At 69.7% G+C, this 57,671-nt stretch carries 24 protein-coding genes (2 of these 24 only partly in view); 6 read left to right on the top strand and 18 right to left on the bottom strand.

Going from position 1 to position 57,671, the window contains the following annotated elements; all coding sequences use genetic code 11:
* Positions 1-301 carry the end of a hypothetical protein gene (locus tag WMF19_RS31055; RefSeq protein WP_437893694.1) on the top strand. Its footprint begins 323 nt before the window's first position, so 301 of the gene's 624 nt are visible here — the last part of the coding sequence; its start codon lies beyond the left edge, outside the window; its stop codon occupies positions 299-301.
* Positions 302-552: 251 nt separating this feature from the next.
* Here WMF19_RS31055 and WMF19_RS31050 read toward each other — a convergent pair whose 3' ends face one another.
* The 8 genes from WMF19_RS31050 to WMF19_RS31015 form a co-directional block, all read right to left on the bottom strand.
* Positions 553-1,047, bottom strand: a complete 495-nt coding sequence (locus WMF19_RS31050; protein ID WP_437893693.1) for an RICIN domain-containing protein — start codon at positions 1,045-1,047, stop codon at positions 553-555.
* Positions 1,048-1,787: 740 nt separating this feature from the next.
* A complete protein-coding gene (locus WMF19_RS31045; RefSeq protein ID WP_437893692.1) occupies positions 1,788-7,841 on the bottom strand; it encodes an AAA family ATPase in 6,054 nt (2,017 codons plus the stop codon).
* Between the two features lie 129 nt (positions 7,842-7,970).
* Positions 7,971-14,021: an AAA family ATPase gene (locus tag WMF19_RS31040; protein WP_437893691.1), complete on the bottom strand. Its 6,051-nt coding sequence runs from the start codon at positions 14,019-14,021 to the stop codon at positions 7,971-7,973.
* A 207-nt stretch (positions 14,022-14,228) separates the two neighbouring features.
* On the bottom strand, positions 14,229-20,261 hold the full coding sequence (locus WMF19_RS31035) for an AAA family ATPase (protein WP_437893690.1): 6,033 nt from the start codon (positions 20,259-20,261) through the stop codon (positions 14,229-14,231).
* A 212-nt stretch (positions 20,262-20,473) separates the two neighbouring features.
* Complete coding sequence (locus WMF19_RS31030) at positions 20,474-26,527, bottom strand: AAA family ATPase (protein ID WP_437893689.1); 6,054 nt, start codon at positions 26,525-26,527, stop codon at positions 20,474-20,476.
* A gap of 160 nt (positions 26,528-26,687) precedes the next feature.
* Positions 26,688-32,756 carry an AAA family ATPase gene (locus tag WMF19_RS31025; protein WP_437893688.1) on the bottom strand — a complete coding sequence of 2,023 codons (6,069 nt, stop codon included), beginning with the start codon at positions 32,754-32,756 and terminating at the stop codon, positions 26,688-26,690.
* A 128-nt stretch (positions 32,757-32,884) separates the two neighbouring features.
* Positions 32,885-38,902, bottom strand: a complete 6,018-nt coding sequence (locus tag WMF19_RS31020) for an AAA family ATPase (RefSeq protein WP_437893687.1) — start codon at positions 38,900-38,902, stop codon at positions 32,885-32,887.
* A gap of 134 nt (positions 38,903-39,036) precedes the next feature.
* Complete coding sequence (locus WMF19_RS31015) at positions 39,037-40,122, bottom strand: P1 family peptidase (protein WP_437901697.1); 1,086 nt, start codon at positions 40,120-40,122, stop codon at positions 39,037-39,039.
* Between the two features lie 489 nt (positions 40,123-40,611).
* On the opposite strand from WMF19_RS31015, the gene WMF19_RS31010 reads away from it, so the two are divergent.
* Entirely contained in the window at positions 40,612-41,889 is a 1,278-nt protein-coding gene (locus tag WMF19_RS31010; protein WP_437893686.1) for a PAS domain-containing protein, read from the top strand.
* A 98-nt stretch (positions 41,890-41,987) separates the two neighbouring features.
* Here WMF19_RS31010 and WMF19_RS31005 read toward each other — a convergent pair whose 3' ends face one another.
* A complete protein-coding gene (locus WMF19_RS31005; RefSeq protein WP_437893685.1) occupies positions 41,988-42,848 on the bottom strand; it encodes a helix-turn-helix domain-containing protein in 861 nt (286 codons plus the stop codon).
* 81 nt (positions 42,849-42,929) lie between these two features.
* Between WMF19_RS31005 and WMF19_RS31000 the strand changes: the two genes are divergently transcribed.
* Positions 42,930-43,925, top strand: a complete 996-nt coding sequence (locus tag WMF19_RS31000) for a quinone oxidoreductase family protein (protein WP_437893684.1) — start codon at positions 42,930-42,932, stop codon at positions 43,923-43,925.
* Between the two features lie 76 nt (positions 43,926-44,001).
* Here WMF19_RS31000 and WMF19_RS30995 read toward each other — a convergent pair whose 3' ends face one another.
* The 3 genes from WMF19_RS30995 to WMF19_RS30985 form a co-directional block, all read right to left on the bottom strand.
* Positions 44,002-44,988, bottom strand: a complete 987-nt coding sequence (locus tag WMF19_RS30995) for an HTTM domain-containing protein (RefSeq protein ID WP_437893683.1) — start codon at positions 44,986-44,988, stop codon at positions 44,002-44,004.
* 4 nt (positions 44,989-44,992) lie between these two features.
* Positions 44,993-45,781 (bottom strand): DUF5819 family protein, encoded by a 789-nt coding sequence (locus WMF19_RS30990; RefSeq protein WP_437893682.1) that lies wholly within the window; start codon positions 45,779-45,781, stop codon positions 44,993-44,995.
* 115 nt (positions 45,782-45,896) lie between these two features.
* Complete coding sequence (locus WMF19_RS30985) at positions 45,897-46,292, bottom strand: hypothetical protein (RefSeq protein WP_437893681.1); 396 nt, start codon at positions 46,290-46,292, stop codon at positions 45,897-45,899.
* 575 nt (positions 46,293-46,867) lie between these two features.
* Between WMF19_RS30985 and WMF19_RS30980 the strand changes: the two genes are divergently transcribed.
* On the top strand, positions 46,868-47,161 hold the full coding sequence (locus tag WMF19_RS30980; protein WP_437893680.1) for a hypothetical protein: 294 nt from the start codon (positions 46,868-46,870) through the stop codon (positions 47,159-47,161).
* A gap of 28 nt (positions 47,162-47,189) precedes the next feature.
* On the opposite strand, the gene WMF19_RS30975 is transcribed toward WMF19_RS30980, so the two are convergent.
* The 3 genes from WMF19_RS30975 to WMF19_RS30965 form a co-directional block, all read right to left on the bottom strand.
* Positions 47,190-47,669, bottom strand: coding sequence for a YbhB/YbcL family Raf kinase inhibitor-like protein (locus WMF19_RS30975; protein ID WP_437893679.1), 480 nt, complete (start codon positions 47,667-47,669; stop codon positions 47,190-47,192).
* Positions 47,670-47,752: 83 nt separating this feature from the next.
* A complete protein-coding gene (locus tag WMF19_RS30970; RefSeq protein ID WP_437893678.1) occupies positions 47,753-48,433 on the bottom strand; it encodes an HAD family hydrolase in 681 nt (226 codons plus the stop codon).
* 75 nt (positions 48,434-48,508) lie between these two features.
* Positions 48,509-49,852, bottom strand: coding sequence for an erythromycin esterase family protein (locus tag WMF19_RS30965; protein ID WP_437893677.1), 1,344 nt, complete (start codon positions 49,850-49,852; stop codon positions 48,509-48,511).
* A gap of 782 nt (positions 49,853-50,634) precedes the next feature.
* Between WMF19_RS30965 and WMF19_RS30960 the strand changes: the two genes are divergently transcribed.
* Together WMF19_RS30960 and WMF19_RS30955 are read left to right on the top strand one after the other, a co-directional pair.
* On the top strand, positions 50,635-51,750 hold the full coding sequence (locus WMF19_RS30960) for a glucuronyl esterase domain-containing protein (protein WP_272094353.1): 1,116 nt from the start codon (positions 50,635-50,637) through the stop codon (positions 51,748-51,750).
* Positions 51,751-52,108: 358 nt separating this feature from the next.
* Positions 52,109-53,596: a glucuronyl esterase domain-containing protein gene (locus WMF19_RS30955; protein ID WP_437893676.1), complete on the top strand. Its 1,488-nt coding sequence runs from the start codon at positions 52,109-52,111 to the stop codon at positions 53,594-53,596.
* Between the two features lie 103 nt (positions 53,597-53,699).
* Here the strand turns inward: WMF19_RS30955 and WMF19_RS30950 are convergent, their stop codons facing one another.
* The 3 genes from WMF19_RS30950 to WMF19_RS30940 form a co-directional block, all read right to left on the bottom strand.
* Positions 53,700-54,605, bottom strand: a complete 906-nt coding sequence (locus WMF19_RS30950) for a hypothetical protein (RefSeq protein WP_437893675.1) — start codon at positions 54,603-54,605, stop codon at positions 53,700-53,702.
* Between the two features lie 418 nt (positions 54,606-55,023).
* Complete coding sequence (locus WMF19_RS30945) at positions 55,024-56,106, bottom strand: FG-GAP repeat domain-containing protein (protein ID WP_437893674.1); 1,083 nt, start codon at positions 56,104-56,106, stop codon at positions 55,024-55,026.
* 390 nt (positions 56,107-56,496) lie between these two features.
* Positions 56,497-57,671: the 3' portion of a hypothetical protein gene (locus WMF19_RS30940; RefSeq protein ID WP_437893673.1), read on the bottom strand. It continues 247 nt past the right edge of the window; the window shows 1,175 of its 1,422 coding nt (coding positions 248-1,422); the start codon falls outside the window, past its right edge — the gene reads right to left on this strand; it ends in the stop codon at positions 56,497-56,499.

Below are 57,671 nucleotides of genomic sequence, written 5' to 3'. Positions count from 1 at the left end.
CGGCAGCGGCGCGCCGCCGACGCAGAGCGGAACGCAGCAGTTTCAGCTTCCGGTGAGCTCCTCCTGGACGTGGTCCTCGAGCGACCAGGTGAGCGGTGGATACCGCTATGACAGCGGCAACGTGCACCTGCGGATCGGCACGGGCGGCGGAGAGATCACGCGGCTGACCTGGTACCAGACGATCACGCAAGGGCAGAACCCGGCCAACATCACGCCGAACGGGGCGTTCACTGTCGGCTCCGGCGCCGTGACGGTCCCGGTTGGAAGCGCCGGATACTACGTCGACGACACGATCCCGTGATCACGGCGAGTCGAGGCGCCCTGTGCGGCGGGGGTGCACCGACCCGCGATCGGCCCCGGAGAGGGAGCACCAGCGCATGACGTTCGTCCAGCGACCGTTCAAGGCCGTGCTGCCTGGGCGCGCGGGCGCTCGCCGGGCTGGCCGGTGCCGCCCCGCAGGCCTGCGAGCTGATTCAATGAATGCGGTTGTACTTGGGAATCAGGCTCGGGACACCAGAGGCTGGCGGACGTGAGAGGTAACGTCATTGCCGGTCACTGCTGATACCAGCGCTGATTGGCGCCGCCCCAGCAGTCCCACATACCCGCCGGCGCCCCATTGTCGCCCCGGAATCCAGTGATTTCCAGGCATTTATTGTTCATCTTGCTCCGGATCTGACGCCCGTCCCAATACCACTGCTGATTGGCGCCGCCCCAACAGTCCCATAGTCCCACCTTTGCTCCGTTTTCGTTGTTGAAGCCAATGATTTCCAGGCACTTGTTGTTAAGCTTGTTGCGGAGCTGGCTCCCATCCCAGTACCAGCGCTGATTGGCGCCGCCCCAACCGTCCCACATGCCCGCCGGGGCTCCGTTTTCACTCCGGAAGCCCGTGAGCTCTAGGTATTTGTTGTTCATCTCATTGCGAAGCATGAAGCTCGAATCCGCTGCTGCTGGCATCGTAACGATTGTCGATGCGCCAAGCGTCACAAGGCAGGCCAACGTGTAGATAATGGTCTTGAGGGGCATTGATGTGCCTTCGCGGTCCTTCATTGTCGATTCTCCCGCTTTCGGAACTTGCTCGCTGCTCGAGGATAGCGTTGTGCTCGACTCGCTGGCCGTCAAGCTCGCCGGCTGTGTGGGGCGAGATGACAACTTGGCTACTCGCGGTCTGTCTGGCGGGCTTGCTGTCGCGTCGCCGCAGGTCTGCGAACTGTCCGGTAGCGGCCCCCGCACGCTACGGGGCACACCCGACGGAGACTCCGTTAGAACCTATCCCAGTAGGAAGCGCCTGGGATCTCGGGAGACTATAATCGGAAGCAAGCGGATGTCCTCGCGAGATGGCTTGACTTTAGCGCGAGACGCGGCAGTCGCCGGCACACGAAGCAGCTCAAGGATGATGGTTGGGGCTCCCCGACGCTAGCTGGACAGAGACGGAACCATCGCTGCCGCCGCGCAAGGCGCACCCACTCGGCTGCCAGAACTCGCACCTATCCGATCGCATGTCCATGGCCCCCATCTTCGTCGTCCTATGGACAGGTTGTCAGTGGAGGCACCCGATGCGACAGGAATCTGCAGCCATTCCTCAGCGCGTTGGCGATCCCTTGAAGGGATCGAAGCGGGTGTGTTTCGAGAGGTCTGGCGCCGCGGGCCGCTGGCGTACGACGAGTTCATCGGCATCGAGCGGCACTGGCTGGCGATGGACGGGGCGATGGCGATGACCAAGGCCCCGCTTGGGGAGAAACGAACGGGCCTAACCCCACCGACGAGGGAGGAACCTGGGCGACCCGGAGCTAGGCGTGTGGGAACACGTCCCCTCGGCCGTCCGCCGCCGTCTCTGTCTCCGCCGCATGCAAAGGCAGCTCGACGACGAACGTGGCGCCCGCGCCCGGCTGGCTCTCGACGCGGATGGTGCCGCCGTGGGAGGCGACGATCCACCGAACGATGTAGAGGCCGAGGCCGAGACCCCCGAAGTTGCGGACGGAGACGGCGCGCTCGAAGCGCTCGAAGATCCTGGCATGGTCGGCCTCCGCGACGCCGATGCCGTGATCGCGGACGACGAGCAGCGCGCGATCGCCCTCGCCGTGCACGACGACGTGAACGGGGGCCCCCGCGCCGTACTTGATCGCGTTGGACAGCAGGTTGATGAGGACCTGCTCCATACGAGAAGCATCCCAGTCGCCCACCACGGGCCCTTCCAGATCGAGCTGGGTGCGACAGCGGGCGTCGGCGAGCTGCTGGTGCATCCGCTCGACGACCTCGCGCGTCAGGGCCGCCAGATCGAACGGCGCGCGCGCGAGGGTGAGGCGGCCGGCGTTCATGCGGGTGACGTCGAGCAGCTCGTTGACCAGGCGGGCGAGGCGCGCGATCTGTCGGTTGAGGACCTGGATGGCGGCGTCGATGCGCTCCGGAGCGACCTCGGCGCGCTGGAGGCGGGGCAGGAGCCGGGCGAGGAGGTGCGCCTGCATCTTGAGCGAGGTGAGCGGTGTCTTGAGCTCGTGGGATGCGACGAGGAGGAACTCGTCGCGGCGCTCGATCGCCACCTGGGCCTCGGCGAACAGGCGGCTGTTGTCGAGGGCGAGCGCGGCGCGGCTCGCCAGCTCCTGGGCCAGCCACAGGTCCGCCGGCCGGTAATGGCGTCGCGGCGCGGCCGCCAGCAGGGTCATGACCCCGAAGCGCCGGTCGCGGGCGAGGAGCGGGACCCGGAGGAAGGAGTGAACGCCGAGCGGCTCCAGGAGGGGCGCCGCGCGGATGTCGCCCACCTCGGCGTGATCCGGAGAGCTCGCTGCCAGGGGCCGCAGCGCGTCCATCAACGCGCCTGCGAGCTCGGCCGGCACGCCCGCGGTGACCGGGGTGACCGTCCGCCCCGGGGCGTCCCGGGCGAGATCCACGTGGAGGACGCACCGGTCGGCCAGCTCGGGCACGACGAGCTGCGCGACGCTCTCGAGGGTGGCGCCGTAGCCGAGGGCCATGAGCTTGCGGCTCGCCTCGGCGAGGAAGCGCTCGGCCAGCTCGGCGCGCTTGCGCTCGGTGATGTCGGTGGAGATGCCGCAGAGCACGCCGGGCATGACGCTCTCCCCGAGCGGGAACTTGAGCGACAGGTAGGTGTGCGGCCCGTCCTCCATCATCACCTCCTCCTCGCACTGCAGCGGCTCGCCCGTGTCGAGCACCCGCCGGTCGTTGTCAGCGATGATCTCGAGATCCGTGGAAGGGAAGAGCTCGGTGGTCGATTTGCCGATGAGCTGCTCGGGCGGCATGCCCAGGAGGCGGCCCACCTCGCGGTTGACGAGCAGGTGCCGGCCGTCGCGATCCTTGAGGTAGATGGTCGCAGCCGAGTTGTCGACGATGGCCTGCAGAGTGGCCTGGCTCCCGCGGAGCTCGCGCTCCGCCCGGCGCCGCTCGGCGTTCTCCTGCTCGATATCGGCGTAGAGCATGGCGTTCTCGAGCGAGATGGCCGACTGCGAGGCGAGCAGCTCGAGCACGGTGAGCCGCCCCGGGGTGAACGCCCCGGCCACCAGCTTGTTCTCCAGGTAGAGCAGGCCGAGCAGCCGCGCTTGCCGCACGATCGGCAGGCACAGCACGGACCTCGGATTCTTCCGCGTGAAATACTCGTCCTCCGAGAACGGGTGCCGCCCGGCAGCGTCGTCGAGCAGCACGCGCTCATGGCTCCGGCGAACATAGTTGAGAATGGATTGCGGCAGCGCGTCCGCCGCCGCCTCGCCCGCGTCGAGCAGCCGCGTGGCGCCCCCGGAAGCGGCGATCGCCGCCGCGGTCGACAGGCGATCTTCCCGGAGCAGGAGCACATACCCCTCTCCGGCGCCCGCGTGCTCGACCACGATGCGCAGGAGCATCTCGAGCAGGCGCGGGAGCTTGAGCTCGCCGGAGATGCTCTGAGAGGCCTTGACGACGGAAAGGACGTCGAACTGCTCGGCTCGCACGGCGAAGGTGACGGTGGGGGCGATCGGCTTTCGCTCGACGAGGAAGGGATAACGCTGGTCGAGCTGCTCGACCTTGGCGTGCGCGCCCCAGCGGAAATAGGCGGCGCGGGCCTTCTGGAGGTAAGCGTCTGCGGGCGTGGACAGGCCGCGGTCGCGGTAGAGCCGGGCGGCGAGCTCGCAGGCGATGGCCTCGTGCTGGACGAAGCCGCCCTCGCGCGCCGAGGAGATGGCCTGCTCGTAGAGGCCGATGGCCTCCAGGTCCTGCCCGCGGAGCCGGGCGATCTCGGCGCGGACCAGGGCGTGTTTGTGGAGGAAGTTGTCGGGGCCGCTCGCGGCCCACGCGCCGAGCTGCCGCTCGCAGTCGAGCAGCCCCTCCGGCAGCTCCGGCCGGGGCGACGGCGCCGCCGCGCGATCCTCATCGTCGACGAGCGCGGCCAGCGCGAGCGCGCGATAATAGAAGCACTCGGCGTACAGCGCGCACGCGTCGAACTTCCAGTCGTAGTCGACGACCACACGGGTCGTCGCCGCGAGCGTCTCCCGGGGAGAGCCGAGGATGAACGTCGCCTGAGCCTTCATGCTGAAGTGGAAGCAGCCAGAGACGATCGCCCCCTCCCGGCCGAGCCGCGCCTCGAAGGCCGCCTGATCCAGCTCGGCGCCATCCAGCATCGCGTAATGGACCGGCCGCCCGCGCAGCGCCTGGATGAGGTGCCGGGCGCCGAGGAGGATGTCATAGACGAACGCGTAGCCGGCCTTGCGCACGAAGGCGAGGCGGTCCTCGGTCAGGTGGAGGGCGTCCTCCAGCGGCTCGCCGGAGAGCAGCGGGAACATCGCCGCCCAGATGCAATTGTAACATGCGTTGTTCCAGTCGCCGCCCTCCACCGCGGCGTTGAAGCCGCGGCGAGCAGTGAAGCCGGTCTCTCTGTAATGGCGCGTCCAGAAGACGATCTGCTGCCCGAACAGGGTGAACACCGCGCCCTTCGTGGCGAGGACGTGGCCCCTGTCCGCGAGGTCGTAGCCGAGCTTTCCGAACAGGTAGGCGTCACGGTATTGCCCGAACCGCGGGCCGAACATCCGCGCGAATGCGGTGTACGCCTGGGCGGAGCTCTCCGCGTTGCCGTGGCGCAAGCTGAGCTTGACCATCCGCACGAGGAGCAGATAGTGCAGCTTCACATCCACGAAATAGGCAGGGATGTTCACGCCCATGAGGACGCGCATCGCTACCTTGATGTCGGGGTGCTCCATGGGGGGCAGGTTGACCAGATCCTCGATCGCCCGGCCGCCCAGGGCCTGCAGGACGCTCTCGGTCTCTTCTTCGACCTGCGCGTCGGTGACGGGGAGCGACAGCTCGATGTCCCAGGCGCGAAGGCATGAGAGCCCGAGCTCCACGGCGCGGGCGCACTGCCCGCGGGTCACGTGCAAGGCGACGGCGAGCTCGACGACGGCGGCTCGCTCGATCTTGGTCCTCGCGCGCTCCATGAGCTCGTCGAGCAGCCGCTCGGCCTCCTCGAAGCTGCCGGTGGCGTAGGCGGCGTGCGCGCGCTCGAGGCTCAGGTCGTAGGTCAGATCGTACCGAGTCTCCCAGCGCTCGCGGGGATCTTGCGCGAGGAGGGCCAGGCCCGCCGCGAAGAGGGCGGCGGCGGACTGGTAGGCGGCGGCGGCCTTGGCCTTCCTGCCGGCGCGGAGGTTGAGGGCGGCGAGCTCGTCGCGTTCGGCCTGGGAACGGAGGAGCGCGGCGCCGCGGTTGAGGTGGCCGACGACATCGAAGAGCGCCTCATCGGGCTCCTCCGCGCGCCGTGCCTTCAAGAGCAGCTGGCCGATCCCGAGGTGCACCTCGGCGAGCTGTCCTGGCGGGATGAGCGAATAAGCGGCTTGCTGCACCCGGTCGTGGAGGAAGCGATAGGCGCTGTCCCCGCGGAGCAGCAGACCCTCCCGCACGGCCTCCTGGAGCGCCGTGCGCAGCGCGTCCGCCGGCCTTCGCGCGATGATCGCGAGGGTGTCGAGGTCCACGCCGTCGCCGAGGCACGCGGCGAGCTTGAGCGCGTCGCGCGTGGCGACGGGGAGCCGCTCCAGCTTGCCCACCATCAGCTCGACGACGTTGTCGGTGAAGCCCTTGTCGCGGATGGCGGCGCTGTCCCAGCGCCATGCGCCCTCGTCGGCATCGAAGGTGATGAGCCCCTCGTCGTGCAGGGTGATGAGGAACTGGATCACGAAGAAGGGGTTGCCACCGGTCTTCTCGTACACCAGCCCTGAGAGCGGCTCGACCTGCGCTTCCGGTGTGTGGACCGCCTCGGCGACGAGCGCGCCGACGTGGGCTGCGGAGAGCGGCTCGAGGACGATGTTGCCGACGGCGGCGCCGCGCTTCTGGGCCTCGGCGAGCGTGAGCCGGAGCGGGTGCGCGGGGCCGACCTCGTTGTCGCGATAAGCGCCTATCACGAGGAGGTGCGCGTCGCCCGCGAGGGTGGCGAGCTGCTCGAGCAAAAGGAGGCTGCCGGGGTCGGCCCATTGCAGGTCGTCGAGGAAGAGGGCGACGGGGTGCTCCTTCCGGGCGCAGGCGGCGACGAAGCGCTGGAGCGTGGCGAGCAGCCGGCTCTGGGCCTCGGCGGGCGGGAGCTCGGGCACGGGCGGCTGCGGGCCGAGGAGCAGGGCGAGCTCGGGGAGCATGTCGGTGAGCAATCCGCCGCTCGCGCCGAGGGCCTCGCGGAGGCGCTCTCTCCAGCGCTCGACCTGCTGCTCGCTGGCGCTGAGGATCTCCTGCACGAGCCCCCGGAAGGCGTGAAGGAGGGGGCGGTAAGGGACGTCGCGCTTGAGCTGATCGAATTTGCCGGAGAGGAAGAAGCCGCGCTCGCGCACGATGGGCCTGTGCAGCTCGGCGACGAGCGAGGACTTGCCGATGCCCGAGTAGCCCGACACGAGCAGGAGCTCTGGCCGGCCTCTGGCGACCACGCGCTCGAACGCGGCGAGCAGCTCCTCCACCTCGCGCTCGCGGCCGTAGAGCCGCTGCGGGATCTGGAACCTGTCGGAGGCGTCGCGCTGTCCGAGCGGGAAGGGCTCGACGGCGCCGCTCTGGCGCAGCTGGGAAGAGCACCGTTCGAGGTCGTGGCGCAGGCCGAGGGCGCTCTGGTAGCGCTCCTCGGCGGCCTTGGAGAGCAGCTTGAGGACGATGGCGGAGAGCTGCGGTGGAATCGAGGGGACGAGCGCGTGCGGCGGCTGCGGCGCCTGGGCGATGTGGCAATAGACCCATTCGACAGGATCGCTGGCCTGGAAGGGCAGGGTGCCAGTCAGCATCTCGTAGAAGGTGACGCCGAGGGAGTACAGGTCGGTCCGCTCGTCGACCCGGCGGTTCATGCGGCCCGTCTGCTCAGGCGCCATGTAGGCGAGCGTGCCCTCGATGAGGCCGTCGTGGGCGAGCTCCTGGGCTTCGCGGTGAGAGAGGGAGGCGATGCCGAGATCGGTGATCTTCACCTCGCCGGTGTCGGGGTTGTAGAGCAGGTTCTGGGGCTTGATGTCCTTGTGGATGACGTGCCGCCGGTGCATCTCGACGAGGGCGGCTGTCAGCCGGACGGAAAGGGGGAGGAAGCGCTCGATCGGCATCCCGCGCATCCCGCGCAGCGGCCCATCGCCATCGAGCAGCCGGTCGAGCGAGCGGCCGCCGAAGTCCTCCAGGACCAGGGTCATCTGGTCGCGGAACGGCTCGATCCCGTAGGCTCGGACGACGACGGGCGACTCCAGGGCCCTGGCGACCTCGAGCTCGTGCTGGAGCCTGCCGAGGGCGCGGGGGCTGGCGTGGTCGCGCCGCAGGACCTTGAGCACCACCGGCCGGCCGTCCTCCTCGCTCCGCGCGCGGTAGAGGATCGTGTCCGCACCTTGGTGCAGCACCTCCAGCACGCGGTAACGTGGACTATCGAGCATAGGAGGATCTTTGAAATCCGGGTCACCGGCGGTGTGCTGCCGTTCAACCCGGTACATTGCCAAAAGCGCCGCGCCTCGTCACGAGCAAACGGCGGCGCGTCAGCGCCGCCTGAGGCTCCCGGAGAACGCTTACGCCGGCGGGAGGAAGGTGCCCTGGCCGTCCGTCTCTGTCTCCGCCGCATGCAAAGGCAGCTCGACGATGAACGCAGCGCCCGCGCCTGGCGTGCTCTCGACGCGGATGGTGCCGCCGTGGGAGGTGACGATCCACCGAACGATGTAGAGGCCGAGGCCGAGACCGCCGAAGTTGCGGACGGAGACGGCGCGCTCGAAGCGCTCGAAGATCCTGGCCTGGTCGGCCTCCGCGATGCCCATGCCGTGATCGCGGACGACGAGCAGCGCGCGGCCTTCCAGGCCGCGGACGACGACGTGAATGGGGGCCCCCGCGCCGTACTTGATCGCGTTGGACAGCAGGTTGATGAGGACCTGCTCCATACGAGAAGCATCCCAGTCCCCGACCACCGGCTCGTCCAGATCGAGCTGGGTGCGGCAGCGGGCGTCCGCGAGCTGCTGCCTCATTCGCTCGACGGCCTCGCGCGTCAGGGCCGCCAGATCGACGGGCGCGCGCGCCAGGGAGAGCCGGCCGGCGTTCAGGCGGGTGACGTCGAGCAGCTCGTTGACCAGGTGGGCGAGGCGCGCGATCTGGCGGTTGAGGAGCTGGATCGCGGCGTCGATGCGCTCCGGAGCGACCTCCGCGCGCTGGAGGCGGGGCAGGAGCCGGGCGAGGAGGTGCGCTTGCATCGTGAGCGAGGTGAGCGGCGTCTTGAGCTCGTGCGAGGCGACCAGGAGAAACTCGTTCCGGCGCTCGATCGCCTCCTGCGCCTCGGCGAACAGGCGGGTGTTGTCGAGCGCGAGCGCGGCGCGGAGCCCGAGCTCCTCGGCGAGCCACAGGTCGGCGGGGCCGAACCGGCGCCGGGGCGCGGCCGCCAGCAGGGTCATGACCCCGAAGCGCCGGTCGCGGGCGAGGAGCGGGACGCGAAGGAAGGAGTGAACGCCGAGCTGCTCCAGGCGGGGCGCGGCGCGGACGTCGCCCACCTCTGGGCGGTCCGGCGAGGTCGCTGCCAGGGGCCGCAGCGCGTCCGTCACCGCGCCTGTGAGCTCGGCCGGCACGCCCGCCGTGACTGCGGTCACCGTGTGTCCCGCGGTGCAGCTGGGGAGCTCCACGTGGATGACGCACCGGTCGGCCAGCTCGGGCACGGCGAGCTGCGCGACGCTCTCGAGTGTGGCGCCGTAGCCGAGGGCCATGAGCTTGCGGCTCGCGTCGGCCAGGAAACGCTCTGCGAGCTCGGCCCGCTTGCGCTCGGTGATGTCGGTGGAGATGCCGCAGAGCACGCCGGGCATGACCTCCTCCCCGAGAGGGAACTTGAGCGACAGGAAGGTGTGCGGCCCGTCCTCCATCGTCACCTCTTCCTCGAACTCGAGCGGCTCGCCTGCCTCGAGCACCCGCCGGTCGTGATCGCCGATGATCTCGGCGAGCGCAGCAGGCAAGAGCTCGGCGTCGGTCCTTCCGAGGAGCCGATGGCCCGGCAGGCCGGCGACGTTGCTCGCCTGGCGGTTGACGAGCAGATACCGGCCCTCGCGATCCTTGAGGAAGATGGCGGCGGCGGAGTTGTCGACGATGGCCTGCAGCGTGGCCTGGCTCTCGCGGAGCTCCCGCTCCGCCCGGCGGCGCTCGGCGTTCTCCTGCTCGATATCGGTATAGAGCATGGCGTTCTCGAGCGAGATGGCCGACTGCGAGGCGAGCAGCTCGAGCACGGTGAGCCGCCCCGGGGTGAACGCGCCGGTGACGAGGTTGTTCTCCAGGTAGAGCAGGCCGAGCAGCCGCGCCTGCCGCACGATCGGGAGGCACAGCACCGATCTCGGCCGCTTGCGCGTGAAATACTCGTCCTCCGAGAACGGGTGTCTGGCGGAGGCGTCGTCGAGCAGGACGCGCTCGTGGCTGCGGCGGACGTAGTTGAGAATGGATTGCGGCAGCGCGGCCGGAGGGGCCTCGCCCGCGTCGCGCATCCGCACCGCGCCCCCCGGCGCCTCGATCGCCGCGCTCCACAGGCGTTCGCCCCGGACCAGGAGGACGCACCCCTGCTCGGCGCCCGCGTGCTCGACCATGGTGCGCAGGAGCATCTCGAGCAGGCGCGGGAGCTTGAGCTCTCCCGAGATGCTCTGAGAGGCCTTGACGACGGAAAGGACGTCGAACTGCTCGGCGCGGACGGCGAAGGTGACGGTGGGCGCGATCGGCTTTCGCTCGACGAGGAAGGGATAACGCTGGTCGAGCTGCTCCACCTTGGCGTGGGCGCCCCAGCGGAAGTAGGCGGCGCGTGCCTTCTGGAGGTAAGCGTCTGCGGGCGTGGACAGGCCGCGGTCGCGGTAGAGCCGGGCGGCGAGCTCGCAGGCGATGGCCTCGTGCTGGACGAAGCCGCCCTCGCGCGCCGAGGAGATGGCCTGCTCGTAGAGGCCGATGGCCTCCAGGTCCTGCCCGCGGAGCCGGGCGATCTCGGCGCGGACCAGGGCGTGTTTGTGGAGGAAGTTGTCGGGGCCGCTCGCGGCCCACGCGCCGAGCTGCCGCTCGCAGTCGAGCAGCTGGTCCGGGAGCTCCCGCGGCGGGGAGCCGCGCTCCGCGTGCGGCGCGCTGGAGAGGGCCGCGAGCGAGAGCGCGAGATAATAGAAGCTCTCGGCCATGAGCGCGTGCGGCTGGTTCCAGAAGGGTTGCTCGGTGACGACGCGGGTCGCCGCCTCGAGCGCCTCCCCGGGAGCGCCGAGCACGAAGAGCGCCTGCGCCTTCAAGCTGTAATAGAATTCGCGCGCGGTCTCCAGCTCTCCCTCCTTCAGCCGCGCCTCGAAGGCCGGAGTATCCAGCTCGGAGCCGTCGAACATCGAGAAGCGGACCGGCCTCCCGCGCAGCGCCTGGATCATGGCGTGGGCGCTGAGGAGGGCGCCGTGCGCGAACGCGAAGCCCGCGCTGAGCACGAAGCCGAGGCGCTCGTCGACCTCGTGGAGCACGTCGTCGAGCGCCTCGCCAGAGAGCAGGTGGAACAGCGCGTCCCACATGCAGTTGAAGCACGCCATGCTCAGCGCGCCGGACTCGACCGCGGCGCTGAAGCCGGCGCGCCCGTACGGATACGTCTCTCTGTAGTGGCGTGTCCAGAAGACGACATGGTGTCCGAAGGTGGCGAACACCATCGATTTCGTGGTGAGGAGGCCGCTCCTCTGCGCCAGGTCGTGGCCGAGCTTGCCGAACCGATAGGCCTCCTTGTATCGCCCGAACCTCGGGCCGAACATCCTCGCGAACGACGTGTACGCGACAGCGGAGCCCTCGGCGTTGCCGTGGCGCAGGCTGAGCTGGACCATGCGCAGGAAGATGAGAAAGTAGAGGTTCGGGGTCATGAAGGACGCCGCGATGCCCGCGCCCTCCAGCACGCCCATCGTCAGCTTGACCTCCCGGTCGGTCATGGAGGGCAGGTGGATCAGGTCCTCGATTGCCCCTTCACCCAGGGCCTGCCAGACGCCCTTCGTCTCCTCTTCGAGCTGTGTGTCCGTGGGGAGGCGTGGAAGAGCGATGTCGCAGGTGCGGAGCCACGAGAGGCCGATCTCCACGGCGCGGGCCGATTGCCCGCGGATCAACTGGAGCGTGACGATGAGCTCGACGGCGGCGGCCGTCTCGGTCCTGGTCCTCGCGCGCTCCATGAGCTCTTCGAGGAGCCGCTCGGCCTCGTCGAAGCTGCCTGTGATGTACGCGGCGTGCGCGCGCTCGAGCGTCAGGTCGTAGGTCAGCTCGTGCTGCGCGTCCCAGGAGGCCTGCGCGAGCAGGGAGAGGCCCGCGGCGAAGAGCGCGGCGGCGGACTGGAAGGCCGCGGCGGCCTTGGCCTTCCTGCCGGCGCGGAGGTTGAGGGCGGCGAGCTCGTCGCGCTCGGCCTGGGAACGGAGGAGCGCGGCGCCGCGGTTGAGGTGGCCGACGACATCGAAGAGCGCCTCGTCGGGCTCGTCGGCGCGCCGTGCCTTCAAGAGCAGCTGGCCGATCCGGAGGTGCACCTCGGCCAGCTGCTCTGCCGGGATGAGCGAATAAGCGGCCTGCTGCACCCGGTCATGGAGGAAGCGATAGCCAGAGCCCCGGCGGAGCAGGAGCCCCTCCCGCACGGCCTCCTCGAGCGCGTCGCGGAGCTCCGCCGCTGGACGGCCCGCGACCACCGCCAGGGGTTCGAGGTCGAGGCTGCTGCCGAGGCACGCGGCCAGCTTGAGCGCGTCGTGCGCGGGGGCCGAGAGGCGCTTGAGCTTGCCCGCCATCAGCTCGACGACGTTGTCGGTGAAGCCCTTGTCGCGGATGGCGGCGATGTCCCACCGCCATGCGCCCTCGTCGGCGTCGAGGGTGATGAGCCGCTCTTCGTGCAAGGCGATGAAGAACTGGAGAGCGAAGAAGGGGTTGCCGCCGGTCTTCTCGTGGACGAGCTGCGAGAGCGGCTCCACCTGCGCTTCGGGCGCGTGGACGGCCTCGGCGACGAGCGCGCCGACGTGGGCGGCCGACAGCGGCGCGAGGACGAGCTCGGAGACGGCGGCGCCGCGCTTCTGCGCCTCGGCGAGCGTGAGCCGGAGCGGGTGCGCGGGGCCGACCTCGTTGTCGCGGTAGGCGCCGATCAGCAGGAGGTGCTCGGAGCCGGTATAGGTGGCGAGCTGCTCGAGCAGGAGGAGGCTGGCCGCGTCGGCCCACTGGAGATCATCGAGAAAGAGCGCGACGGGGTGCTCCTTCCGGGCGCAGGCGGCGACGAAGCGCTGGAGCGCGGCGAGCAGCCGGCTCTGCGCCTCGGCGGGGGGAAGCTCGGGCACGGGCGGATGCGGGCCGAGGAGGAGCGTGAGCTCGGGGAGCACGTCGGCGAGCAGACTGGCGTCCTGGCCGAGGGCCTCGCGGAGGCGCTCTCTCCAGCGCTCGAGCTGCTCCTCGCTCGCGCACAGGAGCTCCCGCGAGAGCGCCCGGAATGACCGGAGAAAGGCGTGGTAAGGGACGTCGCGCTTGAATTGCTCGAACTTGCCGGAGAGAAAGAAGCCGCGCTCGCGCACGACGGGCCTGTGCAGCTCGGCGACGAGCGAGGACTTGCCGATGCCCGAATAGCCCGAGACGAGCACGAGCTCTGGCCGGCCGTTCGCGACCACGCGCTCGAACGCGGCGAGCAGCGCCTCGAGCTCGCGCTCGCGGCCGTAGAGCCGCTGCGGGACCTGGAACCGGTCGGAGAGATCGCGCCCGCCGAGCGCGAAGGGCTCGATGGCGCCGGTCGACTGCCACCTTGCGAAGCACGTGTCGAGGTCGTGGCGCAGGCCGAGGGCGCTCTGGTAACGCTCCTCGGCGGCCTTGGAGAGCAGCTTGAGGACGACGGCGGAGAGCTGCGGTGGAATCGATGGGACGAGCGCGTGCGGCGGCCGCGGCGCCTGGGCGATGTGGCAATAGACCCACTCGACAGGATCGCTGGCCTGGAAGGGCAGGGTGCCCGTCAGCATCTCGTAAAAAGTGACACCGAGGGAGTACAGGTCGGTCCGCTCGTCGATCCGGCGGTTCATGCGGCCCGTCTGCTCAGGCGCCATGTAGGCGAGCGTGCCCTCGATGAGCCCGTCGTGGGCGAGCTCCTGGGCTTCGCGGGGGGAGAGGGAGGCGATGCCGAGATCGGTGATCTTCACCTCGCCGGTGTCGGGGTTGTAGAGCAGGTTCTGGGGCTTGATGTCCTTGTGGATGATGCGGTGCCGATGCAGCTCGGCGAGCGCGCCGGTGAGGCGGACGGCGAGGGGGAAGAAGCGCTCGATCGGCATCCCGCCCATCCCGCGCATCCCGCCCATCGCGCGCATCGGCCCGTCGTCATCGAGCAGCCGGTCGAGCGAGCGGCCGCCGAAGTCCTCGAGGACCAGGGTTACCTGGTCGCGGAATGGCTCGATCCCATGGGCCTTGATGACGACGGGCGAATCGAGCGCTCTGGCGACCTCGAGCTCGTGCTGGAGCCTGCCGAGGGCGCGGGGGCTCGCGTGATCGCGCCGCAGGGCCTTGAGCACCACCGGCCGGCCGTCCTCCTCGCGCCGCGCGCGGTAGAGGATCGTGTCCGCACCTTGGTGCAGCACCTCCAGCACACGGTAGCGTGGACTATCGAGCATAGGAGGATCTTTGAAAACCGAGGCGCCAGCGACGACTTGCGGCTCAACTCGCTACACTGCCAAAAGCGGTGCGCCTCGTCACGGGCAAACGGCGGCGCGTTCTCGCGCCAGCTCGCCTGTGGCGACTCCCTCGCCCAGGCATGGCGATGGCGTGGACGGAAAGCGAGCTGCTGACGCGCAGTCGGGTGGCGAGCGCGCAGCGCGCACCTACGCCTGCGGGAGCAGGGCATCCTGGCCGTCCGTCTCTGTCTCCGCCGCATGCAAAGGCAGCTCGACGACGAACGTGGCGCCCGCGCCCGGCTGGCTCTCGACGCGGATGGCGCCGCCGTGAGAGGCGACGATCCATCGAACGATGTAGAGGCCGAGTCCGAGACCTCCGAAGTTGCGGACGGAGACGGCGCGCTCGAAGCGCTCGAAGATCCTGGCCTGATCGGCCTCGGCGATGCCGATGCCGTGATCGCGGACGACGAGCCGCGCGCGATCGCACTCGCCGCGCACGACGACGTGAATGGGAGCCCCCGCGCCGTACTTGAGCGCGTTGGACAGGAGGTTGATGAGGACTTGCTCCATGCGAGAGGCATCCCAGTGCCCGACCACGGGCCCTTCCAGATCGAGCTCGGCGCGGCAGTGTGCGCTCGCGAGCTGCTGTCTCATCCGCTCGACGACCTCTCGCGTCAGGGCCGCCAGATCGAACGGCGCGCGCGTGAGGGTGAGCCGGCCGGCGTTCAGTCGGGTGACGTCGAGCAGCTCGCTGACCAGGTGGGCGAGGCGCGCGATCTGTCGGTTGAGGACCTGGAGCGCGGCGTCGATGCGCTCCGGGGAGATCTCCGCGCGCCGGTAGCGGGGCAGCAGCCGCTCGAGCAGGTGCGCCTGCATCTTCAGCGAGGTGAGCGGTGTCTTGAGCTCGTGCGATGCGACGAGGAGGAACTCGTTCCGGCGCTCGATCGCCGCCTGGGCCTCGGCGAACAGACGGCTGTTGTCCAGCGCGAGCGCGGCGCGGCTCCCGAGCTCCTCGGCGAGCCGCAGGTCGGCAGGGCCATAACGGCGTCGAGGCGCGGTCGCCAGCAACGCCATGACCCCGAAAGACTGGTCGCGCGCGAGGAGCGGAACGCGGAGAAAGGAGTGAACGCCGAGCTGCTCCAGGCGGGGCGCGGCGCGGAAGTCGCCCACCTCCGGGCGATCCGGCGAGGTCGCCGCCGGGGACCGCAGCGCGTCCATCACCGCACCTTCGAGGCCGTCCGGCACACCTGCGGTGATCGTGGTTCCCGGGGCGCGGTCGGCGAGGTCCACGTGGATGACGCACCAGTCGGCCAGCGCGGGCACGGCGAGCTGCGCGACGCTCTCGAGGGTGGCGCCGTAGCCGAGGGCCATGAGCTTGCGGCTCGCCTCGGCGAGGAAGCGCTCGGCCAGCTCGGCGCGCTTGCGCTCGGTGATGTCGGTGGAGATGCCGCAGAGCCCGCCGGGCATGACCTCCTCCCCGAGAGGGAACTTGACCGACAGGAAGGTGTGAAGCCCGTCCTCCAGCGGCAGCTCCTCCTCCCACTCCATCGGCGCGCCCGTCTCGCGCACCTTCCTGTCGTGGTCCTGCAAGGTCTCGACGACCGGAGAACACACGATCTCGGCGACCGTCTTTCCGACGATCGCCTCGATCGGCATGCGCATGACGGCGCGCACGTGCCGGTTGGCGAGCAGGAGCCGGCCTTCGCGATCCTTGACGTAGATGGACGCAGCGGAGTTGTCGACGATGGCCTGGAGGGTCGCCTGGTTGGTCTTCAGCGCCTGCTCGGCCCGCCGCCGCTCGGCGTTCTCCCGCTCGACCTCGGCATACAGCATGGCGTTCTCGAGCGAGATGGCCGATTGCGACGCAAGCAGCTCGAGCACGCTGAGCCGCCCGGGGGTGAACGCCCCGGTGATGAGCCTGTTCTCCAGGTAAAGCAGGCCCAGCAGCCGGGTATGCCGCACGATCGGGAGGCACAGCACCGATTTCGACCCCCTCTGCCTGAAATACTCGTCCTCCAGGAACGGGTGCCTCGCGGTCGCGTCGTCGAGCAGCACGCGCTCGTGGCTGCGGCGAACGTAGTTGAGCACGGATTGCGGTAGCGCGGTCGCCGCCGCCTCGCCCGCGTCGAGCAGCCGCGGCGTTCCACCGGATGTCGAGAGCGCGGCCGCGATCGACAGCCGATCCTTCCGGACCAGGAGGACGTGCCCCTCTCCGGCGCCCGCGTGCTCGATCGCGACGCGCAGGAGCATCTCGAGCAGGCGCGGGAGCTGGAGCTCGCCGGAGATGCTCTGAGAGGCCTTGACCACGGACAGGACGTCGAACTGCTCGGCTCGCACGGCGAACGTGACGGTGGGCGCGATCGCCTGGCGCGGGGCGAGGTGGGGATAGCGCTGATCGAGCTGCTCCACCTTGGCGTGCGCGCCCCAGCGGAAATAGGCGGAGCGGGCCTTTTGCAGGCAGGCGTCCGCGGGGGTGGCGAGGCCGCGCGCGCGGTAAAACGCCGCGGCGAGCTCGCTGGCGATGGCCTCGTGCTGGACGAAGCCGCCCTCTTGCGCAGACGACGCGGCTTGCTCGTAAAGCCGGATCGCCTCCGATTCCTGCCCACGGAGCCGGGCGATCTCGGCGCGGACCAGGGCGTGCTTGTGGAGGAAATTGTCAGGGCCGTTCCTGGCCCACTCGCCGAGCTGCCGCTCGCACTCGAGGAGCTGCTCGGGGAGCTCCACCGGCGGGGAGGGCCGCGCATCATGCGCCTCGCGCGCCCCGCGCTCCCGCCCGGCGTCGACGAGCGCCGCGAGCGAGAGCGCGAGATAGTAGCAATTCTCGGCGATGAGCGCGTGCGGCTCGGTCCTCAAGGGGTTCTCGTGGATCGCGCGGGTCGCCGCCGCGAACGCCTCGCTGTGAGCGCCGAGCACGAAGAGCGCCTGGGCCTTCAAGCTATAATAGCGGCTGCGGATCCGGTGCAGATCCCCCTTGTCGAGCCGCGCCTCGAAGGCCGACGCATCCAGCTCGGACCCGTCCAGCATCGAGACGCGGACCGGCCTCCCGCGCAGCGCCTGGATCATCGCGTGGGCGCCGAGGAGGGAGCTGTGCGCGTACGCGTACCCGGCCCTCCGCACGAAGCCGAGCCGCTCGTCGACCTCGCGGAGTACGTCCTCCAGCGGCTCACCGGAGAGCAGCCTGAACAGCGCGACCCAGATGCAGTTGAGGCACGCCATGTTCAGGTCACCGGACTCGACCGCGGCGCTGAAGCCGGCGCGCGAGTACGGATACGTCTCTCGGTAGTGGCGTGTCCAGAACAGGACATGCTGTCCAAAGACGGTGAACACCACCGATTTCGTGGTGAGGAGGCCGCTCCGCTCCGCCAGGTCGTGGCCGAGCTTGCCGAACAGATACCCCTCCTGGTATCGCCCGAACCTGGGGCCGAGCACCCTCGCGAAATCGGCGTACGCGTAAGCGGAGCTTTCGGCGTTGCCGTGGCGCAGGCTGAGCTCGACCCTGCGCAGGACCATGAGACAGTGCAGGTCCACGTCCGCGAAGAACGCAGGCGTGGCCATCGCATGCAGCACGCCCATCGTGATCTTGATCTCCGGGTGCGTCACGGGGGGCAGATGGATCAGGTCCTCGATCGCCCGTTCGCCCAGGACCCGCCAGACGCACTCCGCCTCCTTTTCGAGCTGTGCGTCGGTGGGGTGGAGCGGGAGCTCGATGCCGCAGCCGCGGAGCCACGAGAGCCCGATCTCCACCCCGCGGGCGCATTGCCCGCGGGTCAGGTAGAAGGCGAGCGCGAGCTCGACGACGGCGGCTGTCTCGCCATGGGTCCTCGCGCGCTGGCGGAGCGCTTCGAGGAGCCGCTCGGCCTCGTCGAAGCCGCCGGTGATGTACGCGACGTGCGCGCGCTCGAAGGTCAGCTCGAAGGTCAGCTCGTGCCGCGTCTCCCAGGAGTCCGGCGCGAGCAGGGAGAGGCCCGCGGCGAAGAGCGCGGCGGCGGACTGGAAGGCCGCGGCGGCCTTGGCCTTCCTGCCGGCGCGGAGGTTCAGCGCGGCGACCTGGTCCCGCTCGGCTCGGGAACGGAGGAGCGCGGCGCCGCGGTTGAGGTGGCCGACGACGTCGAAGAGCGACGCGTCGCGCTCGTCGGCGCGCTGCGCCTTCACGAGCAGCTGGCCGATGCAGAGGTGCACCTCGGCGAGCTGCTCGGGCGGGATCAGCGAATACGCGGCCTGCTGCACCCGGTCATGGAGGAAGCGATAGCCAGAGCCCCGGCGGAGGAGCAGCCCCTCCCGCACGGCCTCCCCGAGCGCGTCGCGGAGCTCCTCCGCCGGACGGCGTGCGATGATCGCGAGGGGGTCGAGGTCCAGCGTGTTGCCGATGCACGCGGCGAGCTTGAGCGCGTCCCGCGCCGGGATGGAGAGCCGCTTGAGCTTGCCCACCATCAGCTCGACGACGTTGTCGGTGAAGCCCTTGTCGCGGATGGCGGCGATGTCCCAGCGCCACACGCGCTGCTCGGCGTCGAGGGTGATGAGACCTTCCTGGTGCAGCTCGAAGAGGAACTGGAGCACGAAGAAGGGGTTGCCGGCGGTCTTCTCGTAGACGAGCTGCGAGAGCGGCTCGACCTGCGCTTCGGGCGCGTGGACGGCCTCGGCGACGAGCGCGCCGACGTGGGCTGCGGAGAGCGGCTCGAGGAAGAGCTCGGAGACGGCGGCGCCGCGCTTTCGGGCCTCGGCGAGCGTGAGCCGGAGCGGGTGCGCCGGGCCTACCTCATTGTCCCGGTAGGCGCCGATCAGCAGGAGGTATTCGGGCTCGGCGTAGGTGGCGAGCTGTTCGAGCAAGAGGAGGCTGGCCGCGTCGGCCCACTGGAGATCATCGAGAAAGAGCGCGACGGGGTGCTCCTTCCGGGCGCAGGCGGCGACGAAGCGCTGGAGCGCGGCGAGGAGCCGGCTCTGGGCCTCGGTGGCCGGGAGCTCGGGCACCGGCGGCTGCGGGCCGAGGAGGAGCGTGAGCTCGGGGAGCACGTCGGCGAGCAGACTGCCGTCCTGGCCGAGCGCCTCCCGCAGGTGGCGTCTCCAGCGCTCGACCTGTTCTTCGGTCGCGCCGAGGATCTCCTGAAACAGCGCCCGGAACGCCTGAAGGAAAGGAAGGTAGGGGACATCCCTCGTGGTCTGATCGAACTTTCCGGAGAGGAAGAAGCCGCGCTCGCGCACGACAGGCCTGTGCAGCTCGGCGACGAGCGAGGACTTGCCGATGCCCGAGTAGCCCGAGACGAGCGCGAGCTCTGGCCGGCCGTTTGCGACCACGCGCTCGAACGCGGCGAGCAGCGCCTCCACGTCGCGCTCGCGGCCGTAGAGCCGCTGCGGGACGCGGAACCGGTCGGAGAGATCGCGCTCCCCGAGCGCGAAGGGCTGTATGGCGCCGCTCGCCCGCCACCTCGCGAAGCACTCGTCCAGGTCGTGCCGCAGGCCCGCCGCGCTCTGGTAGCGCTCCTCGGCGGCCTTGGAGAGCAGCTTGAGGACGACCTCGGACAGGACCGGTGGAATCGAGGGGACGAGCGCGTGGGGTGGGACCGGGCTCTGCGCGATATGGCAATAGACCCACTCGACGGGATCGCTGGCCTGGAAGGGCAGGGCGCCCGTCAGCATCTCGTAGAAGGTGACGCCGAGGGAGTACAGGTCGGTCCGCTCGTCGAGCCGGCGGTTCATTCGGCCTGTCTGCTCCGGCGCCATGTAGGCGAGCGTCCCCTCGATGAGGCCGTTGTGGATGACGTCCTGGGATTCGCAGGGCAGACGGCAGGCGATGCCGAGATCGGTGATCTTCACCTCGTCGGTGATGGGATTCCAGAGCAGGTTCTGGGGCTTGATGTCCTTGTGGATGACGTGCCGCCGGTGCAGCTCGGCGAGCGCCGCTGTCAGGCGGAGGGCGAGGAGGAGGAAGCGCTCGAGCGGGATCGGCCCGTCGCCCTCGAGCAGCTGATCGAGCGAGCGGCCGCCGAAGTCCTCCAGGACCAGCGCCGCCTGGTCGTCGAACGATTCGATTGCGTACGGCTTGACGATGGCCGCCGTATAGAGCGCGCTGGCGACCTCGAGCTCGTGCTGGAGCCTGCCGAGGGCGCGGGGGCTGGCGTGGTCGCGCCGCAGGACCTTGAGCACCACCGGCCGGCCGTCCTCGTCGCGCCGCGCGCGGTAGAGGAGGGTATCCGCACCTTGGTGCAGCACCTCCAGCACGCGGTAACGTGGACTATGGGGCATAGGAAGAACCTTGAAAACGGTGCGTCAGCGACGTGCCATGGTCCAATTCGATACACTGCCAAAAGCGGTGCGCCGCGTCACGAGCAAACGGCGGCCTGCTCTCGCGCTGGCTCGCCTGCGGCGGCGCGGCCGTCATGCACGGCGGAAGCCAGGACGGAAAGGGTGCGTGTCCGTCGCGGCCGATTGAGTGAGCGCGCCTGCCCGGTGGAGGCTTACTCCGGCGGGAAGGGAGCGCCCTGGGTGTCTGTCTCGGCGTCCGCCGGGCGCAAGGGGAGCTCGACGATGAAGGTGGCGCCCGCGCCCGGCTTGCTCTCGACGCGGATGGTGCCGCCGTGAGAGGTGACGATCCATCGAACGATGTAGAGGCCGAGGCCGAGGCCGCCGAAGTTGCGGACGGAGACGGCGCGCTCGAAGCGCTCGAAGATCCTTGTCTGATCGGCCTCGGCGATGCCCATGCCGTGATCGCGGACGACGAGCCGCGCGCGATCGCCCTCGGTGCGCACGACGATGTGAACGGGGCCTCCCGCGCCGTACTTGATCGCGTTGGACAGCAGGTTGATGAGGACCTGCTCCATGCGAGAAGCATCCCAGTCCCCGACCGCGGGCCCTTCCAGATCGAGCTTCGTGGGGCAGCGGGCGTCGGCGAGCTGCTGTTTCATCCGCTCGAACACCTCACGCGCCAGGGCGGCCAGATCGACCGGCGCGCGCGCGAGCGTCAGGTGGCCGGCGTTCAGGCGGGTGACGTCGAGCAGCTCGTTGACCAGGTGGGCGAGGCGCGCGATCTGTCGGTTGAGGACCTGGATCGCCGCGTCGATGCGCTCCGGAGAGACCTCGGCGCGCTGGACGCGGGGCAGGAGCCGAGCGAGGAGGTGCGCTTGCATCGTGAGCGAGGTGAGCGGCGTCTTGAGCTCGTGGGATGCGACGAGGAGGAACTCGTCCCGGCGCTCGATCGCCACCTGGGCGTCGGCGAACAGGCGGGTGTTGTCGAGCGCGAGCGCCGCGCGTAACCCGAGCTCCTCGGCGAGCCACAGGTCAGCGGGGCCGTAGCGGCGCCGTGGCGCGGTCGCCAGCAGGGTCATGACCCCGAAGCGCCGGTCGCGCGCGAGGAGCGGGACCCGGAGGAAGGAGTGAATGCCGAGCTGCTCGAGCAGCGGCGCAGCGCGGAGCTCGCCCACCTCGGGGCGGTCGACAGAGCTCGCTGCCAGGGGCCGCAGCGCGTCCATCAACGCGCCTGCGAGCTCCTGCGGCACGCCCGCGGTGACCGCGTGAGCCGGGTCGCCGTGAGCGAGGCCCATGTCGATGACGCAGCGATCGGCCAGCTCGGGCACGGCGAGCTGCGCCACGCTGTCGAGGGTCGCGCCGTAGCCGAGGGCCATGAGCCTCCGGCTCGCGTCGGCCAGGAAGCGCTCGGCGAGCTCGGCGCGCTTGCGCTCGGTGATGTCGGTGGAGATCCCGCAGAGCACGCCGGGCATGACGTCCTCGCCGAGCGGGAACTTGATCGACAGGTGGGTGCGCAGCTCCCCGTCTATCAGCACCTCTTCCTCGAACTCCATCGGCGCGCCCGCCTCGAGCACCTTGCGGTCGTGGTCGCCGGCGGCCTCGACGAACGCGGCGGGCAAGACCTCGGCGCCCGTCTTGCCGACGAGCTGCTCGGCCTTCGTGCCGAGGATTCGGCTCGCCCGCCGGTTGACGAGCAGGTACCGGCCGTCGCGATCCTTGAGGTAGATGGCGGCGGCGGAGTTGTCGACGATGGCCTGCAGCGTGGCCTGGCTCTCACGGAGCTCTCGCTCTGCCCGCCGCCGCTCGGCGTTCTCCTGCTCGATGTCGGTATAGAGCATGGCGTTCTCGAGCGAGATGGCCGACTGCGAGGCGAGCAGCTCGAGCACGGTGAGCCGCCCTGGGGTGAACGCGCCGGTGACGAGCCTGTTCTCCAGGTAAAGCAGGCCGAGCAGCCGGGCCCGGTGCACGATCGGGAGGCACAGCACCGATCTCGGCCTCTTGCGGCCGAAATACTCGTCCTCCATGAACGGGTGCCTCGCGGCGGCGTCGGCGAGCAGCACGCGCTCGTGGCTGCGGCGAACGTAGTTGAGGATGGACTGCGGCAGCGCGGCCGCCGCCGCCTCGCCCGCGTCGAGCAGCCGCGCCGCGCCGCCGGACGCGGCGATCGCCGCCGCGGTCGACACGCGATCTTGCCGGACCAGGAGCACATGGCCCTCCTCGGCGCCCGCGTGCTCGACCACGATGCGCAGCAGCGTCTCGAGCAGGCGCGGGAGCTTGAGCTCGCCGGAGATGCTCTGAGAGGCCTTCACGACGGAGAGGACGTCGAACTGCTCGGCCCGCACGGCGAACGTGACGGTGGGCGCGATCGGCTTGCGCGGGGCGAGGTGGGGATAGCGCTGGTCGAGCTGATCCACCTTGGCGTGGGCGCCCCAGCGGAAGTAGGCGGCGCGGGCCTTCTCCAGGTAAGCGTCGGCGCCCGTGGCGAGGCCGCGCGCGTGGTAGAACCGGGCAGCGAGCTCGCAGGCGATGGCCTCGTGCTGGACGAAGCCGCCCTCTTGCGCCGAGGAGATGGCCTGCTCGTAGAGCCGGATCGCCTCCGATTCCTGCCCGCGGAGCCGGGCTATCTCGGCGCGGACCAGGGCGTGCTTGTGGAGGAAGTTGTCCGGGCCGTTCCTGGCCCACTCGCCGAGCCGCCGCTCGCAGTCGAGCAGCTGCTCGGGGAGCTCCAGCGGCGGGGATTCCCGCTCCGCGTGCGGCGCGTCGAGGAGGGCCGCGAGCGCGAGCGCGGAATAATAGAAGTTCTCGGCGAGGAGGGCGGTCGGCACGACCCCGTGTCCATGCTCGATCATCGCGCGGGCCGCCGCCTCGAGCGCCTCTCCCGGAGCGCCGAGCACGAAGAGCGCCTGGGCCTTCATTTCATGATAGAAGCTTTGAACGTTCTGCAGGTCCCCCTCGCCGAGCCGCGCCTCGAAGGCCGGCAGATCCAGCTCGGATCCATCGAGCATCGAGAGGCGGACCGGCCTCCCTCGCAGCATCTGGATCATGCCGCGCGCGCCGAGGAGGATGCCATGGGCGAACGGGTGACCGGCGCTGCGCACGAAGCCGAGGCGCTCGTCGATCTGATGGATCACGTCCGCGAGCGGCTCGCCGGAGAGCAGCCGGAACAGCGCGTCCCACATGCGGTTGAAGCACGCGTGGTTCAGATCGCCCGACTCGACCGCGGCGCTGAAGCCGGCGCGCGAGTACGGATACGTCTCTCGGTAGTGGCGCGTCCAGAAGACGACATGCTGTCCAAAGACGGTGAACACCGCCGATTTCGTGGTGAGGAGGCCGCTCCTGTCCGCGAGGTCGCAGCCGAGCTTTCCGAACCGATAGGCCTCCTTGTATCGCCCGAACTTCGGGCCGAACATCCTCGCGAAGGAAATGTACGCGTGAGGGGAGCTCTCGGCGTTGCCGTGGCGCAGGCTGAGCTGGACCATGCGCAGGACGATGAGAAAGGACAGGTTCGCGTTGACGAAGGACGCGGGGATGCCAGCGCCCAGCAGCACGCTCATCGTGGCCTTGATCTCCGGGTGCGTCATGGGGGGCAGATGGATCAGGTCCTCGATCGCCCGGTCGCCCAGGGCCTGCCAGACGCTCTTCGTCTCCTCTTCGAGCTGTGCGTCGGTGGGGAGGAAGGGAAGATCGATGTCGTAGGTGCGGAGCCACGCGAGCCCGATCTCCGCCGCGCGGGCGTATTGCCCGCGGGTGACCTTCAGCGTGATGACGAGCTCGACGACGGCGGCCGTCTCGCTCCTGGTCCTCGCGCGATCCTCGAGCGCCTCGAGGAGCCGCTCGGCGTCGTCGATGGCGCCGGTGATGTACGCGACGTGCGCGCGCTCGAAGGTCAGGCCGTAGGTCAGCTCGTGCTGCGTCTCCCAGGAATCCGGCGCGAGCAGGGAGAGGCCCGCGGCGAAGAGCGCGGCGGCGGACTGGAAGGCCGCGGCGGCCTTGGCCTTCCTGCCGGCGCGGAGGTTCAGCGCGGCGACCTCGTCCCGCTCGGCCCGGGAACGGAGGAGCGCGGCGCCGCGGTTGAGGTGGCCGACGGCGTCGAAGAGCACCTCGTCGCGCTCGTCCTGGCGCCGCCCCTTCAACAGGAGCTGGCCAATCCGGAGGTGCACCTCGGCGAGCTGCTCTGCCGGGATGAGCGAAGTTGCGGCCTGCTGCACCCGGTCGTGGAGAAATCGAACTCCGTTGCTCTGGCGCAGGAGCAGCCCCTCCCGGACGGCCTCCTCGAGCGCGTCGCGGAGCTCCGCCGGGCTACGGCGCGCGAGCAGCGCGAGGGTGTCGAGGTCCAGGCTGCTGCCGAGGCACGCGGCGAGCTTGAGCGCGTCGCGTGTCGGGACAGAGAGCCGGTTCAGCTTGCCGGCCATCAGCTCGATGACGTTGTCGGTGAAGCCTTTGTCGCGGATCGCGGCGATGTCCCACCGCCACATGCGCTGCTCTGCGTCGACGGCGATGAGCCCGTCTTCGTGAAGCGCGATCAGGAACTGGAGAACGAAGAAGGGGTTGCCGGCGGTCTTCTCGTGGACGAGCTGCGAGAGCGGCTCGACCTGCGCTTCGGGCGCGTGGACGGCCTCGGCGACGAGCGCCCGGACATGGGCGGCGGAGAGCGGCTCGAGGAAGAGCTCGGAGACGGCGGCGCCGCGCTTCCGGGCCTCGGCGAGCGTGAGCCGGAGCGGGTGCGCTGGGCCGACCTCGTTGTCCCGGTAGGCGCCGATCAGCAGCAGGTGCGCGCCGCCGGCATGGGTGGCGAGGTGCTCGAGCAGGAGGAGGCTGGCCGCGTCGGCCCACTGGAGATCATCGAGGAAGAGCGCCATGGGGTGCTCCTTCCGGGCGCACGCGGCGACGAAGCGCTGGAGCGTCGCGTGCAGCCGGGCCTGTGCCTCGGTGGGCGGGAGCTCGGGCACGGGCGGCTGCGGGCCGAGGAGCAGCTCGACCTCGGGGAGCACGTCGGCGAGCAGCCTGCCGTTCTGGTCGAGGGCCTCGCGGAGGCGCGCTCGCCAGCGCTCTACCTGCTCCTCGCTCGTGCCGAGGATCTCCTGAAACAGCGCCCGGAACGCCTGCAAGAAAGGGAGGTAGGGGACATCTCTCGCGGTCTGATCGAACTTTCCGGAGAGGAAGAAGCCGCGCTCGCGCACGACGGGCCTGTGCAGCTCGGCGACGAGCGAGGACTTGCCGATGCCCGAGTAGCCCGAGACGAGCGCGAGCTCTGGCCGGCCGTTTGCGACCACGCGCTCGAACGCGGCGAGCAGCGCCTCCACGTCGCGCTCGCGGCCGTAGAGCCGCTGCGGGACGCGGAACCGGTCGGAGAGATCGCGCTCTCCGAGCGCGAAGGGCTGAATCTCGCCGGTCGCCCGCCACCTCGCGAAGCACTCGTCCAGGTCGTGGCGCAGGCCGAGGGCGCTCTGGTAACGCTCCTCGGCGGCCTTGGAGAGCAGCTTGAGGACGACCTCGGACAGGACCGGTGGAATCGAGGGGACGAGCGCGTGGGGTGGGACCGGGCTCTGCGCGATATGGCAATAGACCCACTCGACGGGATCGCTGGCCTGGAAGGGCAGGGCGCCCGTCAGCATCTCGTAGAAGGTGACGCCGAGGGAGTACAGGTCGGTCCGCTCGTCGATCCAGCGGTTCATGCGGCCTGTTTGCTCAGGCGCCATGTAAGCCAGCGTGCCCTCGATGAGGCTGTTGTGGACGAGGTCCTGGGATTCGCGGGGGGAGAGGGAGGCGATGCCGAGATCGGTGATCTTCACCTCGCCGGTGTCGGGGTTGTAGAGCAGGTTCTGGGGCTTGATGTCCTTGTGGATGACGTGGTGTCGGTGGAGCTCGGCGAGCGCGGCGGCGATGCGGAGGGCGAGGGGGAGGAAGCGCTCGATCGGCATCCCGCGCATCCCGCGCATCCCGCGCATCCCGCGCATCCCGCGCATCGGCCCGTTGCCATCGAGCAGCCGGTCGAGCGAGCGGCCGCCGAAGTCCTCCAGGACCAGCGCGGCCTGGTCGCCGAGCGATTCCATCGCGTAGGCCTTGACGACGACCGCCGTATCGAGCGCGCTGGCGATCTCGTGCTCGTGCTGGAGCCGCCCGAGAGCGTGGGGGCTCGTGTGGTCGCGCCGCAGGACCTTGAGCACCACCGATCGGCCGTCCTCCTCGCTCCGCGCGCGGTAGAGGAGGGTATCTGCACCGTGGTGCAGCACCTCCAGCACGCGGTAACGTGGACTATGGGGCATCGGAGGATCTTTGAACCCGGGGCGTCAGCGGCGTGCTGCGGTTCAATTCGATACACTGCCAAAAGCGCTGCGACCCGTCACGAGCAAACGGCGGCGCGTCAGCGCCCGATGAGGCAGCCGTCGGCGGCGAGTGCGCAGCGCGCGCCTGCGCCTGCCGCGCCTACGCCTGCGGGAGGAAGGTGCCCTGGACGTCCGTCTCCGTGTCCGGCGAGCGCAAAGGCAGCTCGACGATGAAGGTGGCGCCCGCGCCTGGCTTGCTCTCGACGCGGATGGTGCCGTCATGGGAGGTGACGATCCATCGAACGATGTAGAGGCCGAGGCCGAGGCCGCCGAAGTTGCGGACGGAGACGGCGCGCTCGAAGCGCTCGAAGATCCTTGCCTGATCGGCCTCCGCGATGCCGATGCCGTGATCGCGGACGACGAGCACCGCGCGGCTGGCCAGGCTGCGCACGATGACGTGAATGGGGCCCCCCGCGCCATATTTGAGCGCGTTGGACAGGAGGTTGATGAGGATCTGCTCCATGCGGGAAGCGTCCCAGTTGCCCACCACGGGCCCGTCCAGGTCGAGCTGGGTGCGGCAGCGGGCGTCGTCGAGCTGCTGGTGCATCCGCTCGACGACATCACGCGCCAGGGCGGCCAGATCGACGGGCGCGCGCGCGAGGGAGAGCCGGCCGGCGTTCAGGCGGGTCACGTCGAGCAGCTCGTTGACCAGGTGGGCGAGGCGCGCGATCTGTCGGTTGAGGAGCTGGATGGCGGCGTCGATGCGCTCCGGAGCGACCTCCGCGCGCTGGAGGCGGGGCAGGAGCCGAGCGAGGAGGTGCGCTTGCATCGTGAGCGAGGTGAGCGGCGTCTTGAGCTCGTGGGATGCGACGAGGAGGAACTCGTCGCGGCGCTCGATCGCTTCCTGGGCCTCGGCGAACAGGCGGCTGTTGTCGAGGGCGAGCGCGGCGCGGCTCGCGAGCTCCTCGGCCAGCCACAGGTCGGCGGGGCGGTAACGGCGCCGGGGCGCGGCCGCCAGCAGGGTCATGACCCCGAAGCGCCGGTCGCGGGCGAGGAGCGGGACCCGGAGGAAGGAGTGAACGCCGAGCGGCTCCAGGAGGGGCGCCGCGCGGACGTCGCCCACCTCGGGGTGCTCCGGAGAGCTCGCTGCCAGGGGCCGCAACGCGTCCATCAACGCGCCTGCGAGCTCGGCCGGCACGCCCGCGGTGACCGTCCGCCCCGGGGCGTCCTGGGCGAGGTCCACGTGGATGACGCACCGGTCGGCGAGCTCGGGCACGACGAGCTGCGCCACGCTCTCGAGGGTGGCGCCGTAACCGAGGGCCATGAGCCTCCGGCTCGCGTCGGCCAGGAAGCGCTCGGCGAGCTCGGCGCGCTTGCGCTCGGTGATGTCGGTGGAGATCCCGCAGAGCACGCCGGGCATGACGCCCTCGCCGAGCGGGAATTTGAGCGACAGGTAGGTGCGCAGCTCGCCCTCCAACAGCACCTCCTCCTCGAACTCCAGCGGCTCGCCCGCCTCGAGCACCCGCCGGTCGTGTTCGTCGATGATCGCGGTGGCGGTGGCAGGCAAGAGCTCGGCGCTCGTCTTTCCGAGGATCTGCTCGGCCGGCCTGTCGAGGGCGCGGCTCACGCGCCGGTTGACGAGCTGGAACCGGCCGTCGCGATCCTTGAGGTAGATGGCGGCGGCGGAGTTGTCGACGATGGCCTGCAGCGTGGCCTGGCTCTCACGGAGCTCGCGCTCCGCCCGGCGCCGCTCGGCGTTCTCCTGCTCGATGTCGGTATAGAGCATGGCGTTCTCGAGCGAGATGGCCGACTGCGAGGCGAGCAGCTCGAGCACGGTGAGCCGCCCTGGGGTGAACGCGCCGGCGACGAGGTTGTTCTCCAGGTAGAGCAGGCCGAGCAGCCGCGTTTGCCGCACGATCGGGAGGCAGAGCACCGATCTCGGCCTCTTGCGGCCGAAATACTCGTCGTCCGAGAACGGGTGCCTTTCGGCGGCGGCGTCGGCGAGCAGCACGCGCTCGTGGCTGCGGAGGACATAGTTGAGAATGGATTGCGGTAGCGCCGCCACGGCCTCGCCCGCGTCGAGCAGCCGCGCCGCGCTCCCCGACGCCGTGATCGCCGCGGTCGACACGCGATCTTCCCGGACCAGGAGCGCGACCCCCTCTCCGGCGCCCGCGTGCTCGACCACGATGCGCAGCAGCGTCTCGAGCAGGCGCGGGAGCTTGAGCTCGCCGGAGATGCTCTGAGAGGCCTTGACGATGGACAGGACGTCGAACTGCTCGGCCCGCACGGCGAAGGTGACGGTGGGGGCGATCGGCCTTCGCTCCACGAGGAAGGGATAACGCTGGTCGAGCTGCTCGACCTTGGCGTGCGCGCCCCAGCGGAAGTAGGCGGCGCGCGCCCGCTGCAGGTGGGCGACGGCGGGCGTGGACAGGCCGCGGTTGCCGTAGAACCGGGCGGCGAGCTCGCAGGCGATGGCCTCATGCTGGACGAAGCCGCCCTCTTGCGCCGAGGAGATGGCCTGCTCGTAGAGCCGGATGGCCTCGGGCTCGTTCCCGAGGAGCCGGGCGATCTCGGCGCGGACCAGGGCGTGCTTGTGGAGGTAGTTGTCGGGGCAGCTCGCGGCCCACACGCCGAGCTGCCGCTCGCACGCGAGGAGCCCTTCGGGGAGCTCCCGCTCTGGCAACGGCGGCGCGTCGTGCGTGTCGTGTGCGCAGTCAGATACCGCGGCGAGCGCGAGCGCGTGAACATAGAAGGTCTCGGGGATCTCCGCGCATGCGTCCATCCTCCAGTCGTAATCGACGACGACGCGGGTCGACGCCTCGAGCGCCTCCCGGGGAGAGCCGAGAAGGAACAGCGCCTGCGCCTTCAGGCTGTAGTACAAGCTATGAGCTCCGTACGAGGACCCCGGCGGGAGCCCCGCCTCGAAGGCCTCCTGATCCAGCTCGGAGCCATCCAGCATCGCGTAACGGACCGGCCTCCCGCGCAGCGTCTGGATGAGGTACCGGACGCTGAGGAGGATGCCATGGATGAACGCGTAACCGGCCTTGCGCACGAAGCCGAGGCGCTCCTCGGTCACGTGGAGGACGTCCTCCAGCGGCTCCCCGCAGAGCAGGGGGAACACCGATGCCCAGACGCAATGGAAACATGCGTTGTTCAGATCGCCGCACTCCACGGCGGCGTTGAAGCCGAGGCGATTGTAGGGGTAGGTCTCTCTGTAATGGCGCGTCCAGAAGACGGTCAGCTGCCCGAACAGGAAGATCACGGTGGGCTTCGCGGCGAGGTGGTCGCTCCTCTCCGCGAGGTCATAGCCGAGCTTTCCGAACAGGTAAGCCTCCTTGTATCTCCCGAACCGCGGGCCGAGCACCCGCGCGAAGGCGGTGTACGCATGGGCGGAGCTCTCGGCGTTGCCATGGTGAAGGCTGAGCGTGACCATGCGCTCGAGGACCAGATGATGCAGGTTCTGGTCCTCGAAATACGCAGCGACGGACACGCTCTTCAAGATGCTCATCGCGATCTTGATCTCCGGGTGCGCCATGGGGGGCAGGTGGATGAGGTCCTCGATCGCCCGGTCGCCCAGGGCCTGCCATACGCTCTCGGTCTCTTGTTCGATGCGCGCGTCGGTGAGGTGGGTCGGCAGATGGATGTCGTAGGAGCGCAGGAAGGAGAGACCGAGCTCCACTGCGCGTGCGCTCTGCCCGCGGGTCACGTGCAAGGCGACCGCGAGCTCGACGACGGCCGCCCTCTCGATCTTGGTCATCGAGCGATCCGTGAGCTCCTCGAGCAGCCGCTCGGCTTCATCGAAGTTGCCGATGATGTACGCGCAGTGCGCTCGCTCGAAGTTCAGGGCGTGGGTCAGCGCGTACTGCGTCTCCCAGCGTTCCTGCGGCTCGTTCGCGAGGAGGGCCGCGCCGGCGGCGAAGAGGGCGGCGGCAGATTCATACGCCGCGGCGGCCTTGGCCTTCCTGCCGGCGCGGAGGTTGAGGGCGGCGAGCTCGTCGCGTTCGGCCTGGGAACGGAGGAGCGCGGAGCCGCGGTTGAGGTGGCCGACGATCTCGAACAGCGTGTCCTCGCGCTCTTCGGCGCGCTGCGCCTTCAAGAGCAGCTGGCCGATCCCGAGGTGCACCTCGGCGAGCTGTCCTGGCGGGATGAGCGAAGTTGCGGCCTGCTGCACCCGGTCATGGAGGAAGCGATAGGCGCTGTCCCGGCGGAGCAGCAGACCCTCCCGCGCGGCCTCCTCGAGCGCCTCGCGGAGCTCCTCGGTCGGCCGCCTCGCGACCACCGCGAGGGCGTCGAGGGTCAGGCTGCCACCAAGGCAGGCGGCGAGCTTGAGCGCGTCGCGCGTCGGGACCGAGAGCCGATTGAGCTTGCCCACCATCAGCTCGACGACGTTGTCGGTGAAGCCCTTGTCGCGGATGGCGGCGCTGTCCCAGCGCCATGCGCCCTCGTCGGCATCGAAGGTGATGAGCCCCTCGTCGTGCAGGGTGATGAGGAACTGGAGCACGAAGAAGGGGTTGCCGCCGGTCTTCTCGTAGACGAGCTGCGAGAGCGGCTCGACCTGCGCTTCGGGCGCGTGGACCGTCTCGGCGACGAGCGCGCCGACGTGGGCTGCGGAGAGCGGCGCGAGGACGAGCTCGGAGACGGCGGCGCCGCGCTTCTGGGCCTCGGCGAGCGTGAGCCGGAGCGGGTGCGCGGGGCCGACCTCGTTGTCGCGATAAGCGCCTATCACGAGGAGGTGCGCGTCGCCCGCGAGGGTGGCGAGCTGCTCGAGCAAAAGGAGGCTGCCGGGGTCGGCCCATTGCAGGTCGTCGAGGAAGAGGGCGACGGGGTGCTCCTTCCGGGCGCAGGCGGCGACGAAGCGCTGGAGCGTGGCGAGCAGCCGGCTCTGGGCCTCGGCGGGCGGGAGCTCGGGCACGGGCGGCTGCGGGCCGAGGAGGCGCTCGATCTCCGGGAGCATGTCGGTGAGCAGCCTGCCGTTCTGGCCGAGGGCCTCGCGGAGGCGCTCTCGCCAGCGCTCGACCTGCGCCTCGCTGGCGCTGAGGATCTCCTGCACGAGCCGCCGGAAGGCGTGGAGGAGGGGGCGGTAGGGGACGTCGCGCTTGAGCTGATCGAACTTGCCGGAGAGGAAGAAGCCGCGCTCGCGCACGACAGGCCCGTGCAGCTCGGCGACGAGCGAGGACTTGCCGATGCCCGAGTAGCCCGAGACGAGCACGAGCTCTGGCCGGCCGTTTGCGATCACGCGCTCGAACGCGGCGCGCAGCGCCTCGAGCTCGCGCTCGCGGCCATAGAGCCGCTGCGGGACCTGGAACCGGTCGGAGAGATCGCGCCCGCCGAGCACGAAGGGCTCGATGGCGCCGGTCGACTGCCACCTTGCGAAGCACGTGTCGAGGTCGTGGCGCAGGCCGAGGGCGCTCTGGTAGCGCTCCTCGGCGGCCTTGGAGAGCAGCTTGAGGACGATGGCGGAGAGCTGCGGTGGAATCGAGGGGACGAGCGCGTGCGGCGGCTGCGGCGCCTGGGCGATGTGGCAATAGACCCATTCGACAGGATCGCTGGCCTGGAAGGGCAGGGTGCCAGTCAGCATCTCGTAGAAGGTGACGCCGAGGGAGTACAGGTCGGTCCGCTCGTCGACCCGGCGGTTCATGCGGCCCGTCTGCTCAGGCGCCATGTAGGCGAGCGTGCCCTCGATGAGGCCGTCGTGGGCGAGCTCCTGGGCTTCGCGGTGAGAGAGGGAGGCGATGCCGAGATCGGTGATCTTCACCTCGCCGGTGTCGGGGTTGTAGAGCAGGTTCTGGGGCTTGATGTCCTTGTGGATGATGCGGTGCCGATGCAGCTCGGCGAGGGCGGCGGCGAGGCGGAGGGCGAGGGGGAAGAAGCGCTCGATCGGCATCCCGCGCATCCCGCCCATCCCGCGCATCCCGCCCATCCCGCGCATCGGCCCGTCGCCATCGAGCAGCCGGTCGAGCGAGCGACCGCCGAAGTCCTCAAGGACCAGGGTCATCTGGTCGCGGAACGGCTCGATCCCGTAGGCCTTGGCGATGACCGGCGAAGCGAGCGCCGTCGCGACCTCGAGCTCGTGCTGGAGCCTGCCGAGGGCGCGGGGGCTTGCGTGGTCGCGCCGCAGGACCTTGAGCACCACCGGCCGGCCGTCCTCCTCGCGCCGCGCGCGGTAGAGGATCGTGTCCGCACCGTGGTGCAGCACCTCCAGAACGCGGTAACGTGGACTATGGGGCATAGGAGGACCTTTGAACCCGGAGCGTCTGCAGCGTGCTGCGGTTCAACTTGGTACATTGCCAAAAGCGCTGCGACCCGTCACGAGCAAACGGCGGCGCATCGGCGCCCGCTGAGGCTCCCGGAGAACGCTCACGCCGGGGGGAGAAAGGTGCCCTGGCCTTCCGTCTCCGCCTCCGGCAGGTGCAAAGGCAGCTCGACGATGAAGGTGGCGCCCGCGCCCGGCTTGCTCTCGACGCGGATGGTGCCGCCATGGGAGGTGACGATCCATCGAACGATGTAGAGGCCCAGGCCGAGGCCGCCGAAGTTGCGGACGGAGACGGCGCGCTCGAAGCGCTCGAAGATCCTTGCCTGATCGGCCTCCGCGATGCCCATGCCATGATCGCGGACGACGAGCACCGCGCGAGCGCCCTCGCGGCGCACGATGACGTGGATGAGGCCTCCCGCGCCGTACTTGATCGCGTTGGACAGGAGGTTGATGAGGACCTGCTCCATGCGGGAAGGATCCCAGTGTCCAATCACAGGCTCGTCCAGCTCGAGCCGGGTGCGGCAACGGGCGTCGGCGAGCTGCTGGTGCATCCGCTCGACGACCTCGCGCGCCAGGGCGGCCAGATCGACGGGCGCGCGCGCGAGGGTCAGCTGGCCGGCGTTCAGGCGGGTCACGTCGAGCAGCTCGTTGACCAGGTGGGCGAGGCGCGCGATCTGGCGATCGAGGAGCTGGAGCGCGGCGTCGATGCGCTCCGGGGCGACCTCTCCGCGCTGGAGGCGGGGCAGGAGCCGGGCGAGGAGGTGGGCCTGCATCTTCAGCGAGGTGAGCGGCGTCTTGAGCTCGTGGGATGCGACGAGGAGGAACTCGTCGCGGCGCTCGATCGCCTGCTGGGCCTCGGCGAACAGGCGGCTGTTGTCGAGGGCGAGCGCGGCGCGGCCCGCCAGCTCCTGGGCCAGCCACAGGTCGGCAGGGCCGTAACGGTGCCGGGGCGCGGCCGCCAGCAGGGTCATGACCCCGAAGCGCCGGTCGCGGGCGAGGAGCGGGACGCGGAGGAAGGAGTGAATGCCGAGCGGATCGAGGAGAGGCGCGGCGCGGATGTCGCCTATCTCGGGCCGGTCCGGCGACGTCGCTGTCAGAGGCCGCAGCGCGTCCGTCACCGCGCCTGCGAGCTCGGCCGGCATCCCCGCGGTGACCGTCCGCCCCGGGGCGCCCCGGGCGAGGTCCACGTCGATGACGCATCGGTCGGCCAGCGCTGGCAACGCGAGCTGCGCGACGCTCTCGAGGGTGGCGCCGTAGCCGAGGGCCATCAGGCTGCGGCTCGCGTCGGCCAGGAAGCGCTCGGCGAGCTCGGCGCGCTTGCGCTCGGTGATGTCGGTGCAGATGCCGCAGACCACGCCGGGCATGACGCCCTCGCCGAGCGGGAACTTGAGGGACAGGTAGGTGCGCGGCTCGCCCTCTTGCATCACCACCTCCTCGAACTCCAGCGGCTCGCCCGCGTCGAGCACCCGCCGGTCGTTGTCTCGGAGGACCTCGGCGTTGGAACCCTGAAAGAGCTCGTCGTCGGTCTTTCCGAGGAGCTCTTGGCTGGGCACGCCGGCGACGTTCCCCGCGTGGCGGTTGGCGAGCAGATACCGGCCCTCGCGATCCTTGAGGAAGATGGTCGCGGCGGAGTTGTCGACGATGGCCTGCAGCGTCGCCTGGTTCGCCTGCAGCGCCTGCTCTGCCCGGCGCCGCTCGGTGTTCTCCTGCTCGATATCGGCATAGAGCATGGCGTTCTCGAGCGAGATGGCCGACTGCGAGGTGAGCAGCTCGAGCACGGTGAGCCGCCCGGGGGTGAACGCCCCGGCCACGAGCCCGTTCTCCAGGTAGAGCACGCCGAGCAGCCGGGCTTGCCGCATGATCGGCAGGCACAGCACGGACCTCGGCCTCTTGCGGCGGAAATACTCGTCCTCCGAGAACGGGTGCCTGGCCGCCGCGTCGTCGAGCAGCACGCGCTCGTGGCTGCGGAGGACATAGTTGAGAATGGATTGCGGCAGCGCCGTCGACGCCTCGCCCGCGTCGAGCAGCCGCGCGGCGCCCCTGGACGTCGCGATCGCCGCCGCCGTCGACAGGCGCTCCTCCCGGACCAGGAGCACGACCCCCTCTCCGGCGCCCGCGTGCTCGACCACGATGCGCAGGAGCATCTCGAGCAGGCGCGGGAGCTTGAGCTCGCCGGAGATGCTCTGAGAGGCCTTGACGACGGAAAGGACGTCGAACTGCTCGGCCCGGACGGCGAAGGTGACGGTCGGGGCGATCGGCCTTCGCTCGACGAGGAAGGGATAACGCTGGTCGAGCTGCTCGACCTTGGCGTGCGCGCCCCAGCGGAAGTAGGCGGCGCGGGCGTCCCGCAGGTAGGCGTCGGCGGGCGTGGACAGGCCGCGGTTGCGGTAAAACCGGGCGGCGAGCTCGCAGGCGATGGCCTCCTGCTGGACGAAGCCGTTCTCCCGCGCCGAGGAGATGGCCTGCTCGTAGAGCCGGATGGCCTCGGGCTCGTTCCCGAGGAGCCGGGCGATCTCGGCGCGGACCAGGGCGTGTTTGTGGAGGAAGTTGTCGGGGCAGCTCGCGGCCCACGCGCCGAGCTGCCGCTCGCCGTCGAGGAGGCCCTTGGGGAGCTCCTGCGCCGGCGACCGCCGCGCTCCGCGCGCGCCCTCGTCTGCGAGGGCCGCGAGCGCGAGCGCATGAAAATAGCAGTTCTCAGCGATGAGCGCGTAAGGCTCTCTCTTGAAGGGGTGGTCGACGATCACACGCGTCGCCGCGGCGAGCGCTTCGTCGTGGGAGCCGAGTATGAAGAGGGCGCGCGCCTTCATGCTGTAATGGAGGCCGCGGGCGCCCCTCATGTCCCCCTCATCGAGCCCCGCCTCGAAGGCCTGCCTATCCAGCTCGGAGCCGTCGAGCTTCGAGAAGCGGACCGGCCTCCCGCGCAGCGTCTGGATGAGGGCGCGGGCGCTGGCCAGGACGCCGTGGGTGAACTCGTAGCCGGCCTTGCGCACGAAGCGGCTGCGCTCCTCGACCTCGTGGAGGACATCCTCCAGCGGCTCGCCGGCGAGCAGCGGGAACAGCGGAGCCCAGACGCAGTTGAAGCACGCCATGCGCATATCGCCGGACTCGACCGCGGCGCTGAACCCGGCGCGCGTGTAGGGGTACGTCTCCCGGTAATGGCGTGTCCAGAAGACGACTTGCTGCCCGAAGAGGGTGAATACCAGCGACTTCACGGTGAGGAGGTCGCTCCTGTCCGCGAGGTCGTAGCCGAGCTTTCCGAACTTGTAGGCCTCCTTGTATCGCCCGAACCGCGGGCCGAACATCCGCGCGAAGGCCGCATACGCGTGGGCGGAGCTCTCCGCGTTGCCGTGGCGCAGGCCGAGCTTCACCTGGCGCAGGACGATGAGGTAGTGCAGGTCCTGGTCCACGAAGATCGCGGGGCCGGCCACGGCTTGCAGCACCGCCATCACGACCTTGCACTCCGGGTGCTCCATGGGGGGCAGGTGGATGAGGTCCTCGATCGCCCGGTCGCCCAGGGCCTGCCAGAGGCCCTCGGTCTCTTCCTCGACCTGCGCGTCGGTGGGGTGGAGAGGAAGATCGATATCCGAGGCGCGGAGCCACGCGAGCCCGAGCTCGACGGCGTGGTCGGACCGGCCTCGGGTCTGGTAGAAGGTGACGGCGAGCTCGACGACCGCGGCGCGATCGAGCTCGTTCCTCGTGCGCCCCAGGAGCTCCTCGAGCAGCCGCTCGGCTTCATCGAAGTTGCCGATGACGTAGGCGGCGTGAGCGCGCTCGAGGCTCAGGGGATAGGCCAGATCGTACCGAGTCTCCCAGCGCTCGCGGGGATCTCTCGCGAGGAGGGCCAGGCCGGCGGCGAAGAGGGCGGCGGCGGACTGGTAGGCGGCGGCGGCCTTGGCCTTCCTGCCGGCGCGGAGGTTGAGGGCGGCGAGCTCGTCGCGCTCGGCCCGGGAACGGAGGAGCGCGGAGCCGCGGTTGAGGTGGCCGACGATCTCGAACAGCGTGTCGTCGCGCTCTTCGGCGCGCTGCGCCTTCAAGAGCAGCTGGCCGATCCCGAGGTGCACCTCGGCGAGCTGTCCTGGCGGGATGAGCGAATAAGCCGCCTGCTGCACCCGGTCGTGGAGGAAGCGATAGGCGCTGTCCCGGCGGAGCAGCAGACCCTCCCGCGCGGCCTCCTCGAGCGCCTCGCGGAGCTCCTCGGTCGGCCGCCTCGCGACCACCGCGAGGGCGTCGAGGGTCAGGCTGCCACCGAGGCAGGCGGCGAGCTTGAGCGCGTCGCGCGTCGGGACCGAGAGCCGATTGAGCTTGCCCACCATCAGCTCGACGACGTTGTCGGTGAAGCCCTTGTCGCGGATGGCGGCGCTGTCCCACCGCCATGCGCCCTCGTCGGCATCGAAGGTGATGAGCCCCTCGTCGTGCAGGGTGATGAGGAACTGGAGCACGAAGAAGGGGTTGCCGCCGGTCTTCTCGTAGACGAGCTGCGAGAGCGGCTCGACCTGCGCTTCGGGCGCGTGGACCGTCTCGGCGACGAGCGCGCCGACGTGGGCTGCGGAGAGCGGCGCGAGGACGAGCTCGGAGAGGGCGGCGCCGCGCTTCTGGGCCTCGGCGAGCGTGAGCCGGAGCGGGTGCGCGGGGCCGACCTCGTTGTCGCGATAAGCGCCTATCACGAGGAGGTGCGCGTCGCCCGCGAGGGTGGCGAGCTGCTCGAGCAAAAGGAGGCTGCCGGGGTCGGCCCATTGCAGGTCGTCGAGGAAGAGGGCGACGGGGTGCTCCTTCCGGGCGCAGGCGGCGACGAAGCGCTGGAGCGTGGCGAGCAGCCGGCTCTGGGCCTCGGCGGGCGGGAGCTCGGGCACGGGCGGCTGCGGGCCGAGGAGCAGGGCGAGCTCGGGGAGCATGTCGGTGAGCAACCCGCCGCTCGCGCCGAGGGCCTCGCGGAGGCGCTCTCTCCAGCGCTCGACCTGCTGCTCGCTGGCGCCGAGGATCTCCTGCACGAGCCCCCGGAAGGCGTGAAGGAGGGGGCGGTAGGGGACGTCGCGCTTGAGCTGATCGAATTTGCCGGAGAGGAAGGAGCCGCGCTCGCGCACGACAGGCCCGTGCAGCTCGGCGACGAGCGAGGACTTGCCGATGCCCGAGTAGCCGGAGACGAGCACGAGCTCTGGCCGGCCGCTAGCGACCACGCGCTCGAACGCGGCGCGCAGCGCCTCGAGCTCGCGCTCGCGGCCGTAGAGCCGCTGCGGGATCTGGAGCCTGTCGGAGACGTCGCGCTGTCCGAGCGGGAAGGGCTCGACGGCGCCGCTCTGGCGCAGCTGGGAAGAGCACCGTTCGAGGTCGTGGCGCAGGCCGAGGGCGCTCTGGTAACGCTCCTCGGCGGCCTTGGAGAGCAGCTTGAGCACGATCTCGGACAGGACTGGTGGAATCGAGGGGACGAGCGTGTGGGGTGGGACCGGGCTCTGCGCGATGTGGCAATAGACCCATTCGACGGGGTCGCTGGCCTGGAAGGGCAGGGTGCCCGTCAGCATCTCGTAGAAGGTGACGCCGAGGGAGTACAGGTCGGTCCGCTCGTCGACCCGGCGGTTCATGCGGCCCGTCTGCTCGGGCGCCATGTACGCGAGCGTGCCCTCGATGAGGCCGTCGCGTGTGAGCTCCTGGGCGCCGCGGAGAGTGAGGGAGGCGATGCCGAGATCGGTGATCTTCACCTCGCCGGTGTCGGGGTTGTAGAGCAGGTTCTGGGGCTTGATGTCCTTGTGGATGACGTGGTGCCGGTGGAGCTCGGCGAGGGCGGCGGCGAGGCGGAGGGCGAGGGGGAAGAAGCGCTCGAGCGGAATCGGCCCATCGTCATCGAGCAACCGGTCGAGCGAGCGGCCGCCGAAGTCTTCGAGGACCAGGGTCACCTGGTCGCGGAACGGCTCGATCCCGCAGGCCTTGACGACCGCGGGCGACCTCAGCGCCCTGGCGACCTCGAGCTCGTGCTGGAGCCTGCCGAGGGCGCGGGGGCTTGCGTGGTCGCGCCGCAGGGCCTTGAGCACCACCGGCCGGCCGTCCTTCTCGCGCCGCGCGCGGTAGAGGATCGTGTCCGCACCTTGGTGCAGCACCCCCAGCACGCGGTAACGTGGACTGTCGGTCATAAAGGGAGGGTGTCCAAGGCCGGATCGGTCTCCGAGGCGCCGGGTCGATTCGTGATGTTGCCAAAAGCACCTCGTTGCGCCACGGGAAATGGCGGCGAGCTCTCGCGCCGGCCCGCCTGCGGCGGTCTCTTGCGTCATGCAGGGCGGGAGCGGCCGGACGGCCGCTGGACGCCGTGCCTCGACAGCACCTCACGGACGCGATCCAGCGGAATGGCGTCCACGGTGCGACCGCTCCCCGTGGTGGTCTCGGCCGTGAAGAGCGAGTTGTAGATGGCCTCCTCCGTCGCCTCGATCACGGCCTGGAAGAGGGCGGACGTCTCCTGGTTCGAGAGCTCCGTGATCGCGAGCCGCTTCGCGCCGGAGCGGCGCCGCACCGAGGCGCTCGTCGAGAAGGCGATCGCGTAGTCGCCGGAGCCGTTCGCGCCGGAGGATCCGGTGCGTGCCAGGCCCAGGATCGCGCGTGCAGCGAGTCGCCCGAGGTTGCGATCCGACAGCGGCGCGTCCGTCGCGACGAGGATGAGGATGGAGCCGTCCCCCGCCGCCGCCTCGACCTGCGACCGGAAAGCGTACCGGCCGAGCTCCTCGCCGACGGGCGCGCCCATCACCTGCAGCACGCCGCCGAAGTTCGACTGGACGAGCACGCCGACGCAGGCCCCGCCGAGCGACGCTGGCAGCACCCGCGAGGCGGTGCCGATCCCCCCCTTCCATCCGAAGGCGACGGTGCCCGTGCCCGCGCCGACGCACCCCTCCAGCGTGGGCCCCTCCCGCGCCGAGCCCAGCGCCGCGCGCACGTGCTCGGCGGTGATCGGACGGAGCCGGACCGCGTTGAGCGCGCCGTCGTTGGTCTCGCCGACGACCGGGTTGAGCGAGCGCACCTCCTCCATGCCCGGCTGCGCCAGCATCCATTCGACGAGCGCGTCGGCGGCCCGGAACACGCAAAGCGTGGTCGTGAGGAGAATGGGAGTCTCCAGCTCACCCAGCTCGCGGACCTGGGTCACGCCGACGAGCTTGCCAAACCCGTTGCCCACATGGATCGCCGCGGGGACGCGATCGAGGTAGAGGTTCCCTCCGTGGGGGAATACGGCGGTGACACCGGTGCGGATCGCGTCCCCCTCGATCACCGTGGCGTGCCCGACGCGCACCCCGCCCACGTCGGTGATCGCGTTCAGCGGGCCCGGATCGAAGATGCCAGGCGCGACGCCGAGTTCACGCGCGCGCACGGCGTCTCCCGCTGGCTCCGGGGATCCGGGCGCGAACGGCGCGCTGCCCGCCTCGTCCGGGCACCGAGCGATCGGGCAGCGGCAGGACGAGGCGGCCGGGCGCGGCGTGCGGCCCGGTGGCGGCAGGCGGCCGAGAGAGGTATTCGGCATCCACGGGGAGCATCGATATCATCGATAGAATCATCGATAGAAACGGTATCAACCTCCGTGCCAGGCGCGTTGGATGCCGCCCGATCAGGCCGTGTCCTTGCCGGTGCACCGCGAGCGGCCCGAGCAGGGCTCGAGCGGAGGCCGCGCGCCTGAACAGGGTTTGATCAACGATCGGTCTTTCGGGGGAGCTACAGCGCTACCTGCACGAGATTGTTAGATGTATTACATAATGGTGAGCGCATCACGATTCCCGGAGAGCGCGTTGAAAGGTTGGGGTATTCGACGGGTCATCCGGCTCGGAGAACGCTGGGCAGCTCGTGTCGCGTGGAAGGATCCCGAATGACCCTAGATCTCGATGGGCCCGCTCCGCACGTCGGCGCTGGTCCCCTGCCGCACGCTGGCGTCGACCCCCTGCCGCTCCTCTGCGCGCTCCCGGTAGCCGCCGCCGTCTTCGATGCAAAGGGAGCGCTCCGGTGCGCCAATCCCCGCCTCGAGCAGATCCTCGCGGAAGGCGCGCTCCCCGCCTGGCCGGTGTCTCCCGCGCACGCGCCGGCCGTCCTGCCCGCGTCGCCCGAGGGGCTCGCCGGTGAGGCGCAGGAGGTGCTCGCAGCCATCCGCGCCGTCCTCGAAGGCGAGCGCGAGCAGGCCGGCATCGAGCTCCGGGGCGGCGCGCCCGGCGCGCCGTCCTGCGAGATCTCGGTCACGCAGCTTTGCGTCGACGGCGCGCGCGGCGCGCTCGTCTGCGTCCACAGCCCGGCTGCGCCGCGCAGCACGCCAGGGACGGTGCCTATCGAGCGCTTCCTCGACACCATCATCGAGCACGTGCCGGTCTCGGTCTTCATCAAGGAGGTGACGGAATTCCGCGTCGTCCGGATGAACGGCCACTACGAAAAGGTCTTCGGCGCCCCGCGGAGCGACGTTGTCGGCAAGAACGTCTTCGACCTCTTCCCGCATCGACTGGAGGAGGCCAGGTGGCTCGATCGCATGGATCGCGACGTGATCGAGAAGGGCGAGATCGTGGACGTGCCCGAGTCGCGCATCGCCACGCCGACCGGGGAGCGGTGCATTCACATGATGAAGGTGCCCCTCAAAGACGAGCACGGCGTCTGCCGCTACCTCCTTGTCATGATCGAGGACATCACGGAGAAGAAGCGCGCCGAGGAGGCGGTGCAGAAAGAGCTCGCGTGGTTCGCGACGCAGCGGCAGCTCCTCGACGTCATCCAGGAGCTGTCCACGCCGGTCATCCCGGTCCACGAAGGCATCCTCGTGGTGCCCCTCGTGGGGACCATCGACTCCGCCCGCGGCGCCCAGCTCCTGGAGACGCTCCTCCAGGGCATCGAGCGCCACAGGGCCGAGACGGTGCTCATCGACATCACGGGCGTGCCGGTCCTCGACGCCGACGTGGCTGACCGCCTCCTCCAGGCCACGCGGGCCGCCGCGCTCCTCGGCGCCACGTGCGTCCTCGTCGGGGCGTCACCCGACGTCGCCCGGACGCTTGTCGCGCAGGGGATCGATCTGGGCAACCTCCTGACGCAGCGCGATCTCCAGGCCGGGATCCTCTATGCCCTAGCCCGTCAGGGCAAGGCGATCGTCCAGCAGCGGCGCGAGCGCCGCTGATCTCACGCCGCGGCTCGCCCGGCGCCAGGCTGGAGCCATGAAGGCGCGACGAGGGGGCTGGGCGATCGAGTCTCGAGCGAACCCCCTGGATGGCGGCGTCAGATCGCGACGAACCGGTCCTGGCAACCCAGCGGCCGGTACACCGGCGCGATCAGGCTCGCCCCGGTCGCGCCGCGCAGCGCGGCGGGCGTCATGCCGGCATACCGCCGCACGGCGCGGCAAAGGTGGCTCTGGTCGGCGAACCCGGCGTCGGCGCTCAGCGCGGCCCACGACAGGTCCTGATCGAGGCGCTCCAGCGCGCGCTGGAAGCGCCGGATACCCTTCATCTCCCGCAGCGTCACCCCGTGGTGGCGCCGCAGCAGCCGCTCGGACTGGCGCAGCGAGACGCCCAGCGCGCGGGCCAGGCCGGCCGCGTCGCGGTCGGCGAGCCGGGCGTCTCGCAGCGGGGCTGGCGCCGCCGCGCGCGGCGTCAGCGCGGCCAGCCAGCGCCGCACCGCCAGCAAGCGGCCCTGCGCCGTGCCGGCGCGCTGCACCGCCGGCAGCAACCTCGCCACCGGCGCGGCGCCGAGGACGTCGCGCAGATCGACGCGGCGATCGACGAGGCAGGCGGCGTCGACGCCGAACCACTCGGAGATCGCCCAGGGCTCGATCAGGACGATCACGGCGTGCAGCTCGGCCGACAGCCGGTAGCTGAACGGCCGGGTCGCGACGCCGGACAGCCATACCGCGCCCCCCGCGCGGTCGTCGCGCTCGCTCTGGATCTCGCCGAGCAGGCCGATGCTCAGCACCGCATGCAGCGACGGCAAGGCGCACGGCGCCGGCGGGCCCCACGACGCGACCCGCCCCGCCACGTCGACGAGCCCGGTGACGCCGCGCTGGCCGCCCCCGGGCGCGGCATGCGCGGACAGCTGCGGCGCGCGGAGGGGGCTCCTGGCGATGGTGAGCGTCGATGTCGACATCGTTCAATACAGGGCCGCCGCCGGCGGACACACTGCGCCTGCGCCGCCGCACGCCGGCGTCGTTCGAGAGGACTGCAGCGAATGAAGGCAATCGGAATCCATCACCATGGCGACGCCTCGCAGCTCGTGCCGCTGGAGCTGCCCGAGCCATCGCCCGGACCTCACCAGGTGAGGGTGCGGGTGATCGCGTCGTCGGTCAACCCGGCGGACATCCGGGCGCGCTCGGCGGCGCCCGGGCCCCGCCGCATCGAGCGGCAGTTCCCGCTGGTGCTCGGCTACGACGTCTCCGGGATCGTCGACGCGGTCGGCCCCGGCGTCGACGAGCTCGCGGTCGGAGACGAGGTGTTCGGCTCACCCAGCCTGTTCGGGCAGGGCGCGAACGCGGAGCGGGTGGTGGCCGACAGCCGCACCCTCGCGCGCAAACCGGCGGCCCTCTCCCATGAGCAGGCTGCATGCCTGTCGCTCGCGGGCGTCACGGCCTGGGAATGCCTCTCGCGCGCGCGGCCCGCGCCCGGCGCCGCGGTGCTGGTCACCGCGGGCGCAGGCGGCGTGGGCCATCTGCAGCTGCAGCTCGCGCGTCACCTCGGGCTACGGGCGGTGGCGACCGCCAGCCGACCCGAGTCGACGGCCCTCTGCCGCGAGCTCGGCGCCGCGGTCGTGCTCGATCACACGACGCAGGACGTGGGCCAGGCGTGCCGGGATCTGACCGGTGGGGCGGGCGTCGCTGTGGCCTTCGACAACGCAGGCGGCCGCGCGCTCGATCAGGCGCTCGACGCCGTGGCGCCGATGGGCACCGTGGTGAGCATCGTGCCGACGCCCACGCCGGTCGCGGACCGGCTGTTCATGAAGGCGGCGTCGCTCATCTATCATGTGATGGGCGCTGCCACGATCTGGCGGCTCGACCCGCACGCGCAGGGCCGCGCGCTCGCCGCTGTGGCGGAGCTGGCGGCGCAAGGCCACATCAGGCCCATCGTCAGCGCGAGCTACCCGGTGCGCGAGCTCTCGCAGGCCCACCGCGCCATCGAGTCGGGCCGCACGATCGGGAAGATCGCGATCCGCGTGGCGGAAGGCTGGTGAGGCTGGGCGGGGAGCGCCGGGACGCCGGCGGGAGGGACATGGAGCGGGCGCTCGAGCGCGCCCGCGCCACGCCGCGCTACTTCGTCTGGATCCGGCGCGCGGGCAGGAAGCGCCGGAGCGCGGGCGCCTCGATGGACACGAGCCGCCTGGCGAACGCGCCGATCGCCCGGTACTCCGCGTCCGCGATGAGCGCCAGCTCGACGCTGATCATGAACGCGGCGAACGTGCCGAGCCCCATCATGACGGCGATGCCGGCGTGGAACAGGAACGCCGCGGCGAGCGAGAGCCTGCGTGTGTGCCGGTTCAGGGCGAACAGGAACGGGAAGCTGAGCTGGAACCCGACCGTCGCGTAGGTCAGCGCCGTCACCACCGCGACGCTGCGGGAGAGGCTGTCGCTGTGGCCGGGCCAGGTGAACTCGCCGACGCGGGTGATGTAATAAAGGGCCGTCCCGTTCTGCCACAGCTCCCCCTGCACCTTGTAGAGCCCTGCGACCCCGTAGACCAGGCACACCTGGACGGCGCAGGCGAGGATCGCCGCGTTGTGGAGCGTCCCCTTGATCCGCTGGAGGTCCCCGCCGCGCTCCCGCTGCGCGCGGAGGCGGTCGGCGTCGAGCGAGAAGTAGGCGCCGAGCTCGGCGAAGATGCCATAGAGGAGCGCGAGCCGGACGAGGTTGTCGCCGCCGTCGAGCAGGACGGGGTTCCGCTGGTGCAGCGACCAGAGCCCGACATACGTGAGCAGCGACATGAGACGGGTGCGGAAGCCGATGACCCACAGCGCCGCGAACAGCATGGCGAGGTGGAAGACGACCTCGAAGTAGAGCGGCGACCTGCTGAGCAGGTAAATCGAGAACGCGCCGGTGCTGTGGGCCTCCTCGAGCGACCGCGCGAATGGCCACACCCCCTCGGGGCCGTAGAGGTAATGGCGCTGGAAATAGTTGGCCAGGTAGAGGTGGAGGATGGTCAACCCGGCGACGATCCGGAAGAGGCTGGCCCCGATCAGGCAGCGCTCGCGGCTCGCGAGCTCCACGACGCGGCGCCAGCGTGCGTTCAGCTTGCTCAGCATGGCGTCACCGCTCCTCCACGGCCGCTGCCCCGAGGGCCACGGGCGTCTCTCGTCTGTCCTCGGTCGTCGCCTCCAGCGGCGCCACCGGTTGATACGGAGCCCAGTCGAAATCGTAGTACGACAGTTCACCCTTCGCGTCGGGCAGGTCGCGCCGGGAGAAGCGCGGGAACTTCAGCACCGCCAGGCGCAGCCGCACCGCCGCGGTGCGGTTCGGGCCGAACAGGCTGTCACAGTGCGCGGAGCCGGCCCGCTCCAGGACGGTCTTGCCGAGCTGAAAGCCCGCGTCCTGCTCCTTCTTCACCTGGTCCCTGAGCATGTCGACCACCTGAGCATCGGTGGCCTCGGCGCCGCCTCCGCCCGCCTGCGCGCGGGCGCGCTGCTGATCGAGCTTCTTCGCCATCTGCAGCGACGTCGGATCGACGGTGTAGATCATGCGCGCAGCGCCCGTCACCGATCGTCCGAGGCGCGTCGCGGGGCCGAGGCGGTTCTCCAGGTGGGATTCCCAGTAAGGGGTCGTGATATCGGTCCACCCGGTCTCGGTCGTGCTCCCGTCCGGCTCGCGCAGGCGGCAGGCGACCATCACGAATCGCGTGTCGGTGATGGGATCGGGGGCGAAGAGGTGCCAGTTCTGCTGGAGGAACGGGTTCATGTACCCGCTGATGAGCCGCGCGAACCGGAGCTGGAGCGGGTTCTGCGGCGTCAGGTAGGCGACTGTCATCGCGAAATGAAAACAGAGCGCCGCGGCGAGCAGCGCGGGCGCGGACGTCGAGAGCACACGGAGTAAACGGCGCATGGTTTCGTCCATCCCGGGTTCGGGGTCGTCGGAGAGAAGGCCGCGCGCGGCCGGAGCGCCGCGCGCGGCCCGTGGATGCTCCGGCCCCAGCGGGCCGGCCGGGGCGGGCGGAGCGCTAGTTGTCGAAGAGGATGTCGGCTTGACCCGGCGCCGGCGCGTCGTTCAGCGCGACGCTCCTCCAGCCTCCAGGGCCGCGGCCGTGGAAGCCCCCTGCGTTGGCCGTCGCGACACCGACGTTGCCGTACCCGCCGGCCTGGGCGACCGACGACTGGGCGACGGACCCCGAGGTCCCGATGGCGATGCCCGCGATGCCGATGTTCGTCGTGGTGGCCACGTTGGCCCCCGGGAACCCGCAGTAATAGGCCACCTTCTCGGGGATCCCGGAGCTCGCGTTGGTCTGGAGGACTGAGCGGCCCTTCAGGCTCGAGGTGGGCAGCGTCGCCGCGTGGGCCATCGCCACGCCGACGAACAACGACATACCAGCGACCGCGGTGATGATCTTTCGTGTCATGTTCTTCCTCTTTCGTTCGATCTTGTGATGGTTGATGGTCAGAGAGGCTAGACACGCCAGCTGCGTTTGCCGGCCGCGCGGAGCCCCTGTGTTCGAGCGGCTCCGCAGGACTCGGTGCATCGAGCCAGCTCGCAGGCCATCCGCCCCTGTGTGTGCCTGCTCCTGGGCGGAAGAGCACTCGTCGTGCCAGCCGTGCTCACTGCTGGTGCAGCGCGCGCCGCGCGCTCTCGCCGCGCCGATGTGAGGCCGCGGCCGCTCGGCGGCGCCGCCCGCCCGCGGGCGGTTTGCGTGTTCGAGCAAACGATCGCGCGCAACTCTTTGCTCGGATTGCCGCGTTCGAGGCAGCGATCTCGCCGCCTTCGGTGATGATGCGGCGTGACAGGCGAGCTCGACCGGCGCAGCCGGGCTGGCTCCGCCGGCCGAACACCGCAGACACACGCGGGGCAGCGCTCCCGTACCCGTCACGACGGCGCGAGCGCCGCCGCCGTCCGCGCCATTCGGCACGCCGCGTGCTTCGGCCCCTGGCGACCCATGATGCCCATTCATGGAATCATCGCTGAACAGGAGGAGTGAAGATGCGCGGTACGCTGTTATCGGTGTTCGGGTTGTCGATGCTGCCCGCTTCCACGGCGCTCTGGACGAGCGCGGGCGCGGAAGCTGTAAACCGAAGCGCCTCGGCGTCGATCGACGCCGAGGCGCCTGACCCTTCGCAGGCCAGCGACGATGAGGTCGCGGCGGGCGCCGAGGACGCCTCGATCGCCTCGTGCGTCGCCACCTGCCCGAAGGGCGATAAAGTCGTCACGTGTCCCGAGGGAGTATGTCAGTGCCACTGTGACGATGACGGTCGCCCGGTCTGCAAGTGCGGTTGAGCGCGCGCGCCCGAGGCGCGTCCATGTACTACGGGCGGTTCCGCTTCTGATACGTGCCTACGAGCTCGACACGCGCGAGGACGTGTCCCTCCATCGCCTTCTCGACCTCCACCTTCGTGAGCCCGTCTCGCGGGGGCAGCACCGTGTCGAGCGCATACAGCTTGAAGAAGTAACGGTGTTTGCCGATCGGCGGGCACGGGCCGCCGTAGCCGGCGCGCTTCCAGTCGTTCCTTCCCTCGAGCGTGCCCGCCGGCAGGTTGGCCTTGCGCGCGCCCTCGGGCAGGCCGCCGGCGTCGGGCGGGATGTTGTAGAGCACCCAGTGGACCCACGTCGTCTTGGGGGCGCGCGGATCGGGCGCGTCCGGGTCGTCGACGATGAGCGCAAGGCTCCTCGTGCCGCCGGGGACACCCGACCAGGAGAGCGCGGGCGGCACGTCCTTGCCCTCGCAGGTGTGCACGATCGGGATCACATCGCCATCGTGGAAATCGGGAGATTGTAACGAGAGCATCGGAACACCTCGCCTTCAGAGCCTCCCTGAGGCCCATGCCTGATCTCCGCCGCCGCGCGCGGACCGCCTTCGCCAGGCGGCCCTCAGGGCAGGACGCCGAGCTCGTCGAGCGCGGCGCCGAGCTCCGCGGGGTCGCGGTATACGCGGTACGCCCCCGCCGCGAGCAGCTCGTCCTGCCCGTACCCACCGGAGAGCAAGCCGACCCCGAACATGCGGGCTCGGCGCGCGGCGAGCAGGTCCCATACGGAGTCACCGACAACGTAGCAGTCCTCGGCCGCCACCCCGAGGCGCTGCTGGCAAGCGAAGAAGAGATCGGGCGCCGGCTTCGCGCGGCTCACGTCGCCGCGAGCGACGACGACCATGTCCGGCGGGAGCTCGAGCGCCGCGAGCGAGGCGTCGATATCCGGCCGCCGTCCGGAGGTGGCGATGCCGTGCGGCACGCCCGCCTCGCGCAGCTGACGGAGCAGCGCGACGGCCCCCGGCAGCGGGCGTCGCTCCGGCAGGATCTGCTGGAAGATCTCGCCGTGGCGTTCCTGGACGAAGCGCGCCCGCTCGGCCGCCAGCGGATAGCCGACCTCGCGCGCGACCGCGCGAGCGAAGAGCCCGCCGCTCATCCCGATGCGCCGGTGCACCCGCCAGGCGTCGATCGGCATGCCCGCCTCGGCGAACGCGCGTTGCCACGACAGGACGTGGGCGTAGACCGTGTCCACCAGGGTCCCGTCGAGGTCGAAGAGGATCGCGTACACAGCGCTCTCGCGGTTCATTGGATTCACCTCCTCCGGCGCCGGGATGCCCGCGCCCCCAGCGCGCTTTGCACCGCGCGCGCCATGCCGCCGGCGTCACACGCCGGTGGGGTAGGTCTCCGGCGGCTCCCTCTCTGCCCGCGGCGCGAGGTGCAGGGGCCGGACGGCCTGTGACTCGTCCACGAAGAGGAGCGCGTCGTAGCGGCGCGGCAGCACCGTCGGCACGTAGTTCCCGTGCCAGTCGTACCCGGGGTGGTAGACGACGCCGACGGCGCGGTGGCCGCGCCAGGCCAGCGACTCCTGCGGCAGCCGCCCCGGCTCGAAGATCAGCAGCTGATCCCGGCCGCCCGTCTCGTGCAGCAGGTCCTCCCAGCTCTCGGGCCGCCCGACCGGCAAGCGCATCACCTCCATCGGCGCGTCCCACTCCCGGGCGGCGATCACCGTGCCGCGGTGGGTGCCGAAGGCGACGAGCGCGACGCGCTCCTCTCCGTGGCGCTCGCGGGCGAGCTGGCCGAGGTTCACCTCGCCCCGCTCCGCCATGTCGGTGAAGCGCGCGTCGCCGATGTGCGTGTTGTGCGCCCAGACGATCGCGCGCCCGCGCGGGCCGTGCTGCTCGAGCAGCCGATCGAGCGTCTCGGCCATGTGCCGATCGCGGACGTTCCAGGACTCCGCGTCGCTGCGCACCATCGCCCGGTAGTAGGCCTCGGCGTTCTTGACCACGAGCGCGTTCTGCTCGGCGACGAAGTGCCCGTCGCGCCCGTCGGCGCCGAACGCCGGCGCTCTCCTGCGCACCTCGGCGAGCAGCCTGACGGCCTCCGCCTGGCACGACTCCGGCACGAGCACCGTCGCCCGGGCGTACTCCTGGGCATCGTCGGCATACGGCTCGAAGCAGCGCAGCGCGCGCCGCGCGGCCGGCAGCGCGTCGGGGGCGGCCCCCTCCAGGTAGCGCATGACCTCGCGGAGCGAGTCCCAGAGGCTGTAGACGTCGAGCCCGTAGAAGCCGACCCGCTGCTCCTCGGGGCGACCCTCGTTGTGCCTGCGCAGCCACTCGATCAGGTCGGCGACCTCCTCGTTGGCCCACATCCAGGTCGGCCAGCGATCGAAGGCGCGCAGCACCGCGCGGGCGCTGCTCCCCGCGTCCGCGTACCCCTTCACATACCGGTTGACGCGGTAGCAATCGGGCCAGTCGCCCTCGACGGCGATGAAGGAGGCGCCCGCCTCGACGATCAGCCGCCTGGAGAGCTCTGCGCGCCACGTGTAGAACTCGCGCGTCCCGTGCGTCGCCTCGCCGAGGAGCGTGCAGCGCGCGTCGCCGATGCGCTCGATCAAGGGGTCGAGATCGGCCGTGGAGCGCAGCGGCCGGGCCAGCGCGCGGAGCCCGGCCAAGAGGTCGGGCGTCGCGCGCGTCCCCGGCTCGATGAGGCGTCGCAGTCGCGCCATGATGGGATCCTCTGGGGCACCGCGGCGGAACGGCAAGCTCGCGCCGGGTAAGGGCGAGCGTGCAGGCCGCCCGGCGGCGGAAGAAGGGCCACCCGGTGCCGCCGAGCCCGTGCCTCCGCGGGCACATCGCCGCCGGAGTCAGGTCCGTCCTTCGATCACGAGCAGACGATCAGACTCTACGTGAACGCGACGCGACGCGACGAAACAAGTCTTGCCCAAAAAGTGTCGCGTCCTCGGATGTCCCGCAGGTGCGAGCTTTTGTGATGTGTTCCCGGAGACGAACCGGATGGATGACATCGACTACAAACTTGTTGAACATTTGCATCTTGACCAAACGCTGCCTGCTCCGGTCGTACGATTCCCGGCGATAAGCGTGATCGAACCGCCCTCCGCCGGGAATGTGCACTCGAAACATGGAGGCCTTCATGTCTGTCCGTTCTCGTGCCTCGCGCAAGTTAACCGCCCTCGCGATTCCCGTCCTCGCCCTCTTGAACTTCCCTGGCTGCGCTTCAGAAGTAGGATCCGGAGGTGCCGGGGGAGATGCTTCGGGCACAGGCGGCGGGACGCCGAGCGGGAGCGGGGGAGTCACCACGGGTGGAGGCTCCGCGACCAGCGGTGCTTCCGCGACCAGCGGAGCCGCCAGCACGGGCGGCGGAGCTCCGACGGGCGGAGCCGGCACGGGCGGCTCCCCGACCGGCGGGGCCAGCGCGACCAGCGGGACTGGCGGGGCCAGCGCGACCAGCGGGACCGGCGGCGGCGCCTTCACGTGTACCCTGCCCACGTTGCCTGAGCCGAGCGGTCTGACCGAGGTAAACGAGAAACTCCCGGATCCGTTTACGTTCTTCAACGGAACGAAGGTCACCACCAAGGAGCAGTGGGAGTGCCGCCGCAAGGAAATCCTGGCAATGGCAGCCAAGTACCTCTACGGTCCAGTTCCCGCCGAGCCGGATGAGGTGACCGGAACCGTATCCGGAGGTAACGTTTCAATCACCGCCAAGGTGGGTGGAAAAACAGAGAGCTTCTCGGCGAGTATCAGTGGATCCGGTAGTGTGATCGCCCTCAAGTTGTCCGGTGGAATCTTCCCGTCAGGCAGTAAAACGCTGTCGTTTGGAAGCGGCTTTGAAGGCAAGATTAGAAATCTCTTCGGCTTGTCCGAGGTCAACACCAACATCGCCAACGGGTGGATGATTGACCGGGTGATGGACGTGTTGGAGCAGAACCCGGGCAGCGGGCACGATCCCACGAAGGTGATGGTGTCGGGGTGCTCCGGATGTGGAAAAGGTGCTTACCTGGCGGGTGTCTTCAGTCGTGCACCGGTGGTCGTCATCGTGGAGTCGGGCGGTGGTGGTGTAGCCAACCTGCGTCAGGCAGAGTGGTTCAGGCACGGTGAAGGTGGTTCTGTTTGGCAGTGCTCAGACGCCAAGCCTCAGAGCATCGACAACCTCGAAGACAGCGGCATCTGCGGACCCTGGGTGACCAGTGCAGCCCGTTGGCTCCGGAGCGACCCCTCGAAGGTGTACAACCTCCCCTTCGATACGCATATGCTCCTGGCGACCATCGCTCCACGGTATCTGGTGCACTTCACGAATGCCAATGGCAAGAACTCATGGTGTCACCTGGGTGGAACCTGTGAGGCGCTCTCCGCATGGGCAGCAAAACCGGTATGGAAAGCGCTCGGTGTCCCGGAGCGCATGGGTTTTCAGATGTACAGCGCAAACCACTGCGGCGCATCGGCCTCTCAAACCGCCCTTGCAGGCGAAATGTTCAAGCGAGCGTTCGAAGGCAATACCAGCGCAAACACGGACGTGCTGAACATCATGGACAATGGCGTTCAGCAGCCGGTCAGCGAATGGAAAGACATGTGGATTGACTGGGATATGGATACCGTGCTGCAGTAGTGATGCCCTTGGGGGGCATGAAAGCCGTTCTGGCCTTGCCCCCCATTCGGCGTGGTTCCCGGGCGTCGGTGATTCGCCGGCCAGGCCCGGCTCGCTCGCCGGCGACGAGCACGAGCACGAGCAGACGACCAGTCGCTGCGAGATCGCGAGGGGAGAAGCCTGCTCGAAAAATGTCGCCTCATCGGATGCCCCCCCAAGCGCCACTTGGTGCGAGGCGTTCCCAGAGCCGATCAGGATGGATTACATCGGCTGCATGTATAATGGATATTTGCGGCTGGGTTGAAGGCTGCCCACTCCAGCGATGCGATTCCCAGCGGTAAGCGTGATCGAACCGTCGTCCGCTGGGAATGGGCGTCCCATGATGTCGTTCCGACCAAACTTCTCCCAGCTTCTCCCCCTGACCGCCCTCCTCCCCCTGTTCGTCGCGTGCGGCCCCAGCGATGGTGGCGTCACAGTTGATGAGGATGACACCACCACCACCAGCTCCGGCGGCCAGACCAGCGGCTCCTCGTCGGCTGGCAACACGTCGTCCGTGTCCGGCACCGGCGGCGGTAGCACCAGCGGCGTGACCTCGGGAACGGGCGGTCCGTCGACGAGCGTTTCGGGGGCCGGTGGGTCGGACCCGACGGGCGCCGGCGGCGCGGATCCGACGGGCGCCGGCGGCTCGAACCCGACGGGCGGCGGGGACACGACGCTGGTCGGGGTCGAGACCCCCGGCGAGGACTGTGCTGTGCCGAACATGCCCTCCTTCGGCGAGCTGAAGGCGTACGACAAGCTGCACGATCCCTTCACCATGATGGATGGTACGAAGGTGACGACACGCGCGCAGTGGGTGTGCCGGCATCGTGAGATCTCCGAGCTGGTCCAGCACTGGGAGACCGGCCCGAAGGAGGTGAAGAAGGCCACCGTCAAGGGCAGCTTCGCCGGCGGCAAGCTGACGATCAACGTGAGCGGCGGCGCCCAGGATGTCTCCTTCTCCGTGAGCATCTCCCTGCCCAGCACCGGTTCACCTCCCTACCCTGCGCTGATCGGGCTCAGCAACGGCTCGCTCGACAACAACCATCTGAAGCAGATGGGCGTCGCGATCATCAACTACGATCACAACGGTGTGCAGCCGGAGAGCGACCGGAGCGGCGGCATCTTCTCCAGGTTCCATGGGAACGCGGAGAGCGGCGCCCTGATCGCCTGGGCCTGGGGCGCGAGCCGCATCATCGATGCCCTCGAGTCCACGCCCGACGCGCAGATCGATCCGAAGCGGCTCGCCATCACGGGCTGCTCCCGCAACGGCAAGGGCGCGCTGATGGTCGGCGCGATGGATTCGCGCTTCGCGCTGACGATCCCGCAGGAGTCTGGCTCGGGCGGCGTGGCGGCGTGGCGCGTCTCGGAGGTCGATAACAAGGGCCAGACCGGCAGCGCCGGCGTCCAGAACCTCACGAGGACTTACGGCGAGCAGAAGTGGTTCAGCAAGACGATCGAGCAGTTCGGCAGCGCGGTGACCAAGCTCCCGCTCGACCACCACCAGCTGGTCAGCATGGTGGCGCCTCGCGGCCTCCTGATCCTCGGGAACCTCAACTACGAGTGGCTGAGCACGAACAACGCAGACCAGGCCGGCGGAGCCGCCAGGCTGGTCTACGAGGCCCTCGGCGTGAAGCAGAACATCGGGTACGTCGACAGCGGGCACAACCACTGCGGCACGGACTACAAGAACGGCGAGCAGGCCGCGATCGACGCCTTCGTCAAGAAGTTCCTGCTCAACGACGCCAGCGCGAACACCGACGTCTGGAAGCCGAAGAACGAGCTCGACAAGGCGAAGTGGGTGGAGTGGACGGCCCCGACGATCCCGTGACGGAACGTCGTGGCTGAGTGAAGGGCCCCGAGCACCGAAGGTGAGGGGCCCGTCCGGCGGCCCGGTCAGCGGACCGATAGGAACGAGCGGAGACGAAGCTCGTTCACTCCCAGCCGGAGCTGGTGGCCGCGCCCAGGAACGCGCTCACGCCGTAGACCTGGCCGCCGCGCATCTTGAACATGTGCATGTCGGTGTTCCCCATGAACATGGTGAACCCGACCCCGATTCCCCTCTCGACGTCGGCGAAGATGAGGCGAGGGGGCAGCGCGGGTGACCCCGAGCCCGGCTGGCCAGGATCGCAGCTCGCGCCGGCGCTGCACGTGAACGACCCGCCGCCGTTCTCGATGCGCTTGCAGTTGCTGACCGTGTTGCAGACGCCGCGCGGGAACATCCAGAAGTACTTCTCCATCCAGCCCTCGAGCTCGTCCCGCGAGTTGCGCTCGCTCTCCGGAACGGGCTCCTCCCACTTGACGGTATCCCCGCTCGCGATGATGGCGCCGGTGTTCGAGGCAAAATTTTGCCCGGAGACCTTGTAGTCCCCCGGCCGCACGGCGATGGTCTCGATCTCGGTGATCTCCTGGCCCTGGAGCTTGAGTCGAAGGGCGAGCGGGATGTCCATGCTGCCGTCCGGCACCACGGCCTGGCTCGCGGAGCTACAGGTCTCGGTGTCGAGCGCGCTGTGAGCATATTTGAGCGCCCCGGCGGTCTTCCAGAGCCCTTCTTGGCCGAGCGTCAGAGCTTTGCCATTTTCCGTGAATTTTACGCTGTCGGCGAGGGGCAATGTCGACGGATCGTGCGCCGCGAGCGCTTCGAAATAAGCGTCGATCGTGCTCTTCAGGAGCTCGCGCGTGCAAGCCGTGGAACTCCCGCCTCCGCCTGTCCCGGTGGTCGCGCTGCCGCCCCCGCCTCCAGCGGACAATCCTCCCCCACCGGTCCCGCTGGCCGACGACTCACCGGCTCCGCCGCTGCCCGTCGTGCCGACGCCCTCACCGGTTGACGTTGTGCCCATTCCGCTGCTGCTGCTGCTGCCGCTCGTTTCAGCCGGCGCCGGCGTGTTATCGCCGTCTCCGCCGCAGGCGAAGAGCGCAAGCAGCGGCAGGCAGCCAAGGAGGGAGCGACGCGCAGAGAGCCTGAATCTCATGCCGTGGTCAGCCATGTCCTCGGCTACATCTCCCGCGCCGGCACGTCAAGGTTATCTTGATCATATTGCCCCCGCGCGTCTTTCGAATGCTCATCCAGGAGAAAGAAAAAATATCGTCACAGCGTGCCCGTCATCGCGGCGGGCCGTGGGTGAAATGGTGCTCTCGATGGCCACCGAGGGCTCGACGCTCGCCGGCATGGCGGCGTCGAGCGTCCGCGGGCCGCGCCCCTCCGCCAACGTGAGCAGGCGGGCAGGATCCTCCCAGCGGTACGTCGCAACTCAAACGCTAGTTCTCGAACGGTCCCGGAATGTTCGGACCGGGCGCAAGCAGCTGGCTGCCGTCCATCAGCCACACCGCCATCAGGTTCTGCGCGGCATTGTTCCACAGCACGTCCGCCGTGCCATCGAAGTTGAAATCAGCAGCGCCTTGCGCGGGCACCCACCCATGGCCGCTGGGTCCGGGGATGTTCGGCCCCGGCGCGAGCAGCTGGCTGCCGTCCATCAGCCACACGGCCATCAGGTTCTGTCCGGCGTTATGCCACAGCACGTCCGCCATACCGTCGACGTTGAAGTCGAACGCCGTGATGGTGACCCACCCGTCTCCGCTGGGTCCGGGGATGTTCGGCCCCGGCGCGAGCAGCTGCGTGCCGTTCATCAGCCATACCGCCATCAGGTTCCGTCTGGGATTGTTCCATAGCACGTCCGCCATACCGTCGACGTTGAAGTCGGCCGTGGAAGAGGCGATCCATCCGTCTCCGATCGGTCCGGGTATGGCCGGCCCCGGCGCAAGGAGCTGGCTGCCGTTCATCAGCCACACGGTCATCAGATTCTGGCGGGGATTGTTCAAGACCACGTCATTCATTCCGTCAGAGTTGAAGTCGGCAGCGCTCGTTACAGCCACCCACCCGTCTCCGATCGGTCCGGGGATGACCGGCCCCGGCGCAAGGAGCTGGCCGCCGTTCATCAGCCATATGGCAATCAGGTTCCGTGGGCTGTTGTACCAGAACACGTCCGCCATGTGGTCCTCGTTGAAATCACCAGCCGAAATCGCCGTCCACCCATCACCTATCGGTCCGGGGATGACCGGCCCCGGCGCAAGGAGCTGGCTGCCGTTCATCAGCCACACGGCCATCAGGTTCTGGCGGGTGCGCTGCCAGAGCACGTCCACCATGCCGTCGTTATTGAAGTCGGCTGGGTAGATGGTCTTCCACCCGTTGCCGTCCGACCGCGGCGACGCCACGCCGGGCGATGGGCTCTGGCCTTCGAGGTGCGGACCACTTGCTTCGCGCCCGGTGCCAAACGCGCAGGCCCACGTGGCGCATAGTACAGGGATTGTACTCATGAGATTGGCCACCATGACGAGTCGCATGCCCCGCCTTCCTTTTGCGTTCGTGCACTGGCTCCAAGCGGTCCATATTTGCCAGAATAGCCAACGCGCAAAGATGACGCTGTCGCTCCTGTGCGCGCTGTGCGTCGCGGTGGCCACGCGATCATCTCTCACCAGCGACCACTCGTGCCGAGCGGTGTGCTACATCGATATCAGCAAATATGGTGCAACGCGGCCGGCAACGCCACCCGAGCCCTCGTTGCGGTGTGCGAGCAACGTGGTGAAGAGCCACCCGTTTGAGGTCATCACGACGACCTCGTGATCCTCCTCCGCTTCGGCGGCAACCCCCGGAGGCACCCAGTGATGCCGGGGCCTGGGATGGCATGCGGGACGGCGCCGTCGCGCGCCGGGGCCCGCGACGGCGGCCGCGGGTCAGTGCCGCCGCTTGTTCTGGACGCGCGACTGCGGCAGTCCGGCGCGGCTCTTCTGGAGGTAGCAGATCTCGACGAGCGTCGGCCACAGCTCGAGCGAGCCCTTGAACTGGCTGATCACGTCGTCGACGATGCGGACGAGGTTCTGCTGGAAGAAATCGTGTTCGAACCCATAAAATGTCTTCTCGAGGGTCACGGCGAACCGGCGCAGGGCGTCGGCGCGCTCGTGATTCACCGTCGTCGCTGCCGCGCCCTGCACCCGCGCATGGAGCGCGGTGATTCGCCCGAGGATGCGGTCGCAGTCCTCCGCGGTCACCTCGCCGCCGTAGTCGAAGCTGATGCTGAGGTCCTCGACCTTCGAGAGGGTCGACTTGATCTTCAGCTTGAGGAGGTTCGACACCTCCTCGTTGAACACCTCCGCGGCGAGCGGGCTCCGCATGTAGTTGCTCTTGATGTGCGTCTGGGCGGCGTCGACGTGGGCGGCGGCCACGCCTTGCTGCTGGATCCAGAGCCGGTAGATGTAGTCCTCGAACCTGAGCCGCGTCGGGAAGAACGGCGGGAGACCGAAGCTGTTGTCATAGCCGGCCACCCCGCAGTCGATGCGCCAGTTCTTGTTGGTGACCGCGGGGCGGAAGTTGACGAGGACGTAGACGTCGTTCAGCTCATCGAGCTCCACCTGCCCCTCGTCGTCGAGGAACATCTCCACGTAATCGATGGCGTCGATGTCGTTCGTCCCGGACCGGAACGTCTGCGCGACCTTGACCACCGCGTCGTCGGGCACCTCGCCCGAGTCGAGCAGCAGCGAGTTCTCGCGGACGAGGCCCTGCGTGGCGTTGGTCTCGAGGTCCATGGCGCTGTCGCGGAGCAGCTCGCCGCGCGCGTGGTTGGCCGGGACGTCCGCGACGCGCCTGCCCAGCACGTCGAGGAACGCGGCCAGGATGTCGAACGACTTGCGGGTGAAGCCGTCGCCGCTCGCCTTCAGGAGCTTGCCACGGCAGACCTCGTCCCGCTCGAGCGACTCCGGGCTGTGCTCGACCAGCGCGTAAGGGCGCATGTCGTCGTCGGCGCTCAGCATGCGGGTTCCCAGCGTGTACATCAGGGTGTAGTTGCGGTTCCCGCCGTAGCTCGGCCTAAACAAATTCCTGACGAGCGGCTCGAGCTTGCGGTCGCGGAGCC

Source organism: Sorangium sp. So ce124 (assembly GCF_051525235.1).
Classification (GTDB): Bacteria; Myxococcota_A; Polyangia; order Polyangiales; family Polyangiaceae; genus Sorangium; species Sorangium atrum.
This window is presented reverse-complemented; position numbering and strand designations above follow the sequence as displayed.

What these genes read in the sequence shown, in the direction of transcription:
- WMF19_RS31050 (WP_437893693.1), bottom strand. Translation starts at nt 1,047, where the DNA reads ATGAAGGACCGCGAAGGCACATCAATGCCCCTCAAGACCATTATCTAC.
- WMF19_RS31045 (WP_437893692.1), bottom strand. Translation starts at nt 7,841, where the DNA reads ATGCTCGATAGTCCACGTTACCGCGTGCTGGAGGTGCTGCACCAAGGT.
- WMF19_RS31040 (WP_437893691.1), bottom strand. Translation starts at nt 14,021, where the DNA reads ATGCTCGATAGTCCACGCTACCGTGTGCTGGAGGTGCTGCACCAAGGT.
- WMF19_RS31035 (WP_437893690.1), bottom strand. Translation starts at nt 20,261, where the DNA reads ATGCCCCATAGTCCACGTTACCGCGTGCTGGAGGTGCTGCACCAAGGT.
- WMF19_RS31030 (WP_437893689.1), bottom strand. Translation starts at nt 26,527, where the DNA reads ATGCCCCATAGTCCACGTTACCGCGTGCTGGAGGTGCTGCACCACGGT.
- WMF19_RS31025 (WP_437893688.1), bottom strand. Translation starts at nt 32,756, where the DNA reads ATGCCCCATAGTCCACGTTACCGCGTTCTGGAGGTGCTGCACCACGGT.
- WMF19_RS31020 (WP_437893687.1), bottom strand. Translation starts at nt 38,902, where the DNA reads ATGACCGACAGTCCACGTTACCGCGTGCTGGGGGTGCTGCACCAAGGT.
- WMF19_RS31010 (WP_437893686.1), top strand. Translation starts at nt 40,612, where the DNA reads ATGACCCTAGATCTCGATGGGCCCGCTCCGCACGTCGGCGCTGGTCCC.
- WMF19_RS31005 (WP_437893685.1), bottom strand. Translation starts at nt 42,848, where the DNA reads ATGTCGACATCGACGCTCACCATCGCCAGGAGCCCCCTCCGCGCGCCG.
- WMF19_RS31000 (WP_437893684.1), top strand. Translation starts at nt 42,930, where the DNA reads ATGAAGGCAATCGGAATCCATCACCATGGCGACGCCTCGCAGCTCGTG.
- WMF19_RS30995 (WP_437893683.1), bottom strand. Translation starts at nt 44,988, where the DNA reads ATGCTGAGCAAGCTGAACGCACGCTGGCGCCGCGTCGTGGAGCTCGCG.
- WMF19_RS30990 (WP_437893682.1), bottom strand. Translation starts at nt 45,781, where the DNA reads ATGCGCCGTTTACTCCGTGTGCTCTCGACGTCCGCGCCCGCGCTGCTC.
- WMF19_RS30985 (WP_437893681.1), bottom strand. Translation starts at nt 46,292, where the DNA reads ATGACACGAAAGATCATCACCGCGGTCGCTGGTATGTCGTTGTTCGTC.
- WMF19_RS30980 (WP_437893680.1), top strand. Translation starts at nt 46,868, where the DNA reads ATGCGCGGTACGCTGTTATCGGTGTTCGGGTTGTCGATGCTGCCCGCT.
- WMF19_RS30975 (WP_437893679.1), bottom strand. Translation starts at nt 47,669, where the DNA reads ATGCTCTCGTTACAATCTCCCGATTTCCACGATGGCGATGTGATCCCG.
- WMF19_RS30970 (WP_437893678.1), bottom strand. Translation starts at nt 48,433, where the DNA reads ATGAACCGCGAGAGCGCTGTGTACGCGATCCTCTTCGACCTCGACGGG.
- WMF19_RS30965 (WP_437893677.1), bottom strand. Translation starts at nt 49,852, where the DNA reads ATGGCGCGACTGCGACGCCTCATCGAGCCGGGGACGCGCGCGACGCCC.
- WMF19_RS30955 (WP_437893676.1), top strand. Translation starts at nt 52,109, where the DNA reads ATGATGTCGTTCCGACCAAACTTCTCCCAGCTTCTCCCCCTGACCGCC.
- WMF19_RS30950 (WP_437893675.1), bottom strand. Translation starts at nt 54,605, where the DNA reads ATGGGCACAACGTCAACCGGTGAGGGCGTCGGCACGACGGGCAGCGGC.
- WMF19_RS30945 (WP_437893674.1), bottom strand. Translation starts at nt 56,106, where the DNA reads ATGCGACTCGTCATGGTGGCCAATCTCATGAGTACAATCCCTGTACTA.